Annotated in this window: 49 protein-coding genes and 1 riboswitch (2 of these 50 cut by a window edge); of the genes, 32 read left to right on the forward strand and 17 right to left on the reverse strand. The window is 72.4% G+C overall.

The window, feature by feature from the left end; genetic code table 11:
• Positions 1–127, reverse strand: the beginning of a protein-coding gene (locus DTB53_RS00860; protein ID WP_042496067.1) for a COG1470 family protein. 1169 nt of this gene lie to the left of the window's left edge; only the first 127 of its 1296 coding nucleotides appear in the window; the start codon lies at positions 125–127; the stop codon falls past the left edge of the window.
• A 238-nt stretch (positions 128–365) separates the two neighbouring features.
• Here DTB53_RS00860 and DTB53_RS00865 point away from each other — a divergent pair, with 238 nt between their 5' ends.
• Complete coding sequence (locus DTB53_RS00865) at positions 366–1133, forward strand: helix-turn-helix transcriptional regulator (protein ID WP_012378957.1); 768 nt, start codon at positions 366–368, stop codon at positions 1131–1133.
• A gap of 157 nt (positions 1134–1290) precedes the next feature.
• Here DTB53_RS00865 and DTB53_RS00870 read toward each other — a convergent pair whose 3' ends face one another.
• Positions 1291–2790 carry an esterase/lipase family protein gene (locus DTB53_RS00870; RefSeq protein ID WP_106431687.1) on the reverse strand — a complete coding sequence of 500 codons (1500 nt, stop codon included), beginning with the start codon at positions 2788–2790 and terminating at the stop codon, positions 1291–1293.
• An 18-nt stretch (positions 2791–2808) separates the two neighbouring features.
• On the opposite strand from DTB53_RS00870, the gene DTB53_RS00875 reads away from it, so the two are divergent.
• The 7 genes from DTB53_RS00875 to DTB53_RS00905 all read left to right on the forward strand — a co-directional run bounded on the left by DTB53_RS00875 (position 2809) and on the right by DTB53_RS00905 (position 15348).
• Complete coding sequence (locus DTB53_RS00875; protein ID WP_012378955.1) at positions 2809–4914, forward strand: ATP-binding protein; 2106 nt, start codon at positions 2809–2811, stop codon at positions 4912–4914.
• Entirely contained in the window at positions 4911–7229 is a 2319-nt protein-coding gene (locus DTB53_RS00880) for a WD40 repeat domain-containing protein (RefSeq protein WP_012378954.1), read from the forward strand. The genes DTB53_RS00875 and DTB53_RS00880 overlap by 4 nt, the downstream gene beginning before the upstream one ends.
• A 155-nt stretch (positions 7230–7384) precedes the next feature.
• Entirely contained in the window at positions 7385–8086 is a 702-nt protein-coding gene (locus DTB53_RS00885; RefSeq protein ID WP_003966136.1) for an RES domain-containing protein, read from the forward strand.
• A 502-nt stretch (positions 8087–8588) separates the two neighbouring features.
• On the forward strand, positions 8589–8972 hold the full coding sequence (locus DTB53_RS00890) for a hypothetical protein (protein WP_003966135.1): 384 nt from the start codon (positions 8589–8591) through the stop codon (positions 8970–8972).
• A gap of 279 nt (positions 8973–9251) precedes the next feature.
• Positions 9252–12500, forward strand: a complete 3249-nt coding sequence (locus DTB53_RS00895) for a DUF11 domain-containing protein (RefSeq protein WP_042496064.1) — start codon at positions 9252–9254, stop codon at positions 12498–12500.
• A complete protein-coding gene (locus tag DTB53_RS00900; protein ID WP_003966133.1) occupies positions 12497–13201 on the forward strand; it encodes a Pvc16 family protein in 705 nt (234 codons plus the stop codon). Before DTB53_RS00895 ends, DTB53_RS00900 begins: the two co-directional genes overlap by 4 nt.
• A complete protein-coding gene (locus DTB53_RS00905; RefSeq protein WP_012378951.1) occupies positions 13198–15348 on the forward strand; it encodes an ATP-binding protein in 2151 nt (716 codons plus the stop codon). The genes DTB53_RS00900 and DTB53_RS00905 overlap by 4 nt, the downstream gene beginning before the upstream one ends.
• Before the next feature lie 96 nt (positions 15349–15444).
• Here DTB53_RS00905 and DTB53_RS36740 read toward each other — a convergent pair whose 3' ends face one another.
• The 5 genes from DTB53_RS36740 to DTB53_RS00930 all read right to left on the reverse strand — a co-directional run bounded on the left by DTB53_RS36740 (position 15445) and on the right by DTB53_RS00930 (position 23029).
• Positions 15445–18450, reverse strand: coding sequence for a TIR-like protein FxsC (locus DTB53_RS36740; RefSeq protein ID WP_159402380.1), 3006 nt, complete (start codon positions 18448–18450; stop codon positions 15445–15447).
• Positions 18443–19399, reverse strand: a complete 957-nt coding sequence (locus DTB53_RS00915) for an AAA family ATPase (RefSeq protein ID WP_012378949.1) — start codon at positions 19397–19399, stop codon at positions 18443–18445. Before DTB53_RS00915 ends, DTB53_RS36740 begins: the two co-directional genes overlap by 8 nt.
• Positions 19396–21447 (reverse strand): vWA-MoxR associated conflict system protein, encoded by a 2052-nt coding sequence (locus tag DTB53_RS00920; protein ID WP_003966128.1) that lies wholly within the window; start codon positions 21445–21447, stop codon positions 19396–19398. The genes DTB53_RS00915 and DTB53_RS00920 overlap by 4 nt, the downstream gene beginning before the upstream one ends.
• The gene (locus DTB53_RS00925; RefSeq protein WP_003966126.1) at positions 21444–22433 is read right to left on the reverse strand and encodes a lipase family protein; all 990 of its coding nucleotides are present in this window, start codon (positions 22431–22433) and stop codon (positions 21444–21446) included. The genes DTB53_RS00920 and DTB53_RS00925 overlap by 4 nt, the downstream gene beginning before the upstream one ends.
• 128 nt (positions 22434–22561) lie before the next feature.
• Complete coding sequence (locus DTB53_RS00930; RefSeq protein ID WP_012378947.1) at positions 22562–23029, reverse strand: hypothetical protein; 468 nt, start codon at positions 23027–23029, stop codon at positions 22562–22564.
• Positions 23030–23136: 107 nt separating this feature from the next.
• Between DTB53_RS00930 and DTB53_RS00935 the strand changes: the two genes are divergently transcribed.
• The gene (locus tag DTB53_RS00935; protein WP_234345463.1) at positions 23137–23670 is read left to right on the forward strand and encodes a hypothetical protein; all 534 of its coding nucleotides are present in this window, start codon (positions 23137–23139) and stop codon (positions 23668–23670) included.
• Positions 23671–23764: 94 nt separating this feature from the next.
• Here the strand turns inward: DTB53_RS00935 and DTB53_RS00940 are convergent, their stop codons facing one another.
• The 4 genes from DTB53_RS00940 to gcvT all read right to left on the reverse strand — a co-directional run bounded on the left by DTB53_RS00940 (position 23765) and on the right by gcvT (position 28281).
• Positions 23765–25150 carry an L-serine ammonia-lyase gene (locus DTB53_RS00940; RefSeq protein WP_012378946.1) on the reverse strand — a complete coding sequence of 462 codons (1386 nt, stop codon included), beginning with the start codon at positions 25148–25150 and terminating at the stop codon, positions 23765–23767.
• 237 nt (positions 25151–25387) lie between these two features.
• Positions 25388–26647 carry a serine hydroxymethyltransferase gene (gene glyA / locus DTB53_RS00945; RefSeq protein WP_003966122.1) on the reverse strand — a complete coding sequence of 420 codons (1260 nt, stop codon included), beginning with the start codon at positions 26645–26647 and terminating at the stop codon, positions 25388–25390.
• 19 nt (positions 26648–26666) lie between these two features.
• On the reverse strand, positions 26667–27044 hold the full coding sequence (gcvH, locus tag DTB53_RS00950; RefSeq protein WP_010060008.1) for a glycine cleavage system protein GcvH: 378 nt from the start codon (positions 27042–27044) through the stop codon (positions 26667–26669).
• Between the two features lie 121 nt (positions 27045–27165).
• Positions 27166–28281, reverse strand: coding sequence for a glycine cleavage system aminomethyltransferase GcvT (gene gcvT, locus DTB53_RS00955; RefSeq protein ID WP_012378945.1), 1116 nt, complete (start codon positions 28279–28281; stop codon positions 27166–27168).
• Between the two features lie 174 nt (positions 28282–28455).
• Positions 28456–28553, reverse strand: a riboswitch (glycine riboswitch).
• Between the two features lie 175 nt (positions 28554–28728).
• On the opposite strand from gcvT, the gene DTB53_RS00960 reads away from it, so the two are divergent.
• From DTB53_RS00960 to DTB53_RS01005, 10 genes are all read left to right on the forward strand, one after another.
• Positions 28729–29421, forward strand: coding sequence for an AAA family ATPase (locus DTB53_RS00960; protein ID WP_003966119.1), 693 nt, complete (start codon positions 28729–28731; stop codon positions 29419–29421).
• A gap of 70 nt (positions 29422–29491) precedes the next feature.
• Positions 29492–30262 (forward strand): enhanced serine sensitivity protein SseB, encoded by a 771-nt coding sequence (locus tag DTB53_RS00965; RefSeq protein ID WP_012378944.1) that lies wholly within the window; start codon positions 29492–29494, stop codon positions 30260–30262.
• 167 nt (positions 30263–30429) lie between these two features.
• Positions 30430–31257, forward strand: a complete 828-nt coding sequence (locus DTB53_RS00970; RefSeq protein WP_030705585.1) for an enhanced serine sensitivity protein SseB C-terminal domain-containing protein — start codon at positions 30430–30432, stop codon at positions 31255–31257.
• A gap of 279 nt (positions 31258–31536) precedes the next feature.
• Entirely contained in the window at positions 31537–33207 is a 1671-nt protein-coding gene (locus DTB53_RS00975) for an ABC transporter substrate-binding protein (protein ID WP_003966116.1), read from the forward strand.
• Between the two features lie 85 nt (positions 33208–33292).
• Positions 33293–34297 carry an ABC transporter permease gene (locus DTB53_RS00980; protein ID WP_003966115.1) on the forward strand — a complete coding sequence of 335 codons (1005 nt, stop codon included), beginning with the start codon at positions 33293–33295 and terminating at the stop codon, positions 34295–34297.
• Between the two features lies 1 nt (position 34298).
• Positions 34299–35261 carry an ABC transporter permease gene (locus DTB53_RS00985; RefSeq protein ID WP_003966114.1) on the forward strand — a complete coding sequence of 321 codons (963 nt, stop codon included), beginning with the start codon at positions 34299–34301 and terminating at the stop codon, positions 35259–35261.
• Positions 35262–35267: 6 nt separating this feature from the next.
• The gene (locus tag DTB53_RS00990; RefSeq protein WP_003966113.1) at positions 35268–36260 is read left to right on the forward strand and encodes an ABC transporter ATP-binding protein; all 993 of its coding nucleotides are present in this window, start codon (positions 35268–35270) and stop codon (positions 36258–36260) included.
• Complete coding sequence (locus DTB53_RS00995) at positions 36257–37450, forward strand: ABC transporter ATP-binding protein (protein ID WP_012378941.1); 1194 nt, start codon at positions 36257–36259, stop codon at positions 37448–37450. Before DTB53_RS00990 ends, DTB53_RS00995 begins: the two co-directional genes overlap by 4 nt.
• An 18-nt stretch (positions 37451–37468) precedes the next feature.
• Positions 37469–38140, forward strand: coding sequence for a trimeric intracellular cation channel family protein (locus DTB53_RS01000; RefSeq protein WP_003966111.1), 672 nt, complete (start codon positions 37469–37471; stop codon positions 38138–38140).
• A gap of 75 nt (positions 38141–38215) precedes the next feature.
• Positions 38216–39085 carry a thioesterase family protein gene (locus DTB53_RS01005; RefSeq protein ID WP_172595236.1) on the forward strand — a complete coding sequence of 290 codons (870 nt, stop codon included), beginning with the start codon at positions 38216–38218 and terminating at the stop codon, positions 39083–39085.
• A 9-nt stretch (positions 39086–39094) separates the two neighbouring features.
• Here DTB53_RS01005 and DTB53_RS01010 read toward each other — a convergent pair whose 3' ends face one another.
• The 3 genes from DTB53_RS01010 to DTB53_RS01020 form a co-directional block, all read right to left on the reverse strand.
• The gene (locus tag DTB53_RS01010; RefSeq protein ID WP_012378939.1) at positions 39095–39916 is read right to left on the reverse strand and encodes a MerR family transcriptional regulator; all 822 of its coding nucleotides are present in this window, start codon (positions 39914–39916) and stop codon (positions 39095–39097) included.
• A 22-nt stretch (positions 39917–39938) separates the two neighbouring features.
• Complete coding sequence (locus tag DTB53_RS01015; RefSeq protein WP_012378938.1) at positions 39939–40823, reverse strand: DUF2268 domain-containing putative Zn-dependent protease; 885 nt, start codon at positions 40821–40823, stop codon at positions 39939–39941.
• Positions 40824–40934: 111 nt separating this feature from the next.
• On the reverse strand, positions 40935–41561 hold the full coding sequence (locus DTB53_RS01020; protein WP_003966107.1) for a TetR family transcriptional regulator: 627 nt from the start codon (positions 41559–41561) through the stop codon (positions 40935–40937).
• 139 nt (positions 41562–41700) lie between these two features.
• Between DTB53_RS01020 and DTB53_RS36745 the strand changes: the two genes are divergently transcribed.
• The 3 genes from DTB53_RS36745 (at position 41701) to DTB53_RS01030 (ending at position 43680) form a co-directional block, all read left to right on the forward strand.
• Positions 41701–41856: a hypothetical protein gene (locus DTB53_RS36745; protein ID WP_003966106.1), complete on the forward strand. Its 156-nt coding sequence runs from the start codon at positions 41701–41703 to the stop codon at positions 41854–41856.
• A gap of 79 nt (positions 41857–41935) precedes the next feature.
• On the forward strand, positions 41936–42325 hold the full coding sequence (locus DTB53_RS01025) for a hypothetical protein (RefSeq protein ID WP_012378936.1): 390 nt from the start codon (positions 41936–41938) through the stop codon (positions 42323–42325).
• A 185-nt stretch (positions 42326–42510) separates the two neighbouring features.
• Positions 42511–43680, forward strand: coding sequence for a cysteine desulfurase family protein (locus DTB53_RS01030; protein WP_003966104.1), 1170 nt, complete (start codon positions 42511–42513; stop codon positions 43678–43680).
• Between the two features lie 39 nt (positions 43681–43719).
• On the opposite strand, the gene DTB53_RS01035 is transcribed toward DTB53_RS01030, so the two are convergent.
• Positions 43720–44469: an N-acetylmuramoyl-L-alanine amidase gene (locus tag DTB53_RS01035; RefSeq protein WP_003966103.1), complete on the reverse strand. Its 750-nt coding sequence runs from the start codon at positions 44467–44469 to the stop codon at positions 43720–43722.
• A 61-nt stretch (positions 44470–44530) separates the two neighbouring features.
• On the opposite strand from DTB53_RS01035, the gene mnmA reads away from it, so the two are divergent.
• The gene (gene mnmA, locus DTB53_RS01040) at positions 44531–45667 is read left to right on the forward strand and encodes a tRNA 2-thiouridine(34) synthase MnmA (RefSeq protein WP_003966102.1); all 1137 of its coding nucleotides are present in this window, start codon (positions 44531–44533) and stop codon (positions 45665–45667) included.
• Between the two features lie 218 nt (positions 45668–45885).
• Here the strand turns inward: mnmA and DTB53_RS01045 are convergent, their stop codons facing one another.
• Positions 45886–46689, reverse strand: coding sequence for an alpha/beta fold hydrolase (locus DTB53_RS01045; RefSeq protein WP_012378935.1), 804 nt, complete (start codon positions 46687–46689; stop codon positions 45886–45888).
• Positions 46690–46763: 74 nt separating this feature from the next.
• Positions 46764–47099, reverse strand: coding sequence for a DUF427 domain-containing protein (locus DTB53_RS01050; protein WP_003966100.1), 336 nt, complete (start codon positions 47097–47099; stop codon positions 46764–46766).
• Between the two features lie 117 nt (positions 47100–47216).
• Here DTB53_RS01050 and DTB53_RS01055 point away from each other — a divergent pair, with 117 nt between their 5' ends.
• The 9 genes from DTB53_RS01055 to gatB form a co-directional block, all read left to right on the forward strand.
• Entirely contained in the window at positions 47217–47756 is a 540-nt protein-coding gene (locus tag DTB53_RS01055) for an LOG family protein (RefSeq protein ID WP_012378934.1), read from the forward strand.
• 258 nt (positions 47757–48014) lie between these two features.
• Positions 48015–48704, forward strand: coding sequence for an SDR family oxidoreductase (locus tag DTB53_RS01060; RefSeq protein ID WP_012378933.1), 690 nt, complete (start codon positions 48015–48017; stop codon positions 48702–48704).
• A gap of 46 nt (positions 48705–48750) precedes the next feature.
• Positions 48751–49779 carry a methionine synthase gene (locus tag DTB53_RS01065; protein WP_012378932.1) on the forward strand — a complete coding sequence of 343 codons (1029 nt, stop codon included), beginning with the start codon at positions 48751–48753 and terminating at the stop codon, positions 49777–49779.
• Between the two features lie 32 nt (positions 49780–49811).
• Positions 49812–52043 carry an NAD-dependent DNA ligase LigA gene (gene ligA, locus DTB53_RS01070; RefSeq protein ID WP_012378931.1) on the forward strand — a complete coding sequence of 744 codons (2232 nt, stop codon included), beginning with the start codon at positions 49812–49814 and terminating at the stop codon, positions 52041–52043.
• Positions 52044–52392: 349 nt separating this feature from the next.
• On the forward strand, positions 52393–54621 hold the full coding sequence (locus DTB53_RS01075; RefSeq protein WP_042496055.1) for a putative bifunctional diguanylate cyclase/phosphodiesterase: 2229 nt from the start codon (positions 52393–52395) through the stop codon (positions 54619–54621).
• 288 nt (positions 54622–54909) lie between these two features.
• Entirely contained in the window at positions 54910–55206 is a 297-nt protein-coding gene (gene gatC, locus DTB53_RS01080; protein ID WP_003966094.1) for an Asp-tRNA(Asn)/Glu-tRNA(Gln) amidotransferase subunit GatC, read from the forward strand.
• A 5-nt stretch (positions 55207–55211) separates the two neighbouring features.
• A complete protein-coding gene (gene gatA / locus DTB53_RS01085) occupies positions 55212–56714 on the forward strand; it encodes an Asp-tRNA(Asn)/Glu-tRNA(Gln) amidotransferase subunit GatA (protein ID WP_003966093.1) in 1503 nt (500 codons plus the stop codon).
• A 5-nt stretch (positions 56715–56719) separates the two neighbouring features.
• Positions 56720–56953, forward strand: a complete 234-nt coding sequence (locus DTB53_RS01090) for a hypothetical protein (RefSeq protein ID WP_018492329.1) — start codon at positions 56720–56722, stop codon at positions 56951–56953.
• 16 nt (positions 56954–56969) lie between these two features.
• On the forward strand, positions 56970–57671 hold the 5' end (the start) of the coding sequence (gatB, locus tag DTB53_RS01095; protein ID WP_012378929.1) for an Asp-tRNA(Asn)/Glu-tRNA(Gln) amidotransferase subunit GatB. Its footprint extends 807 nt past the window's final position; 702 of the gene's 1509 nt are visible here — the first part of the coding sequence; its start codon is at positions 56970–56972; the stop codon falls past the right edge of the window.

Genomic DNA, 57671 nt, shown 5'->3' on the forward strand with positions numbered 1-57671 from the left:
GTGCCGGCTCGACGGTAGTCCAGGCGGCGCAGTCGCCGACCACCTCAAGGGTGTAGGCCTCGACGATGTCGCCGTCGTTGCGCACGGTCAGGGTGGTCGTCGCGGTACCGCCAGGCGACACCGTCACCGTGGGGCTTTCGAGTTCGGCAGATGTGGTCACTCTGCGACGTTAGGCCGCGCGCACCGCTCCGCAGCAGAGACGCGAGGGCAACGGTCGGGCAGGGGTGGTGCCCCGCGGGCCCCCCGGCACGGTGTACCCGCGCCCCCTCCGCGAGCCCGCGGGCCGTGTTCCCGGCCGGCGGGAGCGACACGAGGACGAGCAGGCATATCGGGCTGAAGTACCTGAGGAAGACGGGCACGGAACGATGACGACGATCACGGACACGACGAACAGCACGGCGAGCGCGACGGCGAACGGCACGGCGACCGCCGACGGCACGGCGGCGCGCGGGCACTACCGCAGGCCCGACGCGGCGCACCGCCGCACGGCCGGCCCCGGGGGAGCGCCCGGGGGCAGGGTCTCCGTGGCGGTGTACGCGGAGGACCTGATCCTGCAGACCGGCATGATCCACCAACTGCGCGTGCGGCCGGAGATAGAACTGCTGCCGGAGGCCGAGGCGGACCGGGCACAGGTCTCCCTGGTCGTGGTGGACATGGTCGACGAGCCCACCGTCCAGCTCCTGCACCGCCTCCAGCGCAACACCTCCACCCGCACCGGACTGGTCGTCGGGTTCTTCGAGTCCGGCGCCCTCCAGACCATGATCGAGTGCGGGGTCGCCGCCGTGCTCCGGCGCGGCGAGGCCGACCAGGACCGGCTCGTCCACCTGGTGCGGGCGATGGCCAACGGCGAAGGCGTCCTGCCCGGCGACCTGCTCGGCAAGCTCCTCGACCACGTCAGCTCGCTCCAGCGGACGGTCCTCGACCCCCGGGGGCTCACGCTCTCCACCCTCACCGCGCGCGAGGCGGAGATGATCCGGCTGGTCTCGGAGGGGTGCGACACCGCGGAGATCGCGCAGAAGACCTCGTACTCCGAACGCACCGTCAAGAACGTGCTGCACGAGGTCGCGACCCGGCTCGAACTGCGCAACCGGGCCCACGCGGTGGGGTACGCGATGCGGCACGGGCTGATCTGAGGCGCTGTCACTCGCGCCCGGCGGCACGGGCCCTGGGCCTTTCGGTGGCGGTCCCGCGCCCGGCGTCCCCGTGCCCGGCGTGCCGGCGTCCCCGGCGGCCGGGCGTCCCGGGTCCGACCGGGTGCCCCGGTCGGACCCGGGAGGCCCGGCCCCCGCGTCAGGGCTCGTCCGGCCGCCGGCCGTCGGGCCCGGCGAACACCAGCTGTGTCAGGGGCGAGGGCAGCCGGTCGGCCTCCACCGTGACCCGGTACAGCCCGGCCTCGGGGAGTTCCACGTCGGCCGACAACGCGTCGCCGTCCCCCGCGTACGGACGGATCCGGCGGCGGACGGGGCCGTCGACCGAGGCCACCGTGCAGTCGATCCCGGACGGGTCGTCCGTCCCGGTGATCCGGAGCGACCAGTCCGCCCCCGGCGTCACGTAGTCCGGGACGGTCAGTCCGAGGCCCTCGCCCGCCTGGTCCGGACCGAGGTCGTCCTCCTCCAGGAGGAAGTCGACGACCGCGTGCCGCGCCGCCCCGCCGCTCGCCAGCGCACCGTGCTGGAGCGCGATCGGCACGGCCCCGCCCCTCAACGACGCCGAGTCCCGGTGGACCGTACCGTCGCCCCGGGCTCCGAAGCGGAGTGCCACCCCGTTCTCGTCGCGCCTCAACTCGCCGTCCCGGTGGGTGCGGAAGCAGTACTCGGACGCCAGGACCTGCCCGTTCTCCAGCCGAAGCGACTGCACCGTGTCCTGGTGGACTCCGGCGACCGGGCGGTGACGGGGCAGCTCGTGCCGGGCGAGCAGGTCGAAGAACTCCTCCGACCGCTTCGCGAGTTCCTCGCTCCCGCCCAGCGCGCCGACGTCCGACGGGGACAGCCGGCGCGCCCCGGGCCCCTCCTCCAGGCAGACGAACCGGGGCAGCAGGTCGTGGACGCCCGGCATCGCGGCGGCCAGCGCGGCCAGCCGGCGGTGCGGCAGCGGCAGCGGCGCGCCCTGCGCGGCGTTGAGGATGTTCGCCGCGACCACGGACCCCCGGAACGGTGTCCCCAGCGTCATCACCCCCCGGGTGTCGCCCGCCAGATCGTCGTCGGAGCCCAGGGCGAGCGCCGCCTGGGTGACGAGCCCGCCCATCGAGTGGGCGACGAAGACGAGGCGCCCCTCGCGCTCGTCGAGCGCCCGGCGGCGGGCCGCGGCGTGGGCGGGGTGACCGCGCCACCGCTCCAGATGCCTGCGCGCCTCCGCCGCGAGGAGCCGGGCGTTGGCCTCGACCGGCAGCCGCCAGTCATAGGGAAAGGACAGGACGGCGTCGGGGTGGGCGACCGTCTCCTCGATCGCGCGGGTCAGCTTGTGGTACGGCTCGATGCCCCGCACGAACGGGATCCACACCGGGGTCCGCAGCAGCCTGCGCGGCTGGATCCGCCCGTACTCCCCGGCCTGTTCCTCCGGCGTGAGACGCAGCGGGGCGAGCCCGTCCCGGGTCAGCCAGGCCCTGGCGAGCCACCGCGGATGCGCCAGCCCCCAGACCACCTCGCCGGTGACGGTGTCGTACAGCTCGCTCCCCATGATGCCGGGGACGATCACGACCGCGTCGTGCGTGACGGCCGGCGTCACCTCGGGACCGAGTCGGGGGGTGCTGCCGGGGCTGCGACCCGGATTCGTCTGCGGCGGCTTCGTCATGCCTGGAAGACTAGAGAGATGCGCAACACGGCGGGGGAGTTGGGGCGGAATCAGGGCGCCGAGCGGAACGACTCGGCAAGGACCCTGCTCACGCTGGCCGTACGCGACTACGGCGACGGTGACGAGGGCTTCACCGCGGGCATCGACGAGCAGCTCGACGTCGTCGCCGAGTGGTGGTCCTCGCCGGTCGCCGCCGCCGGATTCCACCAGATCCCCGCCCCGACCCTGACCGGGCGCGCACACGTCGAGGACTTCCTCCGGACGCACCGGGTACGGGAGATGACCGGCGAGGCGCTGGTCCTGTTCATCACCGGCCACGGCGTCGCGGGCTCCCGGACGCACTTCCTGGGGCTTCCCGACTCCGAGCGGGGACGCCACCTCAACACCTCCGTCAGGACCACCGACCTCATCACCGCGGCGCTCGACTCCCACGCCGAGAACGTGCTGGTCATCGTCAACACCTGTTACGCCGGAAAGATCAGCGGCGAGATCGACGACCTGATCGAGGACATCCGCGCCGAACGGCGCAACTCCTGCCAGCTCGACGTCCTCGTCACCTGCGGACACGACCGGCCCGTCCAGGTCAGGCGGTTCTCCACCCTCCTGCGCGGCGCGTTCGAACGGCTCCGCACCACCGCGGGCATCACCACCCCCCACCTCCGCGTCGTCGACCTCATGTCGGAGTTCGAACGGGGCCTGTCCCCCGCGGACCGCAAGAAGCACCGGCTCCACCGGGTGGTCGACGGCAGCGGAGTCCTCGCGCCCACCCCCTGCATCCCCAACCCCGGATACCGCCGGGTGCGCGAAGCGACCGGCGCGGACGGCCGGCACCGGAGCACGCCGGCCGGCGACCACTGGCTCGACCGGGCCACGGGGCGCACCCAGGACCAGGACCCCGGCTGGTACTTCCGGGGCCGCGAGGACCTCAACCGCAGCATCGCCGCCTTCCTCAGTCCCGCCCGCGCCCGCGGGGTCCTCCTCGTCACCGGCAGCGCGGGGAGCGGCAAGTCCGCGGTGCTCGCCCGGGCCGTCGTCCTGAGCGACCCCGCCTTCCGTGACGATCCCCTCTGCAAGACCGCGCTCGACCTGTCCGCGTCCGACACCGTCCCCGCGACCGGGTCCATCACCGGGGCGGTCCTGGCCCGGCACCGCGGCGCGGCGCAACTCGCCCACGACATCCTGGAAGCGCTGGGGGAGACGCCGCGGCGGGTCCGGTCGACCGAGGACCCGGTCGTCGAGGCGGTCCAGCAGATCCTCGCCACGCTCCGGGACCGGGAGGAAGCGGTCACCCTCGTCATCGACGGCCTCGACGAGGCGGACGAGCGACAGCGCATCATCGAGGACGTGCTGGCGCCGCTCAACGAGTTCTGCGCGCCGCGACTGGAACAGGTGCCCGTACCGCGACCCGACGGCGGGCCGTTCGCCGCCCCCGAACCCGGCCTGCGGCTGCTGATCGGCGTGCGCTCCAGCCGGCCGCTCAGCGAACCGTCCGTGGAACTGGCCGAGGAGGAGCAGGGACCCAACGAGGCGCTGAAGGCCGTCTTCCCGACGGCCGAGGAGCAGCGCACGGACGACGAGGCCAGCGAGAAGGACATCGCGGAGTACCTGCACGCCCTCATCTGCGAGGGCGGCGGGCACCGCGAGTCGGCCGAGGAGGCCGCCGGACTGGTCGCCCCCGTCGTCTGGCCGTCCTTCATCGACGCGCGCATAGCCGGGGAACAGCTCCGCTCCGCCGAGGACCCGGCCGCCGTCGCCCGGCAGCCGGAGTGGCAGAGGATGCTGAACAACGGCACGGAAGGGCTCCTCAAACGCGACCTCGTGCTGGTCGAGGCGGACGGGCTCCCCTCCGAGGTGGCTCTCGCCCTCCTGCGCGCGTCCGCCTTCGCCGGGGGAGCGGGTATCCCCTGGTCCACCATCTGGCCGCAGATGGCCCGGGTGATGCTCGGGGAGACCCTGCCGGACTGGGACGAGATGATCACGAAACTGCTCAAGAGCCGGCTCAACGGCTATCTGGCCCACGACCACGAGGACGACCGGCGGGTCTACCGGCCGGCCCACGAAACGCTGGCCGAGGCCCTGCGCGACGCCGGCACGGACTGGCTCGACCGGGGCGGGGCGGCATGAGCGGGCCCGCCCGCGACGACCGGCACGCGGAGATCCACCGCCAACTGGCCGCCGCGCTCGCCGAGCTGGTCCCCGACGACCCCAGCATCCCGCCCCACCCCTATCTGCGGCGGCACCTGGCCCAGCACGCCGCCCAGGGCCGCGTCCTGGACGACGACCACGTACCGCCCGCCCTGCTGCCCTGGGAGTCGAGTTCCGGGCTCGGCCGCCTGCTGGCGGGGGAAGGGGGCCGGGCGGCCCATCAGCGGTGGCTCCAGGCCTGGGCCACCCTGGAGCCCTACTCCCGCGACCTCAGCCCCCTGTCCCGGCTGACCAGCCTGCACCTGGCGCACCACGCCGCGATGTCACGGGCCACGCCGGCGCCGCGGCCGGGCGCCGCGGGCACGCCGTTCGACCGCTCGCCCGTCACACCGCTGTGGAGCGACTGCGCGAGCCCGGACAACGTGTGGGCGCTCAACGACGCCGACGTCGTCTCCCTGACGTCGACCGTCCCCCGCAGGCGAGCGCCCCACCAGGCCCTCCTGGTCACCGGGGACGACCACGGCGTCGTGCGTCTGCTGAGACGCGACGGCTCCGCGTCCGCACCCCCGATCACCCTGCACGAAGGGGCTGTCACCCACCTGTTGCCCCTGCTGGAGGGGATCGTCGCCACCGGGAGCACCGACGGCGCCGTAGCCGTGCTCGACGCCGCCCGCGGCCGCCCGATCGGCCCGGTCGAGCGACGCTTCGGGGCCTGGGTCACCTCGCTCACGCTCCACCGGCCGCGGAGCGGGGCCCCGGTGCTCCTCGCCGCCTGGAGCGACGGCCACCTCGCCGCGTTCAACACGGCGACCCTGCACCGGGCGGACATCCCGCTGCCCCCGCCGGACCCGGCGGCGGCCCTCCTGAGCGGGACGACCCGGCCGGACGGCGGCCCGCTGCTCATCGCCCGCCACGACACCGTCGCCGCATTCGACGGCGACGCGCCCCGGGTCCGCTCCCGCCATCCCGCGCCCGTCCGCACCCTGGTGGCCCTGGCGGAGCCCGGGAGCTACGCGGTGGGCGACGCCGAGGGCAACCTCTCCGTGCACAGCGCCGGTCCCCACCCCGGTACGCGCTCCGTCCGCGCGACGGCGGGCGGCGCGGTCACCTCCCTGACCGCCGTCACCGTCGAGGGCCGGGAGACCCTCGTCTCCGGTGGTGCCGACGGCACCGTCCGCCTCTGGCGGCCCGAGGGCCTGGAGCCCGTCGGTGAGTCCCTGCAGGCGCACGCCGAGGCGGTCACCGCCCTCACCGCCCTGCCCGAGCGCTCCGGAACCCGCCTGATCACCGCCGGATCCGACCGCACGATCCGCAACTGGCCGCTGGCCGGGACCACGTTCCTCCACGGCCGGTCGCGGTGGAACCGCGTCACCGCCAGCGCGCTGTCACCCGGACCGGCGCACCTCCTCGCGGCGACCGAGGGGACCACCACGCTCGTCCGGAACATCGGCACCGGCGAGAAGCGGCCCGTCATCGACGACGAGCCGGTCACCGCCCTCGCCTGGGCCCGCCCGCACCACCGCCTGATACTGGCCGCCGCCCTCAGCGACAACAGCATCGCCCTCCACACCCTCGGCCCCGGCGACGACCCCGCACCCCCGCCGCGCCTGCGCGGGCACCTCTCACCCGCGCTCACCCTGCTCGCCCTGCCCGGCGGCGACGGCTCCCCCCTGCTGGCCAGCGGCAGCGCCGACGGAACCGTCCGGTTGTGGGACCTCGACCGGCAGCGCGGCGTGGCCGTCTTCGACGACCACCGGTTCAGCGTCCGCTGCCTGGCCTCCACCCGTACCGACGAGGGCGTCCTCCTCGCCTCCGGCGGCAGCGACGGAAACCTCCGCGTCTGGGACGTCGCCGCGCTCGCCCAGCGCGGTCCGACGATCCGGTGCGGCCAGAACATCGTCAACGACGTGGCCTTCACCCGTGTCCGGGGCCGGGAGGGACTCCGGATCGTCACCGCCGGGCAGAACGGCACGCTCAGGCTCTGGGACCCCGAAGCGGCCTCCGGCCACCTCGCCGAATTCGCCCCCGGGGACGGGGAACTGAACGCGGTGACCGCCTTCCGGGTCCACGGCAGGCGCACGGTCCTCGCCGCCGCCGGGGCCACCGGCATCCACCTGTGGGACGCGGTCGGCGACAGGCTGCTCCTGCAGATCGTCACGGGCCACGCCGTCAGCGCCCTGCGGACGGCTCCGCAGCCGGGAGGGGAGCCGTCGACCGTGCTCCTCGCGACCGGAGAGGCGGGAACCATGATCTTCCGCGTCCACCACGACCGTCTGCGGCCCGACCGTCCCTGACACCCATGTGCGCCGCCCGCGCGCCGACGTGCTCCGCCGATGCGCCCGCCGACGGGTCATGACGGGCCGACAAGCGCGGGGTGGGTACGCCACAATGATCTGCCGCGCGCCGGGACCCACGGGCACGCCTTCACCGCTATCGCCATCGAGGATTCATGACCGCTTTCTTAGACCCGGGCGCCGTTCCTCCGGTCGAGCTCGCGCTCCCCCCGGACCGGGGCGTCTGGCGGCTCGGGAAGTCGACCGATCCGCTGAAGTTCAACCGGATCGAACCCGAGACGATCGAGGGATCGTCGGCGGGCCGCTTCAGCCTCTTCACCTACGGCATGCTCTACTGCGCGTCCGAGCCGGCCGGTTGCTACGCCGAGGCCCTGGCCCACTTCCGGGTCCACCCGAAGATGCGCGAACTCCTCGCCGACGAACCCGTGGCGGCCGGCCGGATGAAGCTCGGACACCTCGCTTCCAGCTGGCGCGACACCCACATCCTCGTCCGGCTGAAGCTGGCGCCCGACGCGCGGTTCCTGGACGTCGACGCCGAAGCCACCCGGGAGGTGCTCCGCCGGGAACTGCGGAACGAGTTCGCGGAGTGGGGCGTCGAAGGACCGCTGAACGAGGAACACATCCACGGACGGGACCGCCGGGTCGCACGGCAGATCGCCGCCTGGACCGTGGCCCAGCGCAACGCCGAAGGACACCGGCTGGCCCAGGGCATCGCCTACCGGTCCGGATACGGCGGACGCCGCTGCTGGGCCGTCCTCAGCGGCACCGAGTACGTCGAGGCCGAACGCCGCCCGATCCTCGCCGAATCCGTCGAACTGAAGGAAGTGGCCCGCGAGTACGGCCTCACCGTCCGCTGAGGCGTGTCCGGTGGGGCCGACTGGCGGTGCGGCCTGTCGCCCGATCCGGTGTTCCGCCCGGGGTGTTCCTTCGCACGTGTGCTCCACCACTGTGGAGGGCTCTCCGCAAAGGCGCAGATCAGAGGAGTGCAGGGCGATAAGAGGGGGGATTGGGGTCTCTTTCCGGGTGGGAAAACTATGGAGTAAGTGACAGGTAAACGGGTACCCTTTCCTCAATATCAGAGGGGGGAAGCCGTGTTGACCCAGAACGCCGGCCACTTACGCCCGAGGATCGCCGCGCCCGGTCACGGGTGCGGAGCGACCCTCGCGTCCCACCACCCCGGTCACCTCCTTTGGCCCGACGATGCGCCCGAAGCGACCACGGGAGCCCCGCGCATATCGCGGACCCGGTTGCCCCTGCCGGACGAACGGCAGCGCCACGCGGCCCCTTCCCGTCATCGCGCCTTCGGCGCACGCATCCTCGGCTGACGCCTCACAGCGAGCGAGAGGAAACGAGGAGACCATGCAGACCATGCGAGAGACCGCCGCCGAGGCCCGCGCCCACCGGGACACGACGGAGCGGACCATCGCCGACATCGCGCGCTTCCTTCAGGACAACTTCAGCCAGCGCGTCACCGCGCACGTCGCCGGCATCGAGGACGCCAAGCAGGTCGGCAAGTGGTGCAGGGCGCTCAACGCCCCGCGCTACGAGGCCGAAGTGCGACTGCGCACCGCCTACCAGATCTTCAAGCTCATCGAGGAGGGCGAGAACCCTCACACCGCCCGCGCCTGGATGATCGGGATGAACCCCCAGCTGGAGGACGAGTCGCCCCTTCAGGCCATCGCCGACGGGCACTTCAAGGACGTGATGGCTGCGGCCCGTTCCTATCTCCAGGGCGACCTCTGACGCACCCGCCCACCCGAGCGGCGACCCCGCCGCCGGCCTGACGGACCACCGTCGCCGGCGTCGTCGTCGTACCTCCCGCCCGGCCCCCGCCCCTCCGGCCCGGCCCCCGCCCCCGCCCCCGCCCCCGCACCGCGGCCCGGTGCCCCGGGCGCGGTGCGCCCACCGCCGCAAAGGGCAGCGATCCCTTCCCCCGTCCCGGGTACTCGCGGCCTGTCCTTCGCCCCCGCGCGGGGGCGAGGCTGGCCGGTGGAGAGTCATCGACAGACTGTGAGGTGGGCCGTGACCGGCACCGCTGGCCCGGCAAAGCATTCCCGGCTGGGCCGACTGACCGGTGCGGTGGTGCTGTTGGCACCGCTGCTGCTGGTCGGCTCGGCCGCCGCCCCGCACGCGGCCGCCGACCCCGTCGCCCCCGCCGCGGAGCCGCTCCCGGCGGGGCGCGTCGCCTTCGCCGGCACCGAACACCGCAGCCTGGGGCTGGCCGACGGCGACGACACCACCGACCCGCTGTTCGGCGACGGCCCCGCCCACTACGACCAGGACCCCTCCGCACGGGGGGACGTCCTGGTCTTCACCAGCCTGCGGGACAGCGCCCGCCCCCAGGTGTACGTGCGTGACGCGGACGGATCGGTGCGCAGGCTCACCACCGACAGGGACGCGGCCCACCCCGAACTCTCCCCGGACGGCCGGACCGTCGTCTTCGACTCGGCGGAGCCCGGACCCGGCGGCACGGTCCAGCGCGACCTGTGGTCGGTCGGCGTCGACGGCTCGGACCTGCGCCGGCTCAGCGACACCCCGGACAACGAGGAGTCCCCGACCTGGTCCCCGGACGGCACGAGGATCGCGTACGCCTGCGACGGCGACACCCTGCGCGGCTGGCAGATATTCGAGCAGGCCGTCGCCGGCGGACCCCGCACCCGGATCAGCGACGGGCCCGCGGGCGACGCCACCGAGCCGTCGTGGAACCCGGTGGACGACGACGCCCGCCGGGGCCTCGTCGCGTACACCCTCACCACCGACCCCGACCCGAACGTGGACGACGGCACCGAACTGCGGGCCACCCAGGGCATCGGGACCGACCGGCCGCTGCTCGCCGGCGCCCACGCCGAGTGGGGCACCCGCTCGGCCTCCTGGCTGCCCGACGGCGAGGACATCGTCTTCCTCAGCCCGTACCACACCTGCGGCTGCGACGACTTCGACCACGTCTACCGGGTGACCGCGTTCCAGGACGAGGCGCCGGACCAACTGGTCAACGAGAACCGCGAAGTGGGGCCGCCCACCTGGTTCGTTCCGGCCGGGACCGTCGTCGTCCCCCGGATCACCCCGGACCCCGAGACCGTCGAGAAGCCGGACGAGCTGCTGGCCGCCGCGCAGATCGTGACGCTCCAGGACGTACGGCAGGACGGCTCCGACCCCCGCGACCTGGGCCTCACCATCCTGAAGGAGGACCCGGAGGCCCGCACGAACACCGACCACGCCAAGAACCCGCTGTTCCGGCCGCGTCCCGGGTACGACCCGTGGCACGAGCGGCAGAACTACACGCCCGACGGGCGCCGCATCGTCGTCACCCGCTTCGAGGACGGCGACGCCGGGCGGATCGAGCGGATCTGGATGACCGACGCCGACGGCCGGAACGCGGCGCCCCTGCCGCTCGACGGCCGCGAACCCGGCGACTGGGACACCGACCCCACCTTCTCGCCCGACGGCACCAGGCTCGCGTTCACCCGCACCTCGCCCGGCGGCGTCGGGGACGCGGCGGGCCCGAGCCGCATCCTCATCGCCGACGTCGCCACCGGCGCGATCCTCGACGAGATCCAGCCCCCCGAGGGCCAGGCGGCGGGCGACGACGCCCAGCCGACCTGGTCCTCCGACGGCGTCAATCTCGCCTTCACCCGCAGCCAGGTCATCAACGGCAACGGCGCCAACAAGCACATCTGGGTCGTCCCGCTGGCCGACCTCGGCCGGCAGCGGGACCTGAGCGCCACCATCTGCCCCGGCGACTGCGAGGTCATCGACGACAGCCCCGCCTTCTCCCCGGACGGCCTGAAGGTGGCCTTCAACCGCAAGGACGGCGGCGGCCGGGTCAACCACCAGGCCGGAGTGCTCATCAAACCCCTGCGCGGCGGCGGCTGCCGGGTCGTGCTGCCCTCCGTCCAGAAGGACAACCCCGACGGCTGCGACCTCCCCGTCCCCGACACCTCCGTGACCGGCCCCCACCAGCCGCGCGACGTGGCCTGGTCCCCGGACGGCGGGAAACTCCTGTTCACCTCGCGCCGGGAGTTCCCGGCGAACTCCATGGAGCAGCTCTCCGTACTCGACATCGCCTCGGGTGACGTGGCCCCCCTCGACAACACGCACGAGGGACGGCAGAAGGAGCCCTCCTACCAGCAGTCGGTCGACCTCACGCTGACGGCGCCGCCCACCGGCGACCCGGTGGAGGTCGGCTCGTCCACCGAGGTGCGGATCACCGTCACCAACCGGGGCCCCTCGCCCTCGCCCGGCACCCTCCTCACCGTCGACGCCCCGCCCGGCGTACGGCTGGAGGAGCTCACCCCCGACACCGGGACCTGCGCCTCCGGTACGCCCCAGTGCGACCTCGGCATCGTCCCGCCCGGGGCGGACGTGACGATCACGGCCCGGCTGACCGGCGTGACCACCGGCGACCAGCGGATCAACTGGTCCGTCACCGGGGCGGTCCTCGACCCCAACCCCACGGACAACGCCACCGGGACGATCGTCCCGGTCCAGGACGTGCCGCCGCCGACCCCGACGCCCACGCCCACTCCCACTCCCACGACCCCGGCCCCGACGACGCCCGCCCCCACCCCGCCGCCGACGACCACCCCGCCCCCGCCGCCGGCCCCCGCACCGCCGCCGCCCGCGCCCGAGGCCGGGCCCGGCGTCACCGTGCGGGCCCAGCCGAGCCCCGGCTACGTCGGCGGCAAGGTCGTGGTGACGTACACCGTGCGCAACGGCAGGAACGCGCTCGCCACCGGACTCCGGCTGGACCTCGGGCTCCCCCGGAACATCCCCGCCGGGCCGCTCCCGGCCGGCTGCGCCCGCGGAGCCTGCGCACTCCCCGACCTCGCACCCGGCGCGTCCACGGTCCTCAGCGTCGTCCTGTCGCCCGACCGGGCCCTCCGTACGACGATCACCGCATCGCTCACCACCACGGGCACCGACGCCAGCCTCCGCGACAACGTCTCCCGGATCCCGCTGCGCATCCTCCAGCCCCGCATCATCGCGGTGCCCGAGGTCGGCAAGCCCGGCTTCGTCACCTCCGTACGGGGCAAGGACTTCCCGCCCGGCGCACCCGTCACCCTCAGCTGGAAGCCCGGCATCACCGCCGCCGCGGCCCCGACCCGGCCGCTGGGCGACGGCACGTTCATCGCCCAGCTCCTCATCGTCGCCAAGGACCGCACCGGACCGCGCACGATCACCGCCAGGGGCCCCGGCTTCAGTCCCGTGAAGACCGACTTCCTCGTGGTGCTCGGCACCATCACCCCGCCGGACGAGGTGATCCGCCGATGATCCACGAAGTCGACGAGGGGCTGCGGCTGCTGCTGGCCGAGACCGGTCTGGAGGACAGCGGCGTCGATCTGGTCTTCGACGCCCCGACCAAGGACTGGTCCGCCCGCCGCAACGCCCCGACCGTCAGCGTCTTCCTGCACGGCATCCGCGAGGACGCGGGCAGACGGCGCAGCGGCACGGCCGAGACACACGACGAGGAGGGCATGGTCACCGGCTGGCGGACCCCGCCCCGCTGGTTCGAGCTGACCTATCTGGTCACCGCCTGGACCAACCGCCCCCAGGACGAACACCGGCTGCTCTCCGAGGTGTTGCGCGTCCTCGTCCGCTCCGAGGTGCTGCCCGCCCGGCTGCACACCGGAAGCCTCGCCGAACTCGGCCTGACCGTGGAGCTGGAGGCCGCGGGGCCCGGAGCCGGCGGACCGTCCGCCTCGGACGTCTGGTCCGCGCTCGGCGGCGAGTTGAAGGCCGCGATCGACCTGCGGGTCGTCGCCCCGCTGGCCGGTGAACGCACCCCCGCGGGCCCGCCCGTCACCGAAGGACTCGTGATGAAGGCCGCACCCCACCTGGACGGCGGCGACGACGGCCCCGGCCGGCGCCTGCGCTACGACGGAGCGTCCGACCCGGGCGGGCAGGGCTTCGCCGCACCCCGTGAACGGCGCCTGCCGCCGGGCCGACGCAAGCGGGGGAACGCCGCACGATGACCCTGGCACCACAACAGCTCGAAGGTCAGGGGCCCCTGACCGGCGCCGAGGAACTCTGGGAGCGGCTCGGCCGCGTCGAGCAGCGGGTCCGGGAGGCCGTCGCGGCCCGCCGGGTCGTCGACCCGGACCCCGACGACCCCTACCGGGGGCAGTACCTCACCCCGGAGGGCGCGGCACGGCTCCTGGAGACCCGCGACGCGTTCACGCCCGTACCGGCGTACGAGGGGGGACCCGCGGTACCGGCCCACCCGGAGGGGGCCTCGCAGGCCGGGTCGGCCGGCGGCCGGCTCGCCGGTCTGGCGGCCGGTTTCGGCCTCGCCCCGCTGGACGTCGAGCTCCTGCTGGTCGCCGTGGCCCCGGACATCGACACCCGGTTCGAGCGGCTCTACGGCTACCTCAACGACGACCTCACCCGCCGCCGGCCCACCATCGGCCTGGCCCTGGAACTCTGCGGACTGCCCGCCGCCGGCCCCGGCCGTTTCCGGTTCACGCCGTCGGCCCCGCTCGTGGCGGGCGGGCTGCTGGAGATCACGGACGGCGCGCGCCCCCTGCTCTCCCGGACCCTGCGCGTACCGGACCGGGTCACCGCGCATCTCCTCGGCGACGACGGGACCGACGGCCGGCTGCGCGGGCTGGTCCAGGAGGCCGTGCCCCCTCGGGAGCCGGACGAGCGCCCCGAGGCCTCCCGGATCGAGGCGGCCCTGGGCACCGGCAGTGGCCTGGTGCACCTGCTCGACCGGGGCGGCGACCCGAGCGGCCTCGCGGTCGAGGCGCTGGCGGCGGCGGGCCGCCGCCCCCTGGTCGTCGACGTCGCGGCGCTCGCCGCCGCCCCCGAACCGGCCCCGCTCGTACGGGCCCTGGCGACCGAGGCCCGTCTCGGCCCCGCCGGGGTGATCCTCGGCCCGCTCGAGAAGCTCGCCCCCGAACGCCCCGAGGGGGCACGGCTGCTCGGCTCCCTGTGCGCGGCGCTCGGCCCGACGCCCCTGATCGCGTACGGCAAGAAGAACTGGGACCCGCTGTGGACGCCGGAGAGCCCGGTGCCCGTCACCGTACCGCCGCCCGGCCCCGACGGCGCCGGACGCCGATGGCGGCGCGCGCTCGCCGAGGCGGGGCGGGCGGTCGGCCTGTCCGCCGCGCACGCGTCCGCCGACGACGCCCTCATCGAGTCCGCCGCCGCCTACCGGCTCGACTCCGACCAACTGCGCAGGGCGACGACCGTCGCGTCCCGGCTGGCCGCCATCGGGCAGCGCCCGGTGACCCCGGAGGACCTGCGCACGGCGGTCCGGGCCCAGAACGGCGCGGGGCTGGAGCGGCTGGCCCGCCGCATCGAGCCCGCGGTCGGCTGGGACGACCTGGTGCTGCCCCCGGCGACCCGCACCCAGCTCGGCGAACTCGCCCTGCGCGCCCGTCACCGCGAGACGGTCCTCGGGCAGTGGCGGATGCGGCCGGGCGGCGGCCGGGGGAGGGGCGTCATCGCGCTGTTCGCCGGGGAGTCCGGCACCGGCAAGACCATGTCCGCGGAGGTGATCGCCGCCGAACTGGGCATGGAGCTCTACGTCGTGGACCTGTCCACGGTGGTCGACAAGTACATCGGGGAGACCGAGAAGAACCTGGAACGGATCTTCGTCGAGGCGTCCGACGTCAACGGCATCCTCCTGTTCGACGAGGCCGACGCGATCTTCGGCAAGCGCTCCCAGGTGAACGACTCCCGCGACAAGCACGCCAACATGGAGTCGGCCTATCTGCTCCAGCGCATGGAGTCCTTCGACGGCATCGCCGTGCTGACCACCAATCTGCGGGCCAACCTCGACGAGGCGTTCACCCGCCGCCTCGACGTGATCGCCGAGTTCCCGATGCCCGACGCCCGCCAGCGCCTCGCCCTCTGGGACCGCTGCCTGGGCCCGGCGATCCCGCGCGACGCCACGCTCGACCTGGAGTTCTGCGCGGACCGCTTCGAGCTGGCCGGCGGTTCGATCCGGGCCTGCGCGGTGACCGCCGCCTACCTCGCGGCCGAGTCGGGGGCCCCGCTGACCATGGACCAGCTCGTCACGGCGGTGCTCCAGGAGTACCGCAAGCTGGGGCGGCTGGTGCTGGAGAGCGAGTTCGGCCCGTGGCTGGCGAAGGAACGGGCGCGCGGCGGGCGGTAGCGGGCGCCGGCGGGCGAGCCGGTGCCGTGGACGGACGGGGCCCGTGGCGCCGCGCTCGTACGGGACCGGCTCAGGCCGCCGGGCGCTCACCGGTGATCACGGAGCGTCGCGGTCGGGCAGGAGGAATGTACGGTCGCGCAGCACCTGCGTGGGCGGGTTGACCTGCGCATGCCGCAGGAACTGATGGGCGGCCACCTCGACCACCTGGGGCAGGACCTGCCCGAAGGCCTCCACGGTGGCCACGCCCCGAGCTGCCGCGCGTACGAAGGCCGAGGCCCGCCGCATCGCACGCGGCATGACCGCGACGAGCAGCTCGGTCAGCTCGGCCTCCGCCGCTCCGCTCTGGGGATCCCGGTGGTTCCACGGCACGACCACCGTCACCCAGGGCCGGTTCTCGGCGTCGAAGGCGGCGAGCCTGCGGCGGCGGTCCTCGTCCCTGAGGGCCCAGCGGTCGACGAGCAGGATCTCCGGGGCGCTGGGCGGCACCGTGCCGTCGTGCCGGTCCTCGTCGAACGAGGTGATGACAGCCTGGTAGTTGAGGGAGCGGACCAGTTCCTCCGCCACATAGGCCAGCGGCCTGCTCGCATCCGGGGAGTAGGGGCTCCACTCCTCGGGAGTGTCGCCGTAGCACTCCGGGCTCCGGCCTTCGGGCAGATCGTGGCGGGTGGGCGCCACGACGGTGATCCGCATCGGCCGGAGGCCGCCGCCCCGGCTGCCCGGGGAGCCGAAGGCGCTGGGCGCTTGGCGGTAGTCGACGGGCCGGCCGGTGTCGACGCGTACCGAGTCGGCGACGCGCACGATGCGTTTGGCCAGTTCGTAGACGGCCCGTTCGTACTCCTCGGCGAAGATTCTGAGCTTGATCAGGCCGTGGAGGCCGTCGCTGACGTACCGTTCCCCGAAGTCGTGGTGGTTGAACTGCAACCGCTCCGCGACGCTGGGTAGTTGGCTCGGTGGTACGGGTACCCAGAGGGCCGGGACGATGGCGTCGGCGGGCTGGTTGGGGCGGGCGCGCTGGTGGATGGCGCGCTGTTCGAAGGCGTACCACTCCTTGCCGCACGTCTCGTTGGCGAAGTAGCGGGGTGAGAACAGCGGGACGAAGACCCGGCAGGTGGCGAGGGCGTCGCCGAGCCGTTCCGACCAGCCCTCCCCGGAACGTATCTCCCGGTCCATGAAGCCCGCCGGCGCGCCCGCGGGTAAGTCGGTCATGGCCATCACGTGACCGCAGAGGTCCTGGAAAAGCCGTTCGACCCACATATCGGGGTCCGTTCCGCCGCCGTACCCCGGCGTGCGGGCGTGACTCAGGAAGAAGTACGGCCGGTGGTCCGCCGGTTCCGCCGTTTCGCGGCCGGCCGGTCCGCGCGCGAAGGGGCGGAGGAAGGTTTCGCGGCCGGTCGGTCCCGCGTCCGTGGCGCGGGCGAAGTCCTCCGGTTCCCCGGCCGTCGTGAACGCCGCGGGATCGGCTGCCGGTTCCTCCAGGGGCTCGGCGGAGGAGTTCTCAGAGGTTTCCGCGGGCCCGGCCGGCAGGGCCGCATCCGCGGGGAGGCCCACCGCGCAAAGGGCGCCGGCGGACACCTCGCCGAAGGGCTCGGGATCCACCGGTATCCCGGTGGCGGTCCCGTCGCCCGACACGGCGGCCGAGAACCGGTCGAGCGAGCCCGAGTTGCTCGCGATGAACCGGTCCACAGCGCTGTCCAGACGCCGGGCGTCCCGGGTGCCGAGCCGGGGCATGAGCTGCTCGCGCGTGCCGTCCCTGAACCGCAGCACGGGGTGGCCGCCCGCCCGAGCGGCCTCGGTGACGGTGACCAGTCCTCCGACGACGAACTCGGCCAGGTCGGCGGTGGTCGCCTCCGGCACGAGGCTCTGCTGCACGACCTGGAGCAGGTCGACGCTCACCTGCGGATACAGCGAGCACAGCACCGCCAGACGGACCGCCGCCGGAGAGGCGCGGTACAGGTAGGCGTCCGTCAGCGACCGTCCGCTGAGCGGATCGGCCACGCCCTCGCTCTCCTCCTCTTCCCTCATCTGCTCGACCCGGCCCGGTGCGGGCAGGAGCAGCGCCTCGCAGCCCGCGGGATCCGCGAGCATGAGCGTGCGGGCCCAGCGGCCGACCGCATGGGGGGACAGGGAGTTCACGGGGACGGGCAGCCAGTCCCGGTCGGCCGTCCCGGGAAACGCGTGATCCATCAGGAGCGTTCTGACGAATCGCAGTTGTGCGTTGGTCGCGCCGGGCCTCCCGGGTGAGACCACGCGCACGGCGGGCAGGCTCATGCCCGTCTGCCGCCAGATCTTCGACGGCAACGGGTTGAGGAGGACGGTGGGCACGGAGTCGGCCCACGTACGAAGCCGGTTCCACTGCGATCCGTCGCGCCACGCGGCCGACGCCCAGTCGGAGAAGACGAACATGAGCCGACGGGGATGTACGGATCTCTCGCCGCCCACCTCGACGCGCTGACCCAGGGGGCCGTGCAGGGTCGGGGTGTTCCCCGGTGACGGGTCCGCGTAGAGCTCGTGGACCCGGACGGTGCGGAACACACCGGTGCGGGCCAGGAGCCGCACCAGTTCGTCGGCCGTCCCGGCCCACACCGCCATGGTCGGCGAACGGTCGACGACCACGATCGCGTCGAACCACCGCTCCGGTTCGTCGGAGAACACGGGGGTGAGCTCACCGACACGCACGTAGTCGGACACGGTCGCGGTGATGTCCAGTCGCTGTCTCCGGCCGCGCGGCCAGGGGCGCTTCAGCGGTTTCAGCGCCCGTGCCAGCTCCCTGCCGCGGGGCAGCGAACCGGCACGTGGCAGGGACACACCGACCGCACCCGAGCCGGGGACACCGTCTCCCCAGGGGGTGTGCAGGGAGCTCCTCGGGGCCGGCTGATCCGCCTTGGAGGCCAGGCTGTCCGTCGGCGGTCGGTCGGCCGCCGCCGGGGTGGCGGGACCCGCCCGGCGCCCGGTGCCGTCGATCTTCGCGCCGCCTACCGCCGCGGAGCCGTCGTCCTGGGCCGCGAGCCAGAGGATCTCGGCGATCCGCTCCGCGTCGAAGTCCCGGCCCAGACCGCACAGTGCGGCGACGACGGTGCGCAGCCCCTCCGCCTGCTCATGCACCGGAAAGGTTCTTCATCAGCAGGCCGATGAGCGCGCTGCGCTCCGAGGCGTCCATCGCCGCCGGTCCGTCCAGCAGATGGATGGTGCTGAGCAGCTGGTCGATCGCGAGGGGTTCTCTGTCGGCCACCCTGCGGACGAAGTCGTCGACGAGATCCGCGAGCGTACCCGACGCGGGTACGTCGAGCCGCAGGTGCCTGCGCACGACCTCCCGGACCAGTTCGGGGGTGGGATGGGGCATCGTGTAGCGCAGACAGCGCCGCAGGAACGGCGCGGGCAGCTCCTGTTCCCCGTTGCTGGTCATCACGATGAAGGGGAATTCGGTGCACTGCACATGCCCGCCGTGCACGGGGTAGGTGGCCTCCCCGCCGGACATCCGCAGGTGGGCGAGTTCCTGCCCTTCACGGCGCAGCTCCTCGATGCGGAACTCACCGCGCTCCAGGACGTCGAGCAGATCCCCGGGCAGGTCCAGATCCGCCTTGTCGATCTCGTCGATGAGGAGTGCACGCGGCCGGTCCGACGGCAGCAACGCCGTTCCCAGCGGACCCAGGGTCATGAACGCCGCGATGTCGTCGGTGCCGGCATCGGCCGCGCCGGCGCGCACCCGCTCCTGCTGCAACCGGTGCGCGTGGATGCGCCCGAGGGCGTCGTAGTGGTAGAGGGCGTCGCCGAGCGTGCTGCGCGAGGTCACATGCCAGCGCAGTACGGGGCCGAGCGCGAGCTCCGCAGCGACCTGCTCGATCACGGTGGACTTGCCCGTGCCCGGACTGCCCGTGATCAGGAGCGGCCGGCGCAGGGCGAGGGCCGCGTTGACCGCGGCGATCAGTCCCTCCGGCGGCTCGAACAGCCCGGCGGACGATTCGCGGGGGAAGGTCCGCCACGGTGGTGGATCGGGCAGACGGGTCTCCCGCCTCTCCACGCCGTCGCCTCGGTAGTACGGACTCCACGTCATGAGGCTTCCTCGATCGTATTCTGGACAGGGGGAACGGTGGTCCTCACATGCCGGCAGAACCGCAGCCACTCGCGGTCGTCCCAGACCGCCCGGAGATCGGCGAAGTGACCGGTGTGCTCCCCGCGCCACTGCTGCCGGTAGGCGTGGCCGAGCCCCTCCGGCATGGTCGGCCACTGCGACTCCAGACAACCGCGCCGGTCGGCGGGGAACCCCTCCCCACCCTGCGGCCAGAGCAGCACCGGGGTGTAGGTGAGGAGGATCTCCATCAGCTGGTCGTCGAGCCCGGTGTGACAGGCGAGGCCGATGCCCAGCCGGTAGTGCCCGTTCCGCAGTCGGTCCTGCAGGGGCGGGCGGTCGACCGTGTCGGTGTCGTCCAGCCAGTCGACCGGTACGCGGTCACTGGTGGCGATCTCCTCCCACCGTCTGCTCACCGCGCCCTGGAGACGTCTCAGCAGCGGGTCGGGGGTGAGGCGTCGGCTCCAGTGCAGGACGACGTCGTACTGCACCCCGAAGCGGAGGGCCCGGCCGGCCTCCTCCGGTCGCCACTCCAGCAGCACGGCACTCGGCACGGCGACGTCGAGCCAGCGCAGCCGCCGCCCCAGCACCTCCGCGTGGGCCTCGGCCCAGCCGGTCGCTTCCTCGATCGCCGTCTCCGCCCCTCCCCGGTCCACCGTGAGGCAGCCGAAGTCCTGCCGGTCCAGCAGGTCCCCGTTCTGGAGCAGCCACGCGCTCACCGTCTCCGGCCAGCCGCCGGTCAGCGAGGAGCCGAGGCTCACGACGAGCCGCAGCTGGTGGTCCTCCCGGTCGTCGAGTGCCGTGGCCACGGCGTCGTTGAGTTCCTGTTGGGCGTCCACGGACCGTGCCCAGGCGAGCAGTTCGGGGGAGTCCAGGTCCTTGCCGGCGGCGAGGGCGAGGCGCACGACGAACTCGGCGACCGACTGTTTCCCGTCCTTCCGGGTCACCGGGTGGTCGAAGGCCAGTTGGTCCAGGATCGCGATGTCGGTGAACTCCGGCAGCGCGGAGGGCAGGGTGCGGCGCTCCGACGCGAGGAGGAAGCGGAGGGCGTGGCGCAGGCGCGCCGTGGTCAGCTCGCCGCCGAGCCAGTCACGGAGGAACCCGACGGTCCGCAGCGCGAGGAGCAGGCAGCGGACGACCTCCTCGGCCCGGTCACGGGCCGAGGACGGGCGGAGTCCCGCGAGCGACTCCAGGCTGTCGGTCGCGGACTTCACATCGTGCGGGACCGATAACGGCACGTCGGCGGCGAGCGCGTCGAACGCCTCGGCGAGGTCCTCGCGCGCCATCGGCCCGATGAGCCCGGCGACCTGGTGCACCCGTGTGTTGTGCGTGACCCAGAGACGTTCTCCCGCGAACGGATCTCCGTCGTGCTGGGAGACCGTCACGTCCTGTCCGGCGACGGAGCCGCGCAGCGCCCCCCGCACGTCGTCCACCCCCAGCCGGGGGCCGGCCCCGGGAACACCGTCACGTATCAGGGCGGCGAGCCTCCTGGAGAAGGCGAGGTCGAACGCCTGCTGGCCGACCGACGAAGCCATCACCACGGCGAGCCTGGTGCGCCCGTTCCCGGCACCGCCGACGAGGTCCTGCCCCGGGGGCGTCGCGCCGGCCGCGTGGCAGGTGTCGACGATCCCGATCACACCGGGAATGCCGGGCTTGTTCGCGGCAGCCGCGAGAAGTTCGCCCACGTTGACCCCCCGCTCGGTCGCCTCCTCCGAGGAGTCGTCCCCCATCAGGTACAGGGTGTTCGTGCTGCCGGGCACGAATCCGTGCCCCAGCAGCGCGAGGAGGAGCGTCGCCCGCCTGTCCTCGGCGTACTCGATCGCCTCGACGATCAGCTCCCGGATCTCGGTACTGCTCAGCCCGTCGCCGACGATCAGGGAGCCGCGGCCGGGGAGCCCCGGGGCGCAGCCGCCCAGGTCAGGGTGGGCCAGCGCGTCGTACAGCGAGGAAGCCGCCTCACCGAGACGGGTGAGCTTGTGCATCGACGAGCACTGGGGCGCCACGACGAGAAGGTGACGGGGCCCCTCACTCATGGGGCGGACCGCTGCTCTGCGGCCATGAAGGCTTCGGCGACGGGACCGGCGACGGCGGGCTGGGCCAGGTACTTCTCGGCGGAGTGGACCCAGATCCCGTCCGAGTCGACGCGGCTGCTGCGGGGAAGCACCCCGGACGTGTTGGGCAGGACATCGCGTTCGAGCAGGGGGCGGACGGCGATGATGTCGTCCTTGTCCCAGAAGTTCAGCCATCGTCCGACCCGCTCGGGTGTGCGCGGCGGCTGCGGGAGGAGCCTGGGCCGGACGACCGTGCGCATCGAGATCGGAGACCCGAGGGTGACGAGGAGAGGGGTCGCCCCCTGGTGCTCGTGCAGTGCCTCCATCGCGACGACGGTTCCCAGCGAGTGCGCGACCACGACGACGGGGGCGTCCCCGAGCATTTCGTGCACACGGTTGCGCACGCGGCCGTCGAGGGTCAGCCCCGAAGCGTCCCTCTCCCCGCGTGCCAGGTAGCGCGACACCTGGGTGAGGCCCTTCACCATCAACTTCGGTGACACCCGCTGCGCGACCGGGCCCCACGGCTTGAGCGACATGAGGGTGGTGGTCACGTTCAGCGCCCTGCGCAGCACGGCCAGGCTGCCCTGGGCCTGGCCGGACGTGTCGGCCTCGGCGCGCGCATGGGCCAGGATTTCCGCCCGGTTCTCCCGGCCTCGGTCGTGCGGACCCTCGCTCGCGGACTGCGCGGACAGGTGTCCGTCGACCAGCTCGACGAGGAGGTCGGCGAGGAGCTCGCCCGCCTCGCCCTCGGCCCGCGTCCCGTCGCTGCCCTGGGCCTCGGGGGGTGCGTACAGGTCGGCATAGTTGACGAAGGAGCAGAGCCCGCTGCCGTCGGCCAGCCGCTCCGCGACCGCCGAGTGCCCGGCCGCTCGCATCCCGTCGGCCAACGAGCGCGTCCACGAGGCCAGTTCACGCTCGGTGTCCCGAAGCGGGCCGATCCCGTGGACGAACACCAACCGCGGCACCATACGTACCTCCCCCAGGCGTCGTTCGCCCGAGCGTACCAATGGGCAGGTCGGGAAATCGGCGGACGAGAAGGTCCGGTCGGCGCCTGGGGCGCGGGCCCTTGCGCACCTGCGAGGACGTCCGGCGCGGTTCAGAAGGCGTGGGCCGCCGCGCCGTTGTCGCCGCGGGGACCCTTGCGGATCGTGTACTCGGGAACGGGCTTGGTGTACACGCCGTAGACGTCTTCCGAGCCCTTTCCGCGGGTGACTGCGCAGATGCTGAAGCTCAGACGGTGAATCCTGTCGGGAGTGGTGTCGTTCAGCTCGGCGAGGCGGGCGCGGATGTGGGGCTCGGCCTCGGCACGCGCCTCGGAAAGGGTTCCGCGCAAGGCATAGGTGCCCTTGTCGGCGTAGAAGGGGATGCGCGCGTGGTCACGTCCGTCCACGCGGTACCTCGCAGTCCAGGCACAGGCGAGGAGCCTTGGACCGAGAGGGTAGTGGTCCGATCCGTCGCAGGCTCCGAGGGCGGCGACCTCGTGGTGCACGACCGTGCCGTCCTCCGCGAGTGCGCGCTCCTGGTGACAGCCTCGGCATGTGCCCGTCTGCTGCTCGGCGGTCATGGCGTCTCCTGGTAACAACTGTGTGCTGCTTCGGGCGTCGTGGGATGTCGCACCGCTATACGAGAACGGACCGCGGGCTGTCAGATGGGCCTGGCACCATGCCTGGCATGAGAGAGACAGGACAGCTGACGCAGGGGACCCTGACCGAACGCGGCTTCTGCGGTTTCGTGCCGTTCCGTGTGCTGCCCGACAGCAACGTTCCCAACGGGCACGGGATCTACGTGGTGATCCGTCCGGACTCATCGTCCCCGTCCTTTCTCCCCGTCAGCCCTGCCGGACACCTCAAAGGCCGCGACCCGTCCGTGACGGCCGAAAAGCTCGGCGAGGCCTGGGTGGACGGGGCAACGGTCGTGTACATCGGCAAGGCTGCGGGCCGGGACGGGCTGCAGCAGCGGCTTTCCGACTACCGCCGCCACGGCACCGGTCTGCTGGCCGGCCACTGGGGCGGCCGCTACATCTGGCAGTTGGTTGACTCCCAGGCGCTGCTCGTCGCCTGGCGTCCGTTGCCCGAGGGTGACGCGGGTGAGGCTGAGCAGGACCTGATCGACGAGTTCAAAGAACTGCACGGCGGAGTTCTGCCCTTCGCCAACCTCAGGAACAACGCCCGAAAGGTTCTGAGGTCGCGAACCGACACCGGCTGACGTCGGTCCCCCGCCACCTACCCCAGGAACCGCGGCTCCTGACCCATCACGAAAACGAAGCGCTGGTCCGCCGAGCTGTCCCGCTGGTCAGGACCTAGCACTCGATGATGTTCACCGCGAGCCCGCCCCGCGCCGTCTCCTTGTACTTCACGCTCATGTCGGCCCCGGTCTCCTTCATGGTCTTGATGACCTTGTCGAGGGAGACCTTGTGGCTGCCGTCGCCCCGCAGCGCCATCCGCGCCGCGGTGACCGCCTTCACCGCCGCCATGCCGTTGCGCTCGATGCAGGGGATCTGGACGAGGCCGCCGACCGGGTCGCAGGTCAGGCCGAGGTTGTGCTCCATGCCGATCTCCGCGGCGTTCTCCACCTGCTCGGGGGAGCCGCCGAGGACCTCGGCCAGGGCTCCGGCCGCCATCGAGCAGGCGGAGCCGACCTCGCCCTGGCAGCCGACCTCGGCGCCGGAGATCGAGGCGTTCTCCTTGAACAGCATGCCGATCGCGCCCGCGGCGAGGAGGAAGCGCACGACGCTGTCCTCCTTCTCGCTCTCGGTGCAGCCGCCGGCCGCGAAGTTCATGTAGTAGTGCAGGACGGCGGGGATGATGCCCGCCGCACCGTTGGTGGGGGCGGTGACCACGCGGCCGCCCGCCGCGTTCTCCTCGTTGACCGCCATCGCGTAGAGGGTGATCCACTCCATCGCGTGGGCCTGCGGGTCGCCCTCGGCGCGGAGCTGGCGGGCCGAGTTCGCGGCGCGGCGGCGGACCTTGAGGCCGCCGGGGAGGATGCCCTCGCGGGACATACCGCGCGAGACGCAGGCCTGCATGACGCGCCAGATGTCCAGCAGCCCGGAGCGGATCTCCGCCTCGGTGCGCCAGGCCAGCTCGTTCTCCAGCATCATCGAGGAGATGGACAGGCCGGTCTCGCGGGAGAGCCGCAGCAGTTCGTCGCCGGTGCGGAAGGGGTGTTTGAGGACCGTGTCGTCCGGGACGATCGGGTTCTCCCCGGCCACCGCGTCCTCGTCGACGACGAAGCCGCCGCCGACCGAGTAGTACGTCTTCTCCAGGAGCGGGGCGCCCTCGGTGTCGTACGCGAGGATCGTCATGCCGTTGGCGTGGTACGGGAGCGCCTTGCGGCGGTGCAGGACCAGGTCGTCGTCGAAGGCGAACGGGATCTCGTGCATGCCCAGCAGGCTGATCCGGCCGCTGGAGCGGATCTCCTCCACACGGGTGTCGGCGTTCTCCACGTCGACCGTCTGCGGCGACTCGCCCTCCAGGCCGAGCAGGACCGCCTTGGGCGTGCCGTGCCCGTGGCCGGTCGCGCCGAGGGAACCGTAGAGCTCGGCCCGTATCGAGGCGGTGTGCGCGAGCAGGCCCTCGTTCTTGAGGCGGCGCGCGAACATCCGGGCGGCGCGCATCGGGCCCACCGTGTGGGAGCTGGACGGGCCGATGCCGACCGAGAAGAGGTCGAAGACCGAGATGGCCACGGGAGTACTCCTTGGGGTTGGAAGACGCCGTTGTCTGCCTGGGTGGTGCGGGAACGGGCCGGGTACGGGAGCGGGCCGGGGTGGGGCCCGCGGGTCGGGCGGTGGAGCGGGTCGGGCGGGTCAAGCGGGGCAAGCGGGGCGAAAGGCTGCGCGGGGGACACGGGTCGGGGCACCGCGCTCACTTGTGTCCAGTGTGCGCGGTGCCCCGTCCGGATGCGCGGAACCGCAGGCCAGGTGCTACTTCAGGCCGGGGTACAGCGGGAACTTCTCGGCCAGCGCGACCACGCGGGCCTTGAGGTCGTCCGCGTCGTAGGACGGCTTGAGGGCGGCGGCGATGATCTCCGCGACCTCCGTGAAGTCCTCGGCGCCGAAGCCGCGGGTGGCCAGCGCCGGGGTGCCGATCCGCAGGCCCGAGGTGACCATCGGGGGGCGCGGGTCGTTCGGGATGGCGTTCCGGTTGACCGTGATGCCCAGCTCGTGGAGCCGGTCCTCGGCCTGCTGGCCGTCCAGCTCCGAGTTGCGCAGGTCGACCAGGACCAGGTGCACGTCGGTGCCGCCGGAGAGGACGGAGACGCCCACCTCGGTGACGTCCGGCTGGACCAGGCGCTCGGCCAGGATCCGGGCGCCGTCCAGGGTGCGCTGCTGGCGCTCCTTGAACTCCTCGCCCGCCGCGATCTTGAACGAGACCGCCTTGGCCGCGATCACGTGCTCCAGCGGGCCGCCCTGCTGACCCGGGAAGACCGCGGAGTTGATCTTCTTGGCGAGTTCCTGGGTGGAGAGGATCACGCCGCCGCGCGGACCGCCGAGGGTCTTGTGCGTGGTGGTGGTGACGACATGGGCGTGCGGCACCGGGTTGGGGTGCAGACCGGCCGCGACCAGGCCCGCGAAGTGCGCCATGTCGACCATCAGGTACGCGCCGACCTCGTCCGCGATCCGGCGGAAGGCGGCGAAGTCCAGCTGGCGGGGGTAGGCGGACCAGCCGGCCACGATCAGCTTCGGCTGGGACTCCTTGGCGAGGCGCTCGACCTCCTCCATGTCCACGACGCCGCTCTCGTCGACGTGGTACGGGACCACGTTGTAGAGCTTGCCGGAGAAGTTGATCTTCATGCCGTGGGTCAGGTGACCGCCGTGGGCCAGGTTCAGACCCATGATCGTGTCGCCCGGCTTCAGCAGCGCGAACATCGCGGCGGCGTTCGCCTGGGCCCCGGAGTGCGGCTGCACGTTCGCGGCCTCGGCGCCGAACAGGGCCTTGATCCGGTCGATCGCGATCTGCTCGACGACGTCGACGTGCTCACAGCCGCCGTAGTAGCGGCGGCCCGGGTAGCCCTCGGCGTACTTGTTGGTGAGGACGGAGCCCTGCGCCTCCATGACGGCGACCGGAGCGAAGTTCTCCGAGGCGATCATTTCGAGGGTGGACTGCTGACGGTGGAGCTCGGCGTCGACGGCGGCGGCGACGTCCGGGTCCAGCTCGTGGAGGGAGGAGTTCAGAAGCGACATCAGGGGGTCCCTTAAGGTCTCAGTTGCCGGAGAACGCGGTGTACTCGTCGGCGGAGAGCAGGTCGGCCGGCTCCTCCGCGACGCGCACCTTGAACAGCCAGCCGCCCTCGAAGGGAGCGGAGTTCACCAGCGAGGGGTCGTCCACGACGTCCTGGTTGGCCGCCGTCACCTCTCCGGTCACCGGCGAGTACAGATCGCTGACGGACTTGGTCGACTCCAGCTCACCGCAGGTCTCGCCCGCGGTCACCGTGTCGCCGACCTCCGGAAGCTGGGCGTAGACGACGTCACCGAGCGCGTTGGCCGCGTACTCCGTGATGCCGATCGTGGCCACGCCGTCCTCGAGGGCCGACAGCCACTCGTGCTCCTTGCTGTACCGCAGCTGCTGGGGGTTGCTCATGACCTGAATTCTCCTGTACGCGGGGGAGTGCTGATGAACGGTGGTCTTACGGTGTGAGACGGAGGTACGTCACTTCCGTGACGTCCGCGCGCGGTGCGAAGGCCCGGGTTCTCCCGGGACGTCACTTCTGGCGCTTGTAGAACGGCAGTGCGACGACCTCGTACGGCTCGTGCGTGCCGCGGATGTCCACGCCCACGCCCTCGGTGCCCGGCGCGGCGAAGGCCGCGTCCACGTAGGCCATGGCGATCGGCCTGCCCAGGGTCGGGGACGGGGCGCCGGAGGTGACCTCGCCGATCACCTTGCCGTCGGCGACGACCGCGAAACCGGCACGCGGCACCCGGCGTCCCTCGGCGATCAGGCCCACCAGCTTGCGCGGCGGAGCGGTCTCGGCGCGTTCGGCGGCGGCGGTCAGCGCCGCGCGCCCGACGAAGTCGCCCTCCTTCTCGAACTTCACGACCCGGCCCAGACCCGCGTCGAACGGGGTGAGCGCGGTCGTCAGCTCGTGCCCGTACAGCGGCATGCCCGCCTCCAGGCGCAGCGTGTCCCGGCAGGAGAGCCCGCACGGGATCAGACCGTGCGGGGCGCCGGCCTCGGTCAGCGCCCGCCACAGCTGCTCGGCGTGCTCGGGCGCCACGAACAGCTCGAAGCCGTCCTCGCCGGTGTAGCCGGTGCGGGCGATGAGCGCCGGGACCCCGGCGACGGTGCCCGGCAGGCCCGCGTAGTACTTCAGCCCGTCCAGGTCGGCGTCGGTGACGGCCTTCATGATGGCGGGGGACTCGGGGCCCTGGACGGCGAGCAGCGCGTAGGCGTCCCGGTCGTCGCGCACCTCGGCGTCGAAGCCGCTGACGCGCTCGGTGAGGGCGTCCAGCACGATCTGGGCGTTGCCCGCGTTGGCGACGACCATGTACTCGCTCTCGCCCAGGCGGTAGACGATCAGGTCGTCCACGATCCCGCCGTCCTCCCGGACGATCATCGTGTAGCGGGCGCGGCCGTTGCCGACGGTGGCGATGTTGCCCACCAGTGCGTAGCTCAGGAAGGCGGCGGCCTCCGGGCCGGTGACGGTGATCTCGCCCATGTGCGACAGGTCGAAGAGGCCGGCCCGGGTGCGTACGGCGTTGTGCTCGTCGCGCTCACTGGCGTACCGCAGGGGCATGTCCCAGCCCGCGAAGTCGGTCATGGTGGCGCCGAGCGAGCGATGCAGGGTGTCGAGGGCGGTGAGACGGGGGGCAGTGCTCATGGATACGGCTCCAGGGCATGACGACGTCAGGACGAATCCTCCCCATCTGTCATCGGAACCTGAGAGGTTCGCCGATAGCCCCCGACGGGGTATGCCCCTGGAGGGCGCCCCGGATCAGGGGGCTCGGCTTGCACCTTGGGTGGAGCCGTGGAACGGCTCGCTTTTCAGATCTGCCTCATCCGCGCGGTACGGGGCCTGAGAGATTCAAGGGAGGATCTTGCTCCTTCGGCGCCCGGCTCACAGTGTGGCCGGAACTCTCCCGCGCGGATTCGAACGGCCGGTATGCAGTTGGCGGGGTCATCATCGCATGCCTCGGGGGAGAGTGGGGGGTCCGGTCCCCATGCAGGTGAACACGGCTGGGAAAGGACCGGGAGCGGTTGTGCCCCATTGCCTTTTCTTTACACTTCAGGAGCAGGCGTGGGGGACACGACGGCAGGGGGATGGGCGATGACGTTGCAGCGGTCGGCACCGACCGCGGGGGTCGCGCACGGCGCGATGCCCGCACAGCCCGGCGCTCCCGTGCGGGAGCTGCTGACGGAGGGCGCACCGGTCGTACGCGACCTGCGCGGGCGCGCCGGCCGCGCCCCGTACAGCCTCGACCTCACCGCCGGTGACGTCGTCGTGGTCTCCGGGCTCCCCGGCAGCGGGAAGTCGACGCTCATCCGGCGGGCCGTGCGGGGCCGCGCCATCGACTCCCAGAACACCCGGGACAGCTGGGCCGCCGCCCTGCCCGGTTTACTGCCCTACGCCCTCTACCGCCCCCTGGTCCGCGCGGCGCACTACCTCGGCCTCTGGAAGGCCCTGCGCTCCGGTGAGTCCGTGGTCGTGCACGACTGCGGCACGCAGACCTGGGTACGGCGCTGGCTCGCCCGGCACGCCGTGAGCCGGGGCCGCACCCTGCACCTCGTCCTGCTCGACGTGACGCCCGAGGTGGCGCGCCAGGGGCAGCGCGAGCGCGGGCGCGGCGTCTCCGGCTACGCCTTCGCCCGCCACCGGCACGCGGTCGCCCGGCTGCTCCGCGACACCGAACAGGGACTGCTGCCCGCCGGCTGCACCTCCGCGGTGCTGCTGGACCGCGAGGCCGCGGGAGCGCTCGGCCGGATCTCCTTCACGGCCGACGGGGCTCCCCCCGCCCGCTGACCGTTAAGGTGCTGGCCGGAGCAGCGGCCGCCGGGTGCGGCCGAGGCGGTGGAGAGAGGGCACAGAGGCAGTGGACATTCCGGCACCCGCACCGGCACACCCCCAGCAGGGGTGGCCCGCCAACGAGCTCGAAGAGGTGCTGACGGCCTCGCTCGGCGTCCCCGACGCGGGCGGTCGCCTGGTCGAGGTGCTCGGCCGCAGCTCCGTCTGGGTGCCGCTGCCGAACGGCGGCACCCCCGCCAGCGCGGACCTCGACCTGCCGATGATGGAGATCGGCGGGGCGGCCTTCGTCCCCGTCTTCAGCTCCGAGGCCCAGTTCCTCAGCTGCGTCGGCAGCCACATGTCCTTCACCGTCGCGCCCGCCCGCGACTTCGCCCGGGGCCTGCCCCCCCAGGTCGGCATCGCCGTGAATCCGGGCGGCGCGGTCGGCATACCGCTTCCGCCGCCCGCCGTCGCCGAGCTCTGCCGGGCCGGCCGCACCGCCCTGGACGGGCCCGCCACCGGCGGCCGGGTCCGGCTGTTCGAGCCGGACTGGCAGCACGACCCGGTCGACTTCCTCGCCGCCGTCTCCGAGGAGTTCGAGGCCACCGGAGTCGTGAGCACCGCACGCCGGGCGCTGGCCAGCATCGAGGGCGGCGACCCGGTCCTCTTCGTCGGCGTCGAGTTCGCCGGCTGGGACGGCGCGGGACAGAGCGCGCCCATGGACGCCATCGGCCGCGCGCTCGGCCGGGTCCAGGTGCCCTGGCCGGTCAACCTGGTCCTGCTGGACGTGGCGGAGGACCTCGTCGGCGACTGGATGCGGGAGAAGGTGCGCCCGTTCTACCGGCGCGAGGGCCACTGACCCACCGCCGCGGGGGCGCCTGAGAGCCACGGGACCGGTCACCGCCGGACCGGGACGTCAAGTCGGTGCCAGAATCGGCGCATAAGCTGGTTTGATGGCGTGGTCGCTCCCGTGTGCCCGGGGGCGGTGGCGCGAAAGCGACGGATCGACGAGGGGCGGAACCCAGAGTGAGTGCGTCAGGCACCGCGGCGGCCAGTGGGGCCTTCCCCGATCGGGCGGAGTCGAGTGCCTCGGGGAAGGTCGAGCACCTGCTGCGCCAGGTGACGCCGGGGCGTTACGACGCCTACGAGGCGCTGCTCGCCGCGGTCGCCGAGGGCCGGGTCTGGATGCTGCTCTGGCACGGCACGGCCGGCTCACCGGACGCCCAGTACGGGAACATGGAGATCGACGGCCTGGGCTACGCCCCCTGCGTCACCTCCGCCCAGGAGCTCTCCGCCAGTGGCTGGAACCGGGCCCACGAGCTGGTCACCGGACGCGACATCGCCCGCGCCCTGTTCCCCGACCGCTGGGGCATCTGGCTCAATCCGCACGCCCCGGGCGGCGGCGTCGGCATCCCCTGGCTCGACCTGCGGCGCGTCGCCACCGGCCTGGACCGGCTGCCCGCCGGACCGCTCCGGCTCTCCGAACCCGCCATCGAGCTCCCGCAGTTCTACGCCCTGCTCACCCAGAACGCCCACCGCACCCCGGCGATCCGCTCCCTGCGCCGCGCCTGGGTGCACCCCGCGGTCGGCGTCCCGTATCTCGCGATCGGCCTCGACCTCTACGACACCGGCCGAGCCTCCGTCGAATCGGTGCGGGAGATGATGCGGCAGTCGGTCGGCGCGGTCCCCGAGGGGCTGCCGGTCTCCACCGTCGCCCTGTCGGACGAGTACGACCCGGTCGGCATGTGGCTGCGTGCGAACGCCCGCCCGTTCTACGACCGCGAGGCGCACGCCCCCGCCGGTCCGCCGCCCCTCGCGGCCCCCGGCTACGGATACCCGCCCCAGCCCCGCTGATCCGCGCCGACCCGGCACGGCGCCTTTCGTCCGGATCGTGCCGGGCGCGCTGGGCCCCGCCATGGCCCCGGCCGAGGGTCCATGGTCACCCTCCGTCGAACACCCCTTGATGTCCGGCTTGTTAACCGCCCGCGTGAGGATGTCCCGGAACTGGACGGTTTGTTAACTGTCCGGGTCTCGACTAGGTCTCACCGCTATCCGGACTGTTCTCTTGCGGCGGGCACCGTCTGTAGTGTGCGGCCATCAAACCTCACCACATGGCGAACCAGGGGTGGACCCATGCGAATATTCAAGTCCCGGGCTGCCCGGGCGGTCACGACGGCGGTCGCCGTCGCTCTGATCGCCACGGGCTGTTCCAGCGAGCGGGACGAGGGCGGCTCCAAGGGGGGCGACAAGGACACCTTCGTCTTCGCCGGAGCCGGTGACCCCGGTTCCCTCGACCCGGCCCTCGCGAGCGACGGCGAGACGTTCCGCGTCACCCGTCAGGCCTTCGAGGCGCTCCTGGAGCACGAGCCCGGCGGCAGCAAGCTCGTCGGCGGTCTCGCCGAGAAGTGGGAGAGCGACCCGGCCGGCAAGGTCTGGACGTTCAACCTGCGCCAGAACGTCAAGTTCCACGACGGCGAGGCGTTCAACGCCGCCGCGGTCTGCGCGAACTACGACCACTGGTTCAACTGGAAGGGCACGTACCAGTCCAGCGCGGTCTCCTACTACTGGCAGACCATCATGGGCGGGTTCGCGAAGAACGAGGACGCCGAGGCGCCCAAGCCCAACTACAAGTCCTGCACCGCCAAGGACGAGAACACGGCCGTCATCGAGGTGAACGAGCCCTCGGCGAACCTGCCGGGCGGATTCTCCCTCCAGGCGCTGGCGATCCACTCGCCGAAGGCCATCAAGGAGTACGAGAAGCAGGACGCGACCGCCAAGGGCGACGCGATCACGTACCCCAAGTACAGCCAGGAGGCCGGCACGGTCGCCGGCACCGGCCCGTACAAGATCACGAAGTGGAACAAGGGGAACAAGGAAGTCTCCCTGGAGCGCTTCGACGACTACTGGGGCGACAAGGCCAAGGTGAAGAACCTGGTCTTCCGCACCATCTCCACCGAGGAGACCCGCCGCCAGGCGCTCCAGGCGGGTGACATCGACGGCTACGACCTGGTCGCGCCGGCCGATGTGACGACCCTGGAGAAGGAGGGTTACGAGGTCCCGACCCGTGACGTCTTCAACATCTTCTACCTCGGCATGAGCCAGTCGGCGAACCCGGCGCTGAAGAAGCCCGAGGTCCGTCAGGCGATCACGCACGCCATCGACCGCGAGAACCTCGTCAACACCCAGCTGCCCGAGGGCGGCAAGGTCGCGACCCAGTTCATGCCCGACACGGTCGCCGGCTACTCGGACAAGGTGAAGACGTACCCGTTCGACACCGCCAAGGCGAAGGACCTCCTCAAGCAGGCCGGCGAGGAGAAGCTCTCCATCGACTTCTGCTACCCGACCGAGGTCACCCGCCCGTACATGCCTGCCCCGCAGGACATGTTCGAGCTGATGAAGGCCGACCTGGAGAAGGCCGGCATCACCATCAAGCCGAAGGCCATGAAGTGGGCCCCGGACTACCTCGACGCCACCGAGGCGGGCTCCTGCGCCCTGCACATGCTCGGCTGGACCGGTGACTTCAACGACGGCTACAACTTCATCGGCACCTGGTTCGCCGGACCGGACAAGCAGTGGGGCTTCAAGGACCAGAAGGTCTTCGACGCCGTGAACGCCGCCTCCAAGGTCACCGACCCGGCCGCCCGCACCGCCGCGTACCAGAAGGCCAACGAGGCGATCGCGGAGTACGTCCCGGGCGTGCCGATCTCGTCCTCGCCGCCGGCCATCGCGTTCGCCAAGAACGTCAACCCGCCGAAGGTCTCCCCGCTGACGCAGGAGAACTTCGCCGAGGTCTCCTTCAAGTAATCGCACACCAGCGGGTCCGCCCGGCCACAGCAACCAGGTGGCCGGGCGGACCCGCATCGACGCACGTGAGAAAGGGGCATGCGGGGTGCTGCGACTCGTCGTAAGAAGACTTCTCCAGCTCATTCCCACCCTGCTCGGCCTGTCGGTCCTGCTGTTCCTCTGGCTGAACCGACTGCCCGGCGGACCCGCCTCAGCGATCCTGGGCGAGCGGGCCACCGAAGCCGAAGTAGCGAGAATCAACCGGGCACTCGGGCTCGACGAGCCGGTCCACGTCCAGTACTGGCGGTTCCTCAAGCGCATCTTCGAGCTCGACCTCGGAACCTCCACCCAGACCGGCCAGCCGGTGTGGGACGAATTCACCCTGCGCTTCCCGGCCACCGTGGAGCTCAGCGTCGCCGCGATCCTGATCGCCGTGGTCGTGGGCATCCCGATGGGCTACCTGGCGGCCAAGCACCGCGGCGGCTGGCTGGACGTCGCCTCCGTCTCCGGATCGCTGCTCGGCATCTGCATCCCGGTCTTCTTCCTGGCCATGCTGCTGCGCGGGATCTTCTCCGTGGAGCTGGGCTGGTTCCCGAGCCAGGGCCGGCTCACCACCGGACTCAACGCCACCGACGTCACCGGATTCGCCGTCCTGGACGGCCTGTTGACCGGAGAGTTCGACGCGAGCTGGGACGCGATCATGCACTTGATCCTGCCCGCCGTCGCCCTGGCCTCGATCCCGCTGGCCGTCATCGTCCGGATGACCCGCGCCAGCGTCCTGGAGGTGCTCGGCGAGGACTACATCCGCACGGCCGAGTCCAAGGGCCTCGACAAGAAGACCGTGCGCGGTCGCCACGTACTGCGCAACGCCCTGCTGCCCGTGATCACCGCGGTCGGCCTGCTGACCGGCAGCCTGCTCTCCGGCGCGGTGCTCACCGAGTCCGTCTTCGACTTCGGCGGCATCGGCTCCTTCATCCGTACCGCGATCGACGGCCGCGACTACCCGGTCCTCGTCGGGTTCATTCTCTTCATCGCGATGGTGTACGTGCTGATCAACCTGCTGGTCGACCTCGCGTACAGCATCATCGACCCGAGAGTGCGGGTGCACTGACGTGACGATCCTGACCAACAAAGCAGACAAGATCGACCGTCTCGCCGAGCTGACGCAGAGCTCGGAGACCGTCGCCGGCAGCAGCCTGTGGCGCGAGGCGTTCCGCCGGATGCGGTCCAGCAAGATGGCGATCATCGGCGCGGCCATCATCGCCGCGTTCGTCCTCGTCGCGATCGTCGGACCGATGCTGGCCCCGCACGGGCCCACCGCGCAGAACTGGCGCAGTGAAGTCTTCCCCAACCAGGGCAAGTTCGTCGGCATGCGCGGCGAGAACTGGTTCGGCCTGGACCACCTGGGCCGCGACATGTTCTCCCGCTGGCTCGTCGGGGCCCGGCAGACGCTGCTCGTCGGTGTCGTCTCGATGCTCATCGGCCTGATCGTCGGCGCGCTCGTCGGTGTGCTCTCCGGAGCCGCCGCCACCCTCGGCGGCAAGGTCGGCCGACGCGTCGACACCGTGATCATGCGCTTCACCGACATCATGCTGTCGCTGCCCTCGCTGCTGCTCGCGGTCTCCATCGCCGCCGTGCTCGGCCAGTCGCTGACCACCGTGATGATCGCCGTGGGTGTCGTCCAGATCCCCATCTTCGCCCGCCTGCTGCGCGGTTCGATGCTGGTCCAGGGCGGCGCGGACTACGTGCTGGCCGCGAAGGCGGTCGGCATCCGGCGCAAGCGGATCGTGCTCACGCAGATCCTGCCCAACTCGCTCAGCCCGGTGATCGTCCAGGCCACGCTGAGCCTGGCCACCGCGATCATCGAGGCCGCGGCCCTGTCCTACCTGGGTCTCGGCAACCCCGACCCGGCCGTGCCCGAGTGGGGCGTGATGCTCTCCCAGGCGCAGCGCTTCTTCGACAACGAGCCGATGATGGCCGCCTATCCGGCCATCGGGATCATCATCACCGCCCTCGGCTTCACCCTGCTCGGCGAGTCCATGCGCGAGGCCCTCGACCCGAAGTTGCGAGGCTGAAGTCCCATGTCACTTCTCTCCGTTGAGGAACTCAGCGTCACCTTCACCGCTCGCGGCCGCAAGGACGCCACGGCCGTGGACGGTGTCTCCTTCGCCGTCGACCAGGGCCAGGTCGTGGGCCTGGTCGGCGAGTCGGGCTGCGGCAAGTCCGTCACCTCGCTCGCCCTGATGGGGCTGCTGCCCCGCAAGGGCGTGCGCGTCGGCGGCCGTGCCGAGTTCGACGGCCAGAACCTGCTGACCATGAACGAGCGCAAGCTCCGCGACATGCGCGGCAGCCAGCTGGCGATGATCTTCCAGGACCCGCTGTCCTCGCTGAACCCGGTCGTCCCGATCGGCGTCCAGGTCACCGAGATCCTCGAGCGCCACCGCGGGCTGAAGGGCGAGAAGGCCCGCAAGGAAGCCGCGTCGCTGCTCGACCGGGTCGGCATCCCCGACCCGGACCGGCGGCTCAAGGAGTATCCGCACCAGCTCTCCGGCGGTATGCGCCAGCGGGCGCTGATCGCCATGGCGGTCGCCTGCGCGCCCCGGCTGCTGATCGCCGACGAGCCGACGACGGCACTCGATGTGACCATCCAGGCGCAGATCCTGGAGCTCCTGAAGGAACTGGTCGACCAGGAGGGCACCGCCCTGCTGATGATCACGCACGACCTCGGCGTCGTCGCCGGCCTCTGCGACGAGGTCAACGTCCTGTACGCGGGACGGGCGGTGGAATCGGCGGGCCGCCGCGAGCTGTTCGCCCACCCCACCCACCCGTACGCGCACGGGCTGCTCGGCTCCATCCCGCGGCTGGACGCACCGCGCGGCGAGCCGCTCAACCCGATCCGCGGCTCCATCAACGACAAGATCGCCTGGGCCGACGGCTGCGCGTTCGCACCCCGGTGCGACCACTACACGATGGAGTGCCTCACCGGCACCCCCGAACTGACCGAACCACGCGCGGCCGGGCACCAGGTGCGCTGCGTCAACCCGGTCCTGCCCACAGCGGAGGTCCCGGCATGAGCCTTCTCGAACTGGACGACGTCAAAGTCCACTTCCCGGTCAAGAAGGGCCTCTTCTTCGACCGTACGGTGGGCCACGTCTACGCCGTCGACGGCGTCTCGCTGTCCATCGAGGCCGGTCAGACGTACGGCCTGGTCGGCGAGTCGGGCTGCGGCAAGACGACGCTCGGCCGGGCGGTCCTGCGGCTGAACGACATCACCGACGGCGGGGTCGTCTTCGACGGCACCGACCTGGCGAAGCTGCCGGGCGAGGAGATGCGGGCCTTCCGCCGCCGCCTCCAGATGGTCTTCCAGGACCCGCTGGGCAGCCTCAACCCCCGGCAGAACATCGAGTCGATCCTGTCCGAGGGCATGGCCGCCCACGGCATCGGCAAGGACCAGACGGAGCGCCGGGAGAAGATCAAGGCCATCCTCGCCAAGGTCGGCCTGCCGTCCAACGCGCTCTCCCGCTACCCGCACGAGTTCTCCGGCGGCCAGCGCCAGCGCATCGGCATCGCCCGCGCCCTGGTGCTGGAGCCGGACGTGATCATCTGCGACGAGCCGGTCTCCGCGCTCGACGTCTCGGTCCAGGCGCAGGTGATCAACCTGCTGGAGGAGCTCCAGGAGTCCCTGGGCCTGACCTACCTGGTGATCGCGCACGACCTCGCCGTGGTCCGGCACATCTCGGACGTCATCGGGGTGATGTACCTCGGCGGGCTCGTCGAGGAGGCCCCGAGCGACGCGCTGTACGCGGGGCCCCGGCACCCGTACACCAAGGCGCTGATGTCGGCGGTCCCGGTGCCCGACCCGGAGGTCGAGGACCGTCGCGAGCGGATCCTGCTCCACGGCGACCTGCCCTCCCCGGCGAACCCGCCGACCGGCTGCCGGTTCCACACCCGCTGCCCGTGGGTGCAGGAGACCAAGTGCGCCACGGAGCGCCCGCCGCTGCTGGACACCGGCGACGGGCACAAGGTGGCCTGCCACTTCACGGCCGAGATCGAGGCCGGGACGGTGAAGCAGACCCTGGCCACGGGCATCGAGGCGGTCACCGGCACGGAAACGGTGGCTGCCGAAGCGGTGGAGACCGCGGAGGGCGAGACCCCCGCCGGGAAGCCGGCGGCGGCCGGGGCCCCCGCCGAGGAGCCCGCGACCGTACCGGCCCAGGCCGACGCGGACGCCACCGAACAGACGGAGGGCAGCCCCAAGGCGTAGGACCGGCACAATTGCCCGGTGCTCACCGAACTGTTCACGCCCTCCGTCCAGCATGCGCTCGATCTCGTCGGGATCTTCGTCTTCGCGATCTCGGGCGCCCTGCTCGCCGTCCGCAAGAACTTCGATGTCTTCGGCATCGCGGTCCTCGCGGAGGTGACAGCGCTGGGCGGAGGGCTGTTCCGTGACGTGATGATCGGCGCGATCCCGCCCGCCGCCTTCACCGACCTCGGCTACTTCACCACCCCGCTCGTCGCCGCCGTCCTGGTCTTCTTCCTCCACCCGCACGTGGAGCGGATCCAGGTCGGCGTCAACGTCTTCGACGCGGCGGGGCTCGGCCTGTTCTGCGTGACCGGCACGGTCAAGGCGTACGAGTACGGCCTCGGGCTCACCGCGTCGGCGGCGCTGGGCCTGGCCACCGCGGTCGGCGGCGGTGTGCTGCGCGACGTGCTGGCCAACGAGGTGCCCTCCCTGCTGCGCTGGGACCGCGACCTGTACGCGGTGCCGGCGATCGTCGGCGCGACCATGGTCGTCCTGTGCATCCGCTTCGACACCCTGAACGCCCTGACCAGCGGTCTGGCGGTGATCGCCGCGTTCGTCCTGCGGCTGCTGGCACTGCGCTTCCACTGGCGGGCGCCCCGCGCGTACAACCGCTCCTCGGCGCGGGCCGAGGAGGGCTCGGCGGCCACCTAGGTCCTGCCGTCGGCGCGGTGATCCGGCTCTCAAAAAGCTACCGCTCAGTAGTGAGGTGCATGTACCGTGCATGCCATGGCACAGGCAGCGACTGAGGCGGCGCAGACCGCACCCGCAACCATCGGCGACAGCGAGTTCGACCGGGACACCGCGGTCACCCTGCGCGAGGAAGGCGTCTACGACGCCGAGCTCTCCGCGGGCTGGACCATCATCCACGCCGTCAACGGCGGCTACCTGCTGGCCCTGCTCGGGCGGGCCCTGGGCGAGGCGCTGCCCCACGCCGACCCGTTCTCCGTCTCCGCGCACTACCTCACCGCCTCCGTGCCCGGCCCCGCCGTGATCCGCACCCAGGTGGTCCGCGCCGGCCGCACCCTCTCCACCGGTCAGGCCTCCCTCTTCCAGTACGCCGAGGACGGCAGCGAGATCGAGCGCATCCGCGTCCTGGCCACCTACGGGGACCTGGACGCGCTCCCCGACGACGTCCGCACGACGGCCCTGCCGCCCGCCATGCCCGACCGGGACCACTGCCTCGGCCCGAGCGACGGCGCGCCCAAGATCCCCGGCAGCTCCGCCATCACCGACCGCCTGGACATCAAGCTGGACCCGGCGACCGTCGGCTGGGCCGTCGGAGCCCCGTCCGGCAAGGGCGAGATGCGCGGCTGGTTCGGCCTGGCCGACGGTCGCGACCCGGACGCGCTGTCGCTGCTGCTCACCGTGGACGCCCTGCCGCCGACCTCCTTCGAACTGGGCCTGACCGGCTGGACCCCCACCGTCGAGCTGACCACCCACATCCGCTGCCGCCCCGCCCCGGGCCCGCTCCGCGTCTCCATCACCACCCGCAACCTCGCGGGCGGCTTCCTGGAGGAGGACGCGGAGGTCTGGGACAGCGCCGACCGCCTCGTCGCCCAGTCCCGCCAGCTGGCCAAGGCCCCGCGCGCGGCCTGAGCCCGCGCCTCACTCCCAGGCGGCGGACTCCGGATCGACGCCGTGGGCCCCGGCGTTCGCCGCGATCACCTCGTACAGCCAGCCGCCGAGTCCCGGCGCGACCGCGTCGTAGTGCGCGACGTAGCCGGGATCGGTGACGAACGTCCGGCCGATGCAGACCTGCATGGCGTACGTGCAGTCGAAGTACGTCGAGATCTGCGCGCGGTGCCGCTCCGCGAGGGCGTCCGCAGCCCCGGACCCGGGCGCGACGCCCGCACGGTACGCGGCGGCGAGGTCGGCGGACAGGGCCTCGACGGCCGCCGCCACGCCCTCCCAGTCCTCGCGGTCCATCGCGGCGGCCCGCTCCGCGTACTGCGCCCACTGCGCCGTGCCGCCCCAGCGCTCCTCGGCCTCCTCGGTCCGGGCCGGCTCCCAGTCGGCCCCGAAGATCTCCACCTGCTCCTCGGGCGTCAGCCGGATCCCCGGCTTCGACTCCAGGAGCATGCGGTCCACCGCGCCCACCATCCGCTCCAGCCGGGAGATCCGCCCCGCGAGCTGCCCACGCTGCCGCCGCAGATGCTCGCGCGCGTCGACCTCCGGGTCGTCCAGGAGGCGCCCGATCGCGGCGAGCGGGAGACCGATCTCCCGGTAGACCAGGACCCGGTGGAGCCGGGCGACGTCGTCGTCCCCGTACACCCGGTAGCCGGCCCTCGTGCGGCCCCCCGGACGCACGAGCCCGATCGCGTCCCAGTGGTGCAGCGTCTTCACGCTGACCCCGACGAGGCCGGCGGTCCGCCCGACGGTCAGCCCCTCGGCGGGCGGTTCCCCGGGGCGCCGGTCCTCGTCGCTCATCGCTCCAGTCTCGCGCAACCGGTCACGCGCCGGTCGGCACACCGGCGTTCGCGAGGACCTCCCGGGCGGGCAGGGCGACGCTCGCGGCCGCGGTCAGCCCGGAGGCCGCGAGGTGGGCGTCGGCGAAACGCAGGCCGGCCGCGTACCCGGCGAAGTCCGGCAGCCCGACCGGCTCCTGGCCCAGGTGGAGTGCGGTGCGGTTGCCGAAGACGTACGGGGACAGGTTCCCCATGCCCGCGACGTCGATCCCGGCCGCCACCTTCGCGCAGGCGTCGTCCAGCTCCGCGCCGGACAACGAGGTCGCCCAGGGGCCCATGGCGTCCTCGCCCGCCAGCTCCCGCACGAAGGCCTCGGCCAGCCCTTCGGCCACGACCTGCTCGCCCACCGTGACCGCCGCCGGGTCCCAGTCCACGTTGGCGTAGCGGACGTTGTGGTGCAGCTCGTGGGCGGCGGCGTGCTCGATCTTGGCGAGCCCGGTCGCGGTGGGCCACATCATCAGCAGGATCGCGCCCGGGATGCCGCCGAGGCCGAAGTAGCCCTGGTTGAGGTGGATCATCGGGTCGTCCGGGTCGCCGAGCACCAGAACCACGTGCACGGTCCCGGCGGTCCGCGCACCGGGCGCCGCCGCGCCCAGGCGTTCCCGCGCGGCGGCGAGGGACTCCTCGATCCGCTGCCACACCCGGGCCTCCCGCATCCGTTCCAGGGCCGCCGGAAGGCGCGGGTCGTCCCGGTCGAGCGGGAACCCGCTGCCCGCACGGTGCTGCTCGACGAGGTCCCCGACCCCCACCGCGCCCATCACCTCCTGCAGCGGGGCGAGCATCTCGCGCAGGGCGTCGGGCCGTCGGGCGACGGGGCGGCGCAGGAGGTCGAGGTGGGCGGAGGCGGTGTCATGGACGACGATCTTCATACCGGGGGACCGTAGGGCCTCCTGTTACGGGAGGGTCAAGGGCGGTCAAGGACGGTCAGGGGTGGCCGGGGGCGGTCAGGGGCAGCCGAGGACGGTCGGCTTCCCCCGCGGTCACCCCTCGTCCAGCCAGTGCTCGCGGCCGATCGAGACCAGCCGCAGCCGACGCCGGGCCACCCGGACGACCTCCCGCTCGCCCGCCGGGCCCGCCTCCAGCAGGGCCGACGCGGTGATCACCATGTGGTCCACATAGAGGCCGCCCAGCATCAACAGGTCCTCCGTGCTCCACCCGGCCGACGCCGGCTCCTCGCGCAGCGCGAGCGCCACCTCCTCGGCGAACCGCCGCAGTTGCGCGGCGATGGCCACGCGCACCGGTCCCACTCCGCCGTGCTGTTCCCGCGCGATGAACCGGAAGTGCGCCGGCTGTGCGCCGACATGACTCGCTATCACCCGCACGCTGCGGTCGAGGCGTTCCTCGCTGTCGCCCGTCTCCGCGAGCACCGCGGCGATCAGCCCGTGCAGACTGCCCAGGGTCTCCTCGACCAGGGCGACGCCGAGCGCCGCGGTGTCCTCGAAGTGCCGGTAGAAGGCGGTCGGGGTCACCCCGGCGGCCCGGGTGACCTCCCGCAGGCCCAGGCTGCTCAGGCTCTGGTGCTCCAGCAGGACGAGCGCCGCGTCCAGGAGGGACTGGCGCGTCCTGAGCTTCTGGGTCCGGCGGACTCCGGTGGGCGTGTGACTCATGCCATTCAGTAAACAACCGTTCTCCGGAGTGAGGAAGAGGACCGGGGTTTAGACTTGGCGGTCAGTGAACACTCGTACTCCGAACGGCTTTCCCCGTGACCGCCGAACGGTATGCGTCGTCGCACAGAGAGGTTCCACCGTGCTCGTCCTCGTCGCCGCGCTGCTTCTGCTGGGCATCGTCCTCGGGACGGTCGCCCACATCCCGTTGCCCCTCTCCCTGGCCGCCGCGACCGTGATCGGCTGCTGGCTGCTGATCTTCGCCGTGCGCGAGCGCGCGGCGCGCCGCACCCGCTGACCGGGCCGCCGCACCCGCACCCCACACCCGCACCCGCCGAGCCTGCCGTGTCCCGGACCGATCCGAAGGAGCTCGCACCATGACCCTCACCGACTTCCCCCGCCGCGTGACCGCCACGGACTCCGATGCCGATGCGGGCAGCCGAGTGGGCGGCGGGGCCGCCACCGGCGCCGAGGCCGCCGTCGCCTCCGTCCCCGCCGAGGATGCGGGCGCGCCCGCTCCCCGGGCCGCGGGCCGGGAGGCGGACGGTCTGGCCGTCGCCTCGTTCGTCCTCGGCCTTCTCGGGCTGCTGGTCTTCAACATCCTGCTCGGGCCCGCCGCGATCGTGATGGCGCTGCTGGCCCTGGCCCGCCGCACCGGCCGCCCGGGACGCGCCCGGCTGGGTCTCGCCCTGGGCGTCGCCGACCTCGCCGTGCTCGCGGCCCTGGTCGCCGCCAACGGCACGGTCTCCTGGAATCTCGGCGGCTGACGCGCCCGCCGACGCGGTCCCGCGAGCGTTTCCCCGTACCGGATCGGGCTCCGGGCGGGGCTTCCGGCGGGCCTCGGGACCGGTCCGCCCGCACCTGCCGCCCGCCGCCCGCGGGCGTGCGCGGGGGCCGGGCCGTGACGCGCCCGGCATGCGCCCCACCGCGGGCTCGTAGAATCGGCCCCACCATGGCTTACCTCGACCACGCCGCGACCACCCCGATGCTTCCCGAAGCGATCGAGGCGATGACCGCCCAGCTCTCCGTCACCGGCAACGCGTCCTCACTGCACGCCGCCGGACGCCGGGCCCGCCGTACCGTCGAGGAGTCCAGAGAAGCCCTCGCCGACGCCCTCGGCGCACGTCCCAGCGAGGTGGTCCTCACCTCCGGAGGCACCGAGGCCGACAACCTCGCCGTGAAGGGCCTCTACTGGTCCCGGCGCGACGCCGACCCCCGCCGCACCCGGGTCCTCGCCGGCCCCGTCGAACACCACGCGGTCCTGGACGCCGTCGACTGGCTCGCCGAGCACGAGGGCGCGACCGTCGACTACCTCCCGGTCGACCGCCACGGCCGGGTCCACCCCGAAGACCTGCGCGAGGCGATCCTCCGCGACCCCGACGACGTCGCGATGATCACGGTCATGTGGGCCAACAACGAGATCGGCACCATCATGCCGGTCCGCGAACTGGCCTCGGTCGCGGCCGAGTTCTCCATCCCCATGCACGCCGACGCGGTCCAGGCCTTCGGTCAGCTGGAGGTCGACTTCGCCCGCTCCGGACTGGCCGCGATGACGGTCAGCGGGCACAAGATCGGCGGCCCGTTCGGCATCGGCGCACTGCTGCTGGGCCGCGATCACACCCCCGTACCCGTCCTGCACGGCGGCGGCCAGGAGCGGCACGTGCGCTCCGGCACCCTGGACGTCCCCGCCGTCGCCTCCTTCGCGGTCGCCGGACGGCTCGCGGCCGAGCGGCGCGAGGAGTTCGCCCGGCGCGTCGGCTCCCTGCGCGACGAACTGGTGACCGCCGTACGCCTGGCCGTGCCGGACGCCGTGCTCGGCGGCGACCCGGACCCGGCCGGCCGGCTGCCCGCCAACGCCCACTTCAGCTTCCCGGGCTGCGAGGGCGACTCCCTCCTCCTGCTCCTGGACGCCCAGGGCATCGAATGCTCCACCGGCTCCGCCTGCACCGCCGGGATCGCCCAGCCCAGCCACGTCCTGCTCGCCACCGGCACCGATCCGGAACTGGCCCGCGGCACCCTGCGCTTCTCGCTCGGCCACACCTCGACCGAGGACGACGTGAAGGCCCTCGCCGAGGCGATCGGACCGGCGGTGGAGCGGGCGAGGACGGCCGGGCTCAGCTGAGGCCCGGCCGAGGGCGGGAGACCGCCGGGGAAGCCGCCGCTACGCCTTCGCCGACGGCGTGGGGGAGGGGCCGGGCGGCGCCGTCGCGGCCCGCCGCACCAACTCCATGTACCGGTCCCAGTCCCAGTGCGGACCCGGGTCCGTGTGGTCCGTGCCGGGCACCTCCACGTGCCCGATGATGTGCTCCCGGTCGACGGGTATGCCGTGCCGCGCGCAGATCGACGCCGTGAGCCGCGCCGAGGACGCGTACATCGCCTTCGTGAGGTCCTTCGGCCGGTCCACGAACCCCTCGTGCTCGATGCCGACGGCCCGCTCGTTGTACGCGCGGTTGCCCGCCTGGTACGCCACGTCCAGCTCGCGGATCATCTGGACCACCCGCCCGTCCTGCCCCACGATGTAGTGCGTCGCGGCCTGGTGGGCCGGGTCCTGGAACACCTTCACCGCACTGGCGAAACTGCCCTGGGTGACATGGATGATCACCCGGTCGACGGGGAAGTCGTCCGGCCGGTCCGCCCGCCGCCAGTTCGCCTCCGAGGCGGCCACCCAGGTCGCGCCCGGGTAGTCCAGCTCGCCCGGCTTCCGGGGCTTCTCGACCCCGGGCACCTGCCACCACAGGCGCTTGAGCTCGTCGCGCGCGAGCACGGCGGCGGTCCCGGCGGCCGCCACCGTCCCCCCGCCGATCAGCAGTGCGCGCCGGCTGACGCCGTCCGCGGGCTTCTTCCGCGAAGACGAGCCCGAAGACTTTCCCGAAGGCTTTCGCGCACCCCGGGTGCTCCCGTTGTTCCCCATGTGATCGTCAACGCATATCCGCGAGCGTTCGGTTCCCGGCGACCCGTACCCTGGAGGAGCTATGACTCAGACTTCCCAGCGCCCCCTGCGTGTCCTCGCCGCGATGTCGGGCGGCGTGGACTCCGCCGTCGCCGCGGCCCGCGCCGCCGAGGCGGGCCACGACGTGACCGGTGTCCACCTCGCCCTGTCCGCGAACCCCCAGTCCTTCCGGACCGGGGCGCGCGGGTGTTGCACCATCGAGGACTCCCGGGACGCCCGCCGCGCGGCCGACGTCATCGGTATCCCGTTCTACGTCTGGGACCTGGCGGAACGCTTCCGCGAGGACGTGGTCGAGGACTTCGTCGCGGAGTACGAGGCCGGGCGCACCCCCAACCCCTGCCTGCGCTGCAACGAGAAGATCAAGTTCGCCGCGCTGCTCGACAAGGCCCTCGCCCTCGGCTTCGACGCCGTCTGCACCGGCCACTACGCCACCGTCGTCCTCGCCGAGGACGGCAGCCGCGAGCTGCACCGCGCCTCCGACATGGCCAAGGACCAGAGCTATGTGCTCGGCGTCCTGGACGAGAAGCAGCTCGCCCACGCCATGTTCCCGCTCGGCGACACCCTCACCACCAAGGACGAGATCCGCGCCGAGGCCGAGCGCCGGGGCCTGGCCGTCGCCAAGAAGCCCGACAGCCACGACATCTGCTTCATCGCCGACGGAGACACCCAGGGCTTCCTGGCGAACCGCCTCGGCGGCCCGGCCGAGGGCGACATCCTCGACGAGTCCGGTACGAAGCTGGGCACCCACGAGGGCGCGTTCGGCTTCACCATCGGCCAGCGCAAGGGCCTGAAGATCGGCCACCCGGCCCCCGACGGCAAGCCGCGCTACGTCCTCGACATCTCCCCGGTGAACAACACGGTCACCGTCGGCCCCGTCGAGGCCCTGGACGTCACCGCCCTGACCGCCATCAAGCCCCGCTGGTGCGGAACGCCCCCGTCCGGCCCGGGTACGTACACCGCCCAGCTCCGCGCCCACGGCGGCGAGAGCGAGGTCACCGCCGAACTGGTCGACGGCACCGAGCTGAACGTCACCTTCACCGAGCCGGTCCGGGGCGTCGCCCCCGGTCAGGCGGTCGTCCTGTACGACGGGACACGCGTGGTCGGCTCGGCCACCATCGCCACGACCGTCCGGCGCGAGCGGGTGGCGACGGGCGGCTGAGCCCGGGGCCTCCCTCCGCCACGCGCAGCGCGGACCCGCCCACGGCGGGCGAAGGGCTCATGGCGGCCGGCGGGCGAAAGGACTCACGGCCTCCCGCCGGTACGCGTCGGGACAAGAGGAGTCACGAAGCCTGCCGACGCGCGCACGCGTCCCTCGCGAAGAACAGGGACCTACGACGCCTGCGGGTACCCGCACGCGTCCCTCGCGAAGAACAGGACCTACGACGCCTGCCGGTACACGTACGCGTCCTTCGCGAAGAACTCCGCCAGCACCGGCGCGATCACCTGGGGCGCCACCTCACGCATCTGGCCCGTCAGCGTGCGGTGCCGGCCGCGCGGCAGCGCCTCGGCCAGGGTCCGGGTCGCCGCGCGCGCCGGAGGGCTGCTGAAGCCGCCGCAGATCACCAGGGTCCGGGCCGCCACGGCCGCGAACCTCTCGACCGGGACCGCCCCGTCGCCCAGCAGGGCGTCGTCGTACGCCAGCGTGTGCGCCATCGCCTCCAGCTCCGCCCACAGCGCGGTGCGCCGCATCCGGGCGGCCGTCTCCTCCGCGACGCCCGTCATCGACAGGAACAGGTCCACCGCCCCGCCCCGGTCACCGGCCGCCAGCAGCCGGTGCAGCCGGGCCGTGCACCGGGCCTTGAACAGCAGCCCCGACGCGCCCGGCGTGTAGGGCGGCTCGTACACGGCGAGCAGCTCCACCGGCAGCCCGGCGGCGACCGCCTCTAGGGCCAGCGCCCCGCCCGCCGCCATCCCGAAGACCGACGCGCCGGCCCCGGCGGCCCCGACGACGGCGGTCAGGTCCTCGACCTCCCGCGCCGCGGACCAGCGCCCCGCCTCACCGCTCGCGCCCCGGCCCCGGCGGTCGTAGGTGAGCACCGTGAAGCGCGGCGCGAGCAGGGCGGCGAGCGGCGCGTCGGCCGCCGAGGCGCTCAGCGCCCCGCCGACCAGCACCAGCGGCGGGCCGTCGCCCTGGCGTCGATAGGCGATCGGCGTGCCGTCGGCGGAGAGAATCCTGTCCATGGGAGAGGAGACCGGGGCGGCCCCGGAAACTCATCGCTCCCCCCGGAAAAACTTCGCCGGCGGCCGTCGTGCGGTCAGCCGGCCACCGTCTCCGCCGCGTAGAAGCAGAAGTGGTCCTTGATCGCGGCGACTTCGGGCTTCGGATCCGGGTAGGCCCAGACGAGATCGGCGGCCCCGGGGCGGGACCAGTAGGAGGCGTCCCCCTTGAACGGGCAGTGGGTGGAGGTGTCCGAGGGGGCGAGCAGGTCGGTGCGGACGTCCTCGGGCGGCAGGTAGTAGCGGACCGGACAGCCGGTCTCGCGGAGCACGAGCGGACGGCGGCTCTCGGCCAGAAGCTGTCCGTCGTGCACCACCCGGACGTGCTCGGTGCCCGGCTCGACGGTGATGCGGTGTCCTCGCGTGGCAGTCATGCCTGGTGCAGCGGCGTACCCGCCCGAAATCTTCCCGCCCCACCGCTCCGGCCGGAACTCCGACCGGAACGAGGGAGTGATCGGGGGAGTGTCCGAGGCGGGTCGTACGGTTGGCCCATGAACATCTGCGTCTTCCTCTCCGCCGCCGACCTCGACGACCGCTACACCGTGCCCGCCCGCGAGTTCGCCGAGCTGCTCGGCCGGGGCGGGCACACCCTCGTCTGGGGCGGATCGGACAAGGGGCTGATGAAGGTCGTCGCGGACGGTGTGCAGGCGGCCGGGGGCCGGCTCGTCGGGGTGTCGGTCGAGTTCCTCGCCGCGAGCGCCCGCCCGAACGCCGACGAGATGGTCATCGCCCGCGACCTCGCCGAGCGCAAGGCGCTCCTCCTGGAGAAGGCCGACGCCGTCGTGATCATGGTCGGCGGGACCGGGACGCTCGACGAGGCCACCGAGATCCTGGAGCTGAAGAAGCACGGCAAGCACGTCAAGCCGGTCGTCCTGCTCAACACGGCCGGTTTCTACGACGGCCTGCGCCAGCAGTTCCAGCGCATGGAGGACGAGGGCTTCCTGCCCGTCCCCCTGACCGAACTGGTCTTCTTCGCCAAGGACGGCGTCGGCGCGCTCGCCTACCTGGAGGAGGCCGCGGGACTTCAGTGAGCGGTCCCGGGTCCAGAAGCGGCGCTCGCCCCCGGAGGAGACCGCCGGACTCCGGCGAGCGTCCCGGATCCGGGGCCTGTTTCGAACGTCCCGCCTGCTCGGCGACGCCGGGCACGCACGCTCGCCGCGTCGTCGGGGTCACCCCGGTTCATCCGGTGTCGGCGCGCTCCTCCGGCCGTGCGGTCGCGCGCACCCGACCCCGCGGGGCCGCCCTTCGGGCGACGACGGCAGCCTGACGACAGGACCTAGGATCGGCCCATGGCTACCCACCTCATCACCGGCGCCGGGTCCGGCATCGGCGCCGCTGTCGCCCGCCGTCTCCAGGAGCGCGGCGACGACGTCGTCCTGCTCGCCCGCGACGCCGGCCGGGCCAAGGAGTTCGCCGACCGCCACCCGGGCGCGGGCACGCTCGTCGGCGACCTCGGCAACCCCGACCGGCTGTCCTGGGCGTTCGGCCAGCAGTCCCTGCCCGAGCGGATCGACACCCTCCTGCACATCGCGGGAGTCGTCGAACTCGGCGAGGTCGGCGAGCTCACCCCCAAGGCCTGGCACTTCCAGCTCAACGCCAACCTGATCGCCCCCGCCGAGATCACCCGGCTCCTCCTCCCGCAGCTCCGCGTCTCCCAGGGCCACGTCCTGTTCGTGAACTCCGGGGCGGGCCTCGCCGCCCACGCCGGGTGGAGCGCGTACGCCGCGAGCAAGCACGGCCTCAAGGCGCTCGCCGACTCCCTGCGCCACGAGGAGCACGGCAACGGGGTGCGCGTCACCTCCGTCTACCCGGGCCGCACCGCCAGCCCCATGCAGGCCAAGGTGCACCAGCAGGAGGGCAAGGAGTACGACGCGGCCCGCTGGATCGACCCCGAGTCGGTGGCCACCACGATCCTGATGGCGATCGACCTGCCGCGCGACGCCGAGGTCAACGACCTCACCGTCCGCCCCGGCCGCTGACGGTCCCGGGGCGCCGGGCACCCGCGCCGGACCGTAGGCTTCCCGCGTGAGCGAGAAGAACGAGTTCAGCGGATGTCCGGCGACCGGCATCGGGTCGATGCCCGGAGGAGACGCGAGGGAGGCGGCGAAGACCGTCACCGGCTCCTTCGCCGACGGCCAGGGCATGCCGTACCTGGCGGAGCTGCCCGCGCGCGGCCCGGGCGCCGACATGATCGGCCGGACCGTCGGCCTGCTCGTCGAGATGTACGGACACCTCCAGCCGAGCGGCTGGCGGACCAGCGACCGGCCCGGCCGCGACACCCGCCGCGCCCGCTCCTGGCTGGGGGAGGACCTGGACGCCCTGGAGGAGTTCACCCAGGGGTACGAGGGCCTGCTCAAGGTCCAGGCCGTCGGCCCCTGGACGCTCGCCGCGGCACTGGAGCTGCGCGGCGGCGAGGCCATGCTGGCCGACCCCGGCGCCTGCCGGGACCTGGCCGGGTCCCTGGCCGAGGGGCTCCGCGCCCACCTCGCGGAGGTCCGCCGCCGGATGCCCGGGGCGAAGGTCGTCCTCCAGCTCGACGAACCCTCCCTGACCACCGTCCTGCTGGGCCGGGTCCGCTCCGCCAGCGGCTACCGCACCTACCGGGCCGTCGACCGCCAGATCGTCGAGGCCGCCCTGCGCGACGTCCTCGCCGCGGCGGGCGAGCACGGCACGACGCTCGTCCACTCCTGCGCCCCCGAGGTGCCGTACGCGCTGCTGCGCCGGGCCGGGGCCGACGGCATCTCGCTCGACTTCTCGTTGCTCACGGAGCGTGAGGAGGAGGCGATCGGGGAGGCCGTCGAGGGCGGCACCCACCTCTTCCTCGGCGTCGTGCCCTCCACGGACGCGGCTTCGGGGGGATTGTCGGACCCTGGCGGTAGCGTCATGGGGGTCAGGACGCTGTGGAGCAGGCTGGGGCTGGATCCGGGGACTCTCGCCGAGTCCGTCACGATCACCCCGTCGTGCGGGCTCGCGGGCGCGTCGCCCGCGTACGCCCGCACCGCGCTCGCCCACAGCGCCCGGGCGGCGAGGTCGCTCGCGGACAACCCGGAGTGACGGGGACGACGGGTACACAGGAGGACGGGACGATGGCGGGCGAGGATCGGGTGGAGCAGGAGAGCTCTGTGCCGGCGGACGTGCGGGAGAAGCACGCGCTGCTGGCCGAGCAGATCGAGGAGCACCGCTTCCGCTACTACGTGAAGGACCAGCCGGTCGTCAGCGACGCCGACTTCGACCGGCAGCTGCGCTCCCTGGAGGCACTGGAGGAGGAGCACCCGTCGCTGCGCACCCCGGACTCCCCGACCCAGAAGGTCGCCGGGCCCTACCGCACGGAGTTCACCTCCGTGGAGCACCGCGAACGCATGCTCTCGCTGGACAACGCCTTCGACGACGAGGAGCTGGCCGCCTGGGCGGACCGGGTCGCCAAGGACGTCGGCACGCCCGACCACCACTTCCTGTGCGAGCTCAAAGTCGACGGCCTCGCCGTCAACCTCACCTATGAGCACGGCCGCCTGACCCGGGCGGCGACCCGCGGCGACGGCCGCACCGGCGAGGACATCACCCCCAACGTGCGGACGATCGCCGAGATCCCGCACCGGCTGAAGGGCGAGGACATCCCCGCGCTCGTCGAGATCCGCGGCGAGGTCTTCTTCCCCATGGAGGACTTCGAGGAGCTGAACGCCCGGCTGGTCGCCGCCGACGACAAGCCCTTCGCCAACCCGCGCAACGCGGCGGCCGGTTCGCTGCGCCAGAAGGACCCGAAGGTCACCGCCACCCGCCCGCTGCACATGGTGGTGCACGGCATCGGGGCCCACGAGGGCCTGAGCATCGACCGCCTCTCCGCCGCCTACGACCTGCTCCACACCTGGGGCCTGCCCACCGCCCGGCACAACAAGGTCGTCGACTCCCTCGCCGGCGTACGGGAGTTCATCGCCCACTACGGCGAGAACCGGCACTCCGTGGAGCACGAGATCGACGGCGTCGTCGTCAAGCTCGACGAGATCCCGCTCCAGGGGCGCCTCGGCTCCACCTCGCGGGCCCCGCGCTGGGCCATCGCCTGGAAGTACGCCCCCGAAGAGGTCAACACCAAGCTGGTCAACATCCGCGTCGGCGTCGGCCGCACCGGCCGCGTCACCCCGTACGCCCAGGTCGAACCGGTCGAAGTGGCCGGTTCCGAGGTCGAGTTCGCCACCCTGCACAACCAGAACGTGGTCAAGGCCAAGGGCGTCCTCATCGGCGACACCGTGGTCATCCGGAAGGCCGGCGAGGTCATCCCCGAGATCCTCGGTCCCGTCGTCGACCTGCGCGACGGCACCGAGAAGGCCTTCGAGATGCCGACCCACTGCCCCGAGTGCGGCACGGAGCTGCGTCCGATGAAGGAGGCCGACATCGACCTCCGCTGCCCCAACGCCCGCACCTGCCCCGCCCAGTTGCGCGAACGCGTCTTCTACCTCGCCGGGCGCAAGAGCCTCGACATCGACCACTTCGGCTATGTGGCCGCCGCGGCCCTCACCCGGCCGCTGGAGCCCGCCGAGCCCGTCCTCAAGGACGAGAGCGACCTGTTCTCCCTCACCGTCGAGCAGTTGCTGCCGATCCGGGCGTACGTCCTGGACCAGGACAGCGGGCTGCCCAAGCGCGACCCGAAGACCGGCGAGGAGAAGATCGCGACGGTCTTCGCCAACCAGCAGGGCGAACCGAAGAAGAACGCGGTGGCCATGCTGGAGGGCATCGCCGCCGCCAAGGACGCCCCGCTCGCCCGGGTCCTCACCGGGCTCTCCATCCGGCACGTGGGCCCGGTCGCCGCCCAGGAGCTGGCCCGCCAGTTCCGTTCCATCGAACGGATCGACGAGGCGACCGAGGAGGAGCTGGCCGCCGCCGACGGCGTCGGGCCCACCATCGCCGCCTCCGTCAAGCAGTGGTTCGCCGAGGACTGGCACCGCGAGATCGTGCGCAAGTGGCGCGAGGCCGGGGTGCGGATGGCGGACGAGGGCTCCGACGAGGACGAGGGCCCCCGCCCCCTCGAAGGGCTCACCGTCGTCGTCACCGGCACCCTCGCCGGCCACACCCGCGACGGCGCGAAGGAGGCGCTCCAGGCGCTGGGCGCGAAGGTCGCCGGATCGGTGTCGAAGAAGACCGCGTTCGTGGTCGTGGGCGACAACCCGGGCTCCAAGTACGACAAGGCGATGCAGTTGAAGGTGCCGGTGCTCGACGAGGACGGATTCGCGATCCTGCTCGAACAGGGACCCGAACGTGCGAAGGAGGCGGCTCTGCCCGTCCCCGAGGCCGCGCCCGCGGCCGACCCGGAGAACAGCGGGGAGTAACCGCCCGCCGGACCCGTGTTCGCCCCCCGTTCTCCGGATCGAGACGCCTTCGAGACGCTTCCACGGCGTGGCGCGGCACGTACGGGGAAGGAAACGGGGCAGAGGGGTGAAGAAGGGGCCGGCGTTCCCCGAATGGCCCTGCCGCGCCACCCGTTCGGGGCAATAGCAGATGGTGACGGGTGGTCGGTTCGCATTCGGGCAAGAGCTGTAGAGCGCTGCCCCTGGAAGCCTTTCGCGGCCTACTGTTGGAAGGTGCGCCCGCCGTGCACGGCTGCCCGACCGGGTCGTGGTGCCGCGGGAGCGGGCGCCACCGAGGGCCATCGGCACCGCCGGCTGTGAGAGGGACGGAATGAAACCGACCGAGAGCGCCGCCCCGGTGTCGCGGCTGCAAGGTTTCGTCGGCCTCACGCCCCCCGTGGGCGCCGTCGTCGTGGGGATCGCCGCGGTGCTGCTCGCGGTCGGGTCCTACCGGACCGTCCAACAGGGGCACGCGCTTTTCCCGGACGGTGCGGTCGGCTGGTCCCTCGCCGTGCTCACCGGGATCATCGTCGGCCATCTGGTGGCGCTCGGCCGTGACCGGTGGTGGGGCGGCACGGGCTCCGGGGCGGCCCTCACCCTCGCGGTGCTGCTGCTGTTCGGCTGGCTGCCGGCCGTGCTGGTCAGCCTCGCCGTCGTGGTGCTCGTCGGGACCGCCCGCAGACACCGCTGGTGGCAGGGGCTCCTGCACGGCGGGGTGGACATGCTGGGCATCGGCGCGGCGGCCCTCGTGCTGGCCGCCTTCGGCGAGGTGCCCACCGTCGAGGAACCCTGGCAACCACTCGACTGGGGCATCGCGGCCGTCCCGGAACTGCTCCTGACGGCGTCGACGTATCTGCTCGTCACCCGGGTCCTGCTGTGGTACGCCCAGGCCCCGCACAACGGCGGGCTGCCCACCATCGCCCGCACCGCGATGCTGCGGCAGGGGCTCGTCGCGGTCGCGCTCCTCGGGCTCGCCCCGCTGATCTGCGTCGTCGCGATGTCCATGCCCGTCCTGCTGCCGCTGTTCGCGGTGCCGCTGATCGCTCTCGACTCCACGCTCTGGATCGCCCGCGCCCGTGCCGAGGAGCAGCTGCGCGACCCGCTGACCGGGCTGCCGAACCGACAGTGGCTGCTGGAGCGGACCTGGTCGGCGCTGGAGGACGCGGAGTCCATCGGGACCCGCTCCGCGCTGGTCCTCATCGATCTGGACCGCTTCCGCGCGGTCAACGACACCCTCGGCCACCTGGCCGGCGACCGGCTGCTGCTCCAGATAGCGGAGCGCCTGCGGCTGGCCCTGCCGCGCGGCGCGGAGGCGGCCCGGCTCGGCGGCGACGAGTTCGCCGTCCTGCTGCCGCACACCGACTCCACCACCAGTGCCCAGCAGGTAGCCCGCCATCTGGTCGCCGAACTGTCCTCGCCGCTCGACCTCGACGGGCTGACCCTCGTCCTGGAGGCCAGCGCCGGGGTCGCCGTCTACCCCGACCACGCCCTGGACGCCGAGGGGCTGCTGCGGCGCGCGGACGTCGCGATGTACCAGGCCAAGCGGGACCGCACGGGCGTGGAGGTCTACGAGTCCAAGCGGGACAGCAACACCCCCGACCGGCTCGGGCTCCTCGGCGATCTGCGCCGGGCGCTGGACGCGGGCGAGGTCGAGCTGCACTACCAGCCCAAGGTCCGCTTCGACGGGCAGGTCGCCGGACTTGAGGCGCTGGTGCGCTGGGTGCATCCGGAGCGCGGCCGGGTCCCTCCGGACGAGTTCATCGCCATCGCCGAGTCCTCCGGTCTGATGCCGCACCTCACGGAGTACGTCCTGGAGACGGCGCTCGCCCAGGTCGCCCGGTGGCGGGCGCAGGGCCTGTTCGTGCCCGTCGCGGTCAACGTCTCCCCGCGCGACGTCCACACCCCCGGCTTCGCGGGGGGCGTCGCGGCCCGCCTCGCCCGGCACGGTGTGCCCGCGGGAGCGCTCCAACTGGAGATCACCGAGCATGTGCTGCTGGAGGACCCGCAGCGTGCCGCCGACACCCTGGCCGGGCTCACCGCGCACGGCGTGAAGATGTCCCTCGACGACTTCGGCACCGGCTACTCCTCCCTGGTCCACCTGCGCAGACTGCCGGTCAGCGAGCTGAAGATCGACCGGTCCTTCGTGGCCCGGCTGGCGGTCGACCACGAGGACGCGGAGATCGTCCGCTGCACCATCGACCTGGCCCACTCGCTCGGCCTGGTCGTCGTCGCCGAGGGCGTCGAGGACGACGAGACGTGGGAGCGGTTGCGGGACCTCAGGTGCGACGCGGTGCAGGGCTGGCTGGTGGCGGCCGCGATGCCGCCCCAGGAGACGACGGCCTGGCTGCGGGCGCGCGGCGAGCACGGCTGGCGCAGGCCCGCCGAGCTGAAGGCCCAGGCGGCGGCCGCCGCGGGATCGGCGACGGCCTCGGCGACCGGCTCGATGAACGGGTCGCTGAACGGCGCGGTGAACAGCGCGGTCAACGGCGCGGTGAACGGCGCGGTGAACGGCGCGGTGAACCGGGCGACGAACGGCCCGGCGGAGACCGAAGCCCCCTGAGGAGCGCGGGGGCGGAGCCCGTGGAGGCGTAGCCCGATCGGGGCGGGGCACCCGCCCCCGGGAGACCCCATAGGATTGGGGGTCGGTGGCACATCTCCACCTGCCGCGCGACGCCTGGCACGCACGCTCGCCGCGTTGCCGAAACGCCCACGTGGCTCCGCCACGAGGGCGCTCCGGCGCCTTGCGATCGCACGCACCGGACGCCGCGCTGCCCGTCCCTCGGACGGACGGGGAAATGTGCCACCGACCCCCGGCCACAACCACACACCAACCCCTGAGGATCGCTGCATGCCTGGCATCACGCGCGAGGAGGTCGCCCACCTCGCCCGGCTGGCGCGTCTGGAGCTGAAGGGCGAAGAGCTCGATCACTTCGCCGGTCAGCTCGACGACATCATCGGCGCGGTCGCCCGCGTCTCCGAGGTCGCCGACCAAGACGTACCGCCGACCTCCCACCCGCTGCCGCTGACCAACGTCATGCGCGCGGACGAGGTCCGTCCGTCGCTCACCCCCGCGCAGGCGCTCTCCGGCGCCCCGGCCCAGGAGCAGCAGCGTTTCAAGGTGCCGCAGATCCTGGGGGAGGACTGATCGCCATGACGGACATCAGCACCATCATCAAGCTCACCGCGGCCGAGATCGCCGGGAAGATCGCCTCCGGCGAGCTCACCGCCGTCGAGGTCACCGAGGCCCACCTGGCCCGGATCGACGCGGTCGACGAGAAGGTCCACGCCTTCCTGCACATCGACCGCGAGGGCGCGCTCGCCCAGGCCCGTGCCGTGGACGCCAAGCGGGAGGCGGGCGAGAAGCTCGGCCCGCTGGCCGGCGTCCCGCTCGCGCTGAAGGACATCTTCACCACCAAGGACATGCCGACCACCGTCGGTTCCAAGATCCTCGAGGGCTGGGTGCCGCCGTACGACGCGACGCTCACGCGGAAGCTGCGCGCCGCCGACGTCGTCATCCTCGGCAAGACCAACATGGACGAGTTCGCCATGGGGTCCTCCACCGAGAACAGCGCCTACGGCCCCACCGGCAACCCCTGGGACCTCACCCGGATCCCCGGCGGCTCCGGCGGCGGCTCCTCCGCCGCCCTCGCCTCCTACGAGGCCCCGCTCGCCATCGGCACGGACACCGGCGGCTCGATCCGCCAGCCCGCCGCCGTCACCGGTACGGTCGGCGTCAAGCCCACCTATGGCGGCGTCTCCCGCTACGGCATGGTCGCCTTCTCGTCCTCCCTCGACCAGGGCGGGCCCTGCGCCCGCACGGTCCTGGACGCGGCGCTGCTGCACGAGGCCATCGCCGGGCACGACCCGCTGGACTCGACGTCCATCGACGCCCCGGTCCCGCCGGTCGTCGAGGCCGCCCGCAACGGCTCCGTACAGGGCATGCGCGTCGGCGTCGTCAAGCAGTTCCGCGGCGAGGGCTACCAGGCGGGCGTCCTCCAGCGCTTCGACGAGTCGGTCGAGCTGCTGAAGTCGCTGGGTGCGGACGTCGTCGAGCTGGACTGCCCGTCCTTCGACCTGGCGCTCTCCGCGTACTACCTGATCGCCCCGTCCGAGTGCTCCTCCAACCTGGCCCGCTTCGACGCCATGCGCTACGGCCTGCGGGTCGGCGACGACGGCACGAAGTCGGCCGAGGAGGTCACCGCGCTGACCCGCGAGGCGGGCTTCGGCGACGAGGTCAAGCGCCGCATCATCCTGGGGACGTACGCGCTCAGCTCCGGCTACTACGACGCGTACTACGGCTCCGCCCAGAAGGTCCGCACCCTCATCACCCAGGACTTCGAGAAGGCCTTCGAGCAGGTCGACGTGATCGTCTCGCCGACGACCCCGACCACCGCCTTCCCGATCGGCGAGCGCGCCGACGACCCGATGGCGATGTACCTCGCGGACCTGTGCACCATCCCCACCAACCTGGCCGGCAACTCCGCCATGTCGCTGCCCTGCGGCCTGGCCCCGGAGGACGGTCTGCCGGTCGGACTGCAGATCATCGCCCCCGCCATGAAGGACGACCGGCTCTACAAGGTCGGAGCCGCCGTCGAGGCCGCCTTCGTGGAAAAGTGGGGGCACCCGCTGCTTGAGGAGGCTCCGTCGCTGTGAGTGCCATGGCAAAGAAGGCCAGTAACTTCAAGAAGTCCAAGACCGGGCTGTACGTCTCGCTCGGCAGTACCGCGTTCGGCGCGATCAGCATCGCCAAGCAGGCGAAGCTCGCCCGCCAGGACAACGACGTGCTGCGGCTCGTCGACGCGGCGGTCTCCGCGGCCGCCATCGTCACCGGACTCGCGATCCTCTATCGCGAACTGAAGCGTCTCGGCGACGACGACGTTCTGCTGGGCTGAGAGGGAAAGTTTCACCGTGACTGTCACTGACCTGGTGTCGTACGAGGACGCGCTCGCGTCCTACGACCCCGTCATGGGCCTCGAAGTCCATGTCGAGCTCGGCACCAAGACCAAGATGTTCTGCGGCTGCTCCACGGAGCTGAAGCAAGACGCCAACTCCCAGACCTGCCCGGTCTGCCTCGGACTGCCCGGCGCGCTGCCGGTCGTCAACGAGATCGGCGTGGAGTCGGCCATCAAGATCGGTCTCGCGCTCAACTGCAAGATCGCCGAGTGGTGCCGCTTCGCCCGGAAGAACTACTTCTATCCGGACATGCCGAAGAACTTCCAGACCTCCCAGTACGACGAGCCGATCGCCTTCGACGGCTATCTGGACGTCCAGCTGGAGGACGGCGAGATCTTCCGGGTGCAGATCGAGCGCGCCCACATGGAGGAGGACACCGGCAAGTCGACGCACGTCGGCGGCGCCACCGGCCGTATCCACGGCGCGTCCCACTCCCTGCTCGACTACAACCGGGCCGGCATCCCGCTCATCGAGATCGTCACCAAGCCGATCGAGGGAGCCGGCGCCCGTGCCCCCGAGGTCGCCAAGGCGTACGTCGCCGAGCTCCGCGAGCTGATCAAGGCCCTCGGGGTCTCCGAGGCCCGCATGGAGATGGGCCAGATGCGCTGCGACGTCAACCTGTCGCTGCGCCCCAACGGCACCGAGATCTTCGGTACC

Origin of the sequence: Streptomyces griseus, from assembly GCF_900460065.1 — a bacterium.
In the GTDB taxonomy this organism is placed as follows: Bacteria; Actinomycetota; Actinomycetes; order Streptomycetales; family Streptomycetaceae; genus Streptomyces; species Streptomyces griseus.

Coding starts and splice junctions, on each gene's coding strand:
- DTB53_RS01060 (WP_012378933.1), top strand. CDS start 48,015: ATGGCTACCCACCTCATCACCGGCGCCGGGTCCGGCATCGGCGCCGCT.
- DTB53_RS00995 (WP_012378941.1), top strand. CDS start 36,257: ATGAGCCTTCTCGAACTGGACGACGTCAAAGTCCACTTCCCGGTCAAG.
- DTB53_RS01050 (WP_003966100.1), bottom strand. CDS start 47,099: ATGACTGCCACGCGAGGACACCGCATCACCGTCGAGCCGGGCACCGAG.
- DTB53_RS00865 (WP_012378957.1), top strand. CDS start 366: ATGACGACGATCACGGACACGACGAACAGCACGGCGAGCGCGACGGCG.
- DTB53_RS01030 (WP_003966104.1), top strand. CDS start 42,511: ATGGCTTACCTCGACCACGCCGCGACCACCCCGATGCTTCCCGAAGCG.
- DTB53_RS00920 (WP_003966128.1), bottom strand. CDS start 21,447: ATGAGTGAGGGGCCCCGTCACCTTCTCGTCGTGGCGCCCCAGTGCTCG.
- DTB53_RS00890 (WP_003966135.1), top strand. CDS start 8,589: ATGCAGACCATGCGAGAGACCGCCGCCGAGGCCCGCGCCCACCGGGAC.
- DTB53_RS00930 (WP_012378947.1), bottom strand. CDS start 23,029: ATGACCGCCGAGCAGCAGACGGGCACATGCCGAGGCTGTCACCAGGAG.
- DTB53_RS00935 (WP_234345463.1), top strand. CDS start 23,137: ATGAGAGAGACAGGACAGCTGACGCAGGGGACCCTGACCGAACGCGGC.
- DTB53_RS00960 (WP_003966119.1), top strand. CDS start 28,729: ATGACGTTGCAGCGGTCGGCACCGACCGCGGGGGTCGCGCACGGCGCG.
- DTB53_RS01015 (WP_012378938.1), bottom strand. CDS start 40,823: ATGAAGATCGTCGTCCATGACACCGCCTCCGCCCACCTCGACCTCCTG.
- DTB53_RS01035 (WP_003966103.1), bottom strand. CDS start 44,469: ATGGGGAACAACGGGAGCACCCGGGGTGCGCGAAAGCCTTCGGGAAAG.
- DTB53_RS00900 (WP_003966133.1), top strand. CDS start 12,497: ATGATCCACGAAGTCGACGAGGGGCTGCGGCTGCTGCTGGCCGAGACC.
- DTB53_RS00885 (WP_003966136.1), top strand. CDS start 7,385: ATGACCGCTTTCTTAGACCCGGGCGCCGTTCCTCCGGTCGAGCTCGCG.
- DTB53_RS00880 (WP_012378954.1), top strand. CDS start 4,911: ATGAGCGGGCCCGCCCGCGACGACCGGCACGCGGAGATCCACCGCCAA.
- gcvH (WP_010060008.1), bottom strand. CDS start 27,044: ATGAGCAACCCCCAGCAGCTGCGGTACAGCAAGGAGCACGAGTGGCTG.
- DTB53_RS01005 (WP_172595236.1), top strand. CDS start 38,216: ATGGCACAGGCAGCGACTGAGGCGGCGCAGACCGCACCCGCAACCATC.
- DTB53_RS01010 (WP_012378939.1), bottom strand. CDS start 39,916: ATGAGCGACGAGGACCGGCGCCCCGGGGAACCGCCCGCCGAGGGGCTG.
- DTB53_RS01045 (WP_012378935.1), bottom strand. CDS start 46,689: ATGGACAGGATTCTCTCCGCCGACGGCACGCCGATCGCCTATCGACGC.
- DTB53_RS00870 (WP_106431687.1), bottom strand. CDS start 2,790: ATGACGAAGCCGCCGCAGACGAATCCGGGTCGCAGCCCCGGCAGCACC.
- DTB53_RS01075 (WP_042496055.1), top strand. CDS start 52,393: ATGAAACCGACCGAGAGCGCCGCCCCGGTGTCGCGGCTGCAAGGTTTC.
- DTB53_RS00975 (WP_003966116.1), top strand. CDS start 31,537: ATGCGAATATTCAAGTCCCGGGCTGCCCGGGCGGTCACGACGGCGGTC.
- ligA (WP_012378931.1), top strand. CDS start 49,812: ATGGCGGGCGAGGATCGGGTGGAGCAGGAGAGCTCTGTGCCGGCGGAC.
- DTB53_RS00905 (WP_012378951.1), top strand. CDS start 13,198: ATGACCCTGGCACCACAACAGCTCGAAGGTCAGGGGCCCCTGACCGGC.
- DTB53_RS01055 (WP_012378934.1), top strand. CDS start 47,217: ATGAACATCTGCGTCTTCCTCTCCGCCGCCGACCTCGACGACCGCTAC.
- DTB53_RS00925 (WP_003966126.1), bottom strand. CDS start 22,433: ATGGTGCCGCGGTTGGTGTTCGTCCACGGGATCGGCCCGCTTCGGGAC.
- gatC (WP_003966094.1), top strand. CDS start 54,910: ATGCCTGGCATCACGCGCGAGGAGGTCGCCCACCTCGCCCGGCTGGCG.
- DTB53_RS01020 (WP_003966107.1), bottom strand. CDS start 41,561: ATGAGTCACACGCCCACCGGAGTCCGCCGGACCCAGAAGCTCAGGACG.
- DTB53_RS01025 (WP_012378936.1), top strand. CDS start 41,936: ATGACCCTCACCGACTTCCCCCGCCGCGTGACCGCCACGGACTCCGAT.
- glyA (WP_003966122.1), bottom strand. CDS start 26,647: ATGTCGCTTCTGAACTCCTCCCTCCACGAGCTGGACCCGGACGTCGCC.
- DTB53_RS01090 (WP_018492329.1), top strand. CDS start 56,720: ATGGCAAAGAAGGCCAGTAACTTCAAGAAGTCCAAGACCGGGCTGTAC.
- DTB53_RS00915 (WP_012378949.1), bottom strand. CDS start 19,399: ATGACGTGGAGTCCGTACTACCGAGGCGACGGCGTGGAGAGGCGGGAG.
- mnmA (WP_003966102.1), top strand. CDS start 44,531: ATGACTCAGACTTCCCAGCGCCCCCTGCGTGTCCTCGCCGCGATGTCG.
- gcvT (WP_012378945.1), bottom strand. CDS start 28,281: ATGAGCACTGCCCCCCGTCTCACCGCCCTCGACACCCTGCATCGCTCG.
- DTB53_RS00875 (WP_012378955.1), top strand. CDS start 2,809: ATGCGCAACACGGCGGGGGAGTTGGGGCGGAATCAGGGCGCCGAGCGG.
- gatA (WP_003966093.1), top strand. CDS start 55,212: ATGACGGACATCAGCACCATCATCAAGCTCACCGCGGCCGAGATCGCC.
- DTB53_RS00990 (WP_003966113.1), top strand. CDS start 35,268: ATGTCACTTCTCTCCGTTGAGGAACTCAGCGTCACCTTCACCGCTCGC.